Raw genomic sequence first — 57,671 nt, 5'->3', positions numbered from 1 at the left:
AGCGCCGCCACGAACAGGCGGACCTTGGGTGGCACGAAGCGGGTGGTGGGGTGGATCGCCCAGATGGTCAGCGGCTCGGGCGCGCCGTCTTCAAGCGCGACGACCCGAAGCCGGCCGGCCGCGAGGTCGTCGCGGACATTCCAGTCGGCGATGATGGTGAGGCCCAGCCCGTCGATACAGGCCTCCTGCAGGGCATCGATCGAGGTGGCGGTAAAGCGGCCGCGCACCCGCTGGCGAAGCGGGCCCGCGGGCCCCGTAAAGGACCAGTGGCCGGTGCCGGGTGTGGTGAGGCAGTCATGATCCGCAAGCTCCGCCACCCGGCGCGGCGTGCCGCGGAGGGCCAGATAGGCGGGTGAGGCGACCAGCAGCCGCGGATTGGGCGCCACCCGCCGGGCGATCAGGGTGCTGTCGCGCAGAGGCGCGATGCGGATCGCGAGATCCAGCCCGTGGGCCACGATGTCGACGACCGCATCGCTCGTCACCAGCTCCACCTCCAGCGCCGGATTGTCGCGCAGGAAGCCGCCCATCATCGGCGCCACCACCTTGCGCGCAAAAGGCACCGAACAGGTGACGCGCAGCCGGCCCGCGGCCCCCGCCGCGGCCGGCCGTACCGCCGCCCGGCCGTCCACGGCCGTTTCCAGAAGGGTCTGGGCGTAGGGGAAGAAGGCCTCGCCTTCGGGTGTGAGGGCCAGCGCACGGGTGGTGCGGTGGATCAGCCGCACGCCGAGTTCATCTTCCAGCGCCGCCAGCCGGCGCGAGGCGACCATCGGGCCGATACCCAGCCGGCGGGCGGCCCCCGCCAGGCTGCCGGCCGCCACCGCCTCTGCCAGCACCGCGACGTCGTTCAGATCGATCATATCATTTTCCGATAGGCAGGCTGATCAGATGCAGTCAGTACCGCGGATCTTGAGGGTAGGCCAGAGTCCGGGGGCCAACAAGATGCGAGGCGATCATGACCGCAGGAACCGCAGCCGGCACACCCGGCAACGCCGCACCGACCGCCGGGATGGGCCGGGGCCTGACTTTCACCATGGCGGCTGCAACCGGAATTGCCGCAGCTAACATCTATTACAACCAACCATTGCTGGGGTTGATCGGCCAGGACCTGCCCGGCGCCGCCACGGCGCTGGTGCCCACCGCCACCCAGCTGGGCTATGCCGCGGGGCTGTTCCTGCTGGTGCCGCTGGGCGATCTGGTGGAGCGGCGGCGGCTGATCACCCTGCAGTTCCTGGCACTTGCCCTGGCCCTGGCGGGGGCGGCGCTGGCGCCGGACGCGCTGATGCTGGTGGCGGCGTCGTTCGCGATCGGCCTTGCCGCCACCGTCGCCCAGCAGATCGTGCCCTTCGCGGCCCATCTGGCGGCGCCCGCGCGCCGGGGGGCGGTGGTCGGCACGGTGATGTCGGGGCTGCTGACCGGCATCCTGCTCAGCCGCACGCTGGCGGGTTTCGTCGGCAGCCATGCCGGCTGGCGCGACATGTTCTGGCTGGGCGTGCCGCTGGCGCTCGGCACCGCGGCCCTGCTCGCCTGGCGCCTGCCCCATGCCCCGGCCCGGCCAGCCGGCGGCCTGACCTGGGCTGCGTCGCTCCGCTCTCTCGCCGGGCTCTGGCGAGCGCATGGCGCGCTGCGCCGGGCGGCGGTGACCCAGGCGCTGCTCTTCGCCGCCTTCTCGGTGTTCTGGACGGTGCTTGCCTTCCGGTTGCAGGATCCGCGCTTCGGCCTGGGGGCGGATGCCGCCGGCGCCTTCGGCCTGGTCGGCATGGCCGGCGTGCTGGCCGCGCCCCTCGCCGGCCGCATCGCCGACCGCCGCGGCCCCGACCGGGTGATCCTGGCCGGCGCCCTCGGCACCCTCGCCGCCTGGGCGATCTTCGGCGCCTGGACCAGCCTCGCCGGCATGATCATCGGGGTCGTGGTGCTCGACTTCGCCGTCCAGGCGGCCCTGATCTCGAACCAGCACGTGATCTTCGCCCTCGCCCCCGAGGCCCGCGCCCGGATCAACACCCTGTTCATGGGCGCCATGTTCCTGGGCGGCGCCACCGGCTCCGCCACAGCCACAGCGGCCTGGCAGGCGGGCGGGTGGACGGCCGTCACCATTCTGGGCGCGGGGTTTGCGGCGATGGCGAGTGTGACCCGTTTGTATAGACAGATAGCGATCCGCCACTCTCACCGTTAGGTAACAATTATGCTGCCCGAACGACGGCGGGTAGTACCTCAATCGAAGGTGTCACCAATTCAAGGCGTTGGTACAAAGGCTGGTCGTCAATTCGGAATACTTTCTTTCCAGGTCGCGCAAATCCTTGAATCTCCATAGTATAGTAATGCACACCTCCAGGATCTATGGCGACTCCAGGTGTAGTTTCAGTGAAATATATATCGTTCTTATTTTCTTGATCAATACACGAAAATGTAAAAGATCCGCTTTGACTATCTCTTGTATTGTTTTTGATAATGACAGTCAATACGTTGTTTACGTAAGGAAATCGATCAGATGATGCGTACCATAAGGTATATCCTCCTTCAATGCTGTCTGATAATTTCTTCGGACCTAAGAGTTTTGCCGTTTTTGTGTAGGCCTCCGCCGAAACACCCAGACGTTCAGCCTCCCTATTCAATACATTCTCAGACATCCACGCCATGCCCTGTTCTATGGCGTAGTCAAATAAGCTCTCGACAATGAAATCACGAGCTACACGTATTATAGATCTGTTTTTTTCTGCCGTAAAAATGGAAGCCAGAAACGAATGCCCGAAGATATTTCCCAGATGAGTTACAGATGCACAGCCCGTCATGCCCAGAACTGGCAACGCCGACATGATACCTATTGTCGCTTCCCTTCTTGTAATATTTGTCATGTTACATCTCCATTCATCGGGAGCACGGAACAATGGCGATGGACGAGGTTTGTCGTACAAAACAAATCTTACTTACCGTTTGGTTCATTGTATTCAAGGCTTCCCATGCATTTCTATTGTCCATCTGAAGTTGCCCCACGGCAACTTCAAGAGAATTGATACGCCTCTCCAAATTTTGTGTATTGTTGTATGCTGGATTGTACGTCACAGGCTGAGATCTGTCCGCGCATGCTGACAAAATGACACTTAAGGGGAGTACCACTTTTAAAAGAGAGAGGCCACTACGTGCATGGATACTTAACATGATGATGCTCCACCTCCATCTCGTCAGAGGGCGCATGGATATGTGCCCCAACTGACGCAACCCACCTGAGTTCTATTTTGTTTGTCCGACATCAGCAAATTTCAACCCATAAATATAAATTATAGTTTCCTCATATACACGTGACCGATTGCCTTTGCCCGCTTGCTCAACAGCGCCCGCACGAAGGCCCGCCAGCGACCACCCGCAGGCTTGGCCCATCTGGCAAATCAGCAGAGCGCATTGCGGGCAATTCTATTCGCTCGTCACCCCTCGTCCGGATCGGCAAACTCCGCCGCGATGTCGCGGAAGCGGTCGGCGATGGTCAGGAAGGCGTCGACGATGTCGGGGTCGAAATGGGTGCCGCGGCCCTGGGTGATGATGTCGACCGCGGTGTCGTGGGAATAGGCGGGCTTGTAGATCCGCCGGCAGATCAGCGCGTCATAGACATCGGCCACCGCCATCAGCCGGCCCGAGAGCGGGATGGCGTCGCCGGCCAGGCCGCGGGGGTAGCCGCTGCCGTCCCATTTTTCGTGATGGGTATGGGCGATCTCGCGGGCGTAGCGGAGGAAGGAATTGCCATTGCCCGAGCCGATGCGGGCCTCGGCGGCGGCGATGGCGGCGCGGCCGTATTCGGCGTGCTGCTTCATCACCTCGAATTCCTCGGGCGTCAGCCGGCCGGGCTTGAGCAGGATGGCATCGGGCACGCCGACCTTGCCGATATCGTGCAGCGGGGCGGATTTGTAGAGCAGGTCGATGGTGGCATCGTCGAGTTCCGCGCGAAAGCGGGGATGGTCCCTGAGGGCCAGCGCCAGTTCGCGGACATAGGTCTGGGTGCGGCGGATATGGTTGCCGGTCTCGTTGTCGCGGGTCTCGGCCAGCGAGGCGAGCGAGAAGATGGTCAGGTCGCGGACCAGGGCCAGTTCACGCGTACGCTCTTCCACCCGCCGCTCCAGCTCGGCATTCTGGCGCGCGAGCCGGGCATTGGCTTCCCTGAGCGCCAGATGGGTGCGCACCCGGGCCCGCACGATCTCGGGCGAGAACGGTTTGGTGATGAAATCGACCCCGCCGGCCGCGAAGCCCGCGCGCTCGTCGCGCTCGTCGTGAAGCGCGGTCAGGAAGATGACCGGAATGTCGGCGGTGGCCGGATCGGCCTTCAGCCGCCGGCAGACCTCGTAACCGTCCATGCCCGGCATCATCACGTCCATCAGCACCAGATCGGGCCGGCCTTCCGCCGCGGCGGCGATCTCCAGCGCCTTGGCGCCGCCGGTGGCGATGCGGGTGCGGTAATCGTCCTTCAGCACCGCGTTGACGATGGTGAGATTGGACGGGGTGTCGTCCACCAGCAGAATGGTCTTGCGGTCGGTCATTCGTCCGCCTCCATGGCCCCGGCGATCAGTGTGCCGGCGATCAGGGTATCGGCGATCAGGGTACCGGCCCCGTCGAAATCGAAGGCATCGATCCGCCCGCCCAGCGCCGCCAGCATGGCCGGGGGCAGGATCGCGGCAAGCGTGCCGCGCTCGGCCTCGAACAGGTCGACGGCGGCGCCGTCGCTGTCGCGCAGCAGGGCCGCCAGCCGTGCAAGCGCGTCGCGCGCCCGGGCGGCGGCGGCGGCATCGACCGGCGGCGGCGGATCCGGCTCGACATCCTCCAGCCCCGCCAGGGGCCGGATCACCTCGGCCGCGGCATCGAAGGCCGCTTCGAGGGCTGCGATCGCCGCCTGGGCGTCGGCATCCGGATGCTTCAGCGCCGCCTCGACCCCACCCGCGGCGGCGGCAAGGGCCGTGATGCCCAGATTGCCGGCCACACCGGCCAGAGCATGGGCGATCATCCGCGCCTCTGCCGCATCGCCACGCCCGAGGGCGGTGCGGATCCGGCCCGCGGCATCGGCATGATCCGCCAGCAGGCGCAACAGCAGGTCGCGATAGAGCCGGGCATTGCCGGCCAGGCGGCGGATTGCCACCTCCACCTCGATGCCGGCAAGCGGCGGCAGGGCCGCGAGATCGCGCGGCGCCGGCAGAACCGGCAGCAGACCCGCCAGATCGGCGCCAGGGCGGACGAAACCCGCCACCACCGCCATCAGCCGCTCCGGATCGACCGGCTTGGTGACGCAGTCGTTCATGCCGGCCTCCAGGCAGCGCCGGCGTTCCTCGGCCAGGGCATGGGCGGTCATCGCCACGATCGGCAGATCCGCCAGGCCGGGGGTCGCCCGGATCGCCCGCGTCGCCTCGTAGCCGTCCATCACCGGCATCTGCAGATCCATCAGCACCAGATCGTGCACCGGCGGCCGCGGCCCCGCCACCAGCCGGTCGAGCGCCGCCCGGCCGTCGGTTTCGACATCGACGGCCAGCCCCGCGGCCTCCAGCAGTTCCAGCGCCACCTGCTGGTTCAAGGCGTTGTCTTCGACCAGCAGCACCCGCCCGCCGCGCAGATCCGGCAGGAACCGGGTGGTCGCGGCGCGAAGATCGTCACCGCTGCCGTCGTCGAAGACGTGCATGATGGTGTCGAACAGGGTGGAGGCGTTGAAGGGCTTGCCCAGCACCGCCCGGATGCCCGCCGCCTCGGCCGCCTGGCGGAGATCGTCGCGCCCGAAGGCGGTGATCATCACGATCGGCGGCACCGGCGCGCCCGCTTCGGCCGCCGCCTGGCCGATCAATCCGGCGGTGGCGAGCCCGTCGAGCCCGGCCCCCAGCCGCCAGTCGAGCAGGACCAGGCCATAGGGATCTTCCACCTCGCGGCCGCGGGCGAGCGCCTCCAGCCCCGCCTCGCCCGAGGGCACCGCCACCACCCGGAAGGCCATGCCTTCCAGCATGCCGGTCAAAACCTGGCGGGCGAGCGGGTTGTCGTCGATCACCAGCACATGCAGGCCGCGCAGATCCGGACGCGCCGTGATCTGCGACCAGCGGGCGCGGCTGCGACCGAAGGCGGCATCGAAGGTGAAGACACTGCCGGCACCCGGCGTGCTTTCCACCGTCACCTCGCCATCCATCATCCGGACCAGGCGGCGGCTGATGCTGAGACCGAGCCCGGTCCCGCCATAGCGCCGGGTGATGGAGCCGTCGGCTTGGGTGAAAGGTTCGAACAGACGGGCCATCTGGTCCTGCGTCATGCCGATGCCGGTGTCGCGCACCGCGAAACGCAGACGGTGCCCGTCCTCGCCGGAGGACACCAGCCGCACCGAAACCACCACCTCGCCGGCCTCGGTGAACTTGACCGCATTGCCGGCCAGGTTGATCAGCACCTGCCCCAGCCTGAGCGGATCCCCCAGCAGCGTGCCCGGCACGTCGGGCGCCACGTCGAAGATGAATTCCAGCCGTTTCTCTTCGGCGCGGTGGCCGATGACGGTGGCGAGATTGCCCAGCACGTCGTCGAGGCGGAAATCCACCGCCTCCAGCGCCAGCCGGCCGTTCTCGATTTTCGAGAAGTCGAGGATGTCGTTGATGATGCCGAGCAGACCGTCGGCCGCCACCTGGATCTTCTGCAGATAGTCGCGCTGACGACTGGTGAGATCGGTCTTGAGCGCCAGATGGGTCATGCCGATCACGGCATTCATCGGCGTGCGGATTTCATGGCTCATATTGGCCAGGAAGTCGCTCTTCAGCCGGCTGGCCTGTTCGGCCAGATCGCGGGCACGGGCCAGCTCGTCGGCGGCCCGGCGGCGCGGGCTGATGTCGCGCACGAAGACCACGCCATGCCAGGCGTCGTGCAGGCGGAAGGTCGACAGGCTGAATTCGACCGGCAGCTCGGTGCCGTCGGCGCGACGCGCCTCGATCTCGCGGGTCCGCGTCCAGGGCGTGTCGCCGGAATCGGCCATGGCACGGGCGGCCCCCGCCCGCAGCGCCGCCCGGTGGCGGTCGGGCGTGATCAGGTCGTGGACGCAGCGCCCCAACGCATCGGCGGCGGCATAGCCGAACAGCTGCTCCGCCGCCGGATTCCACAACAGAACATGCTCGCGGGAATCGATCATGACGATGGCATCGAAGGCCGAGGCGATGATGCCGCTGAGCGTGGCCTCGCTCGCCTCCAGCGCCTGTTCGGCCCGCACCCGGTCGGTGACGTCGGTCGCCACGCAGAACACCCCGTCGGCGGTAGAGGGCGAGCGGACGACATTGACCGAGCGGCCATCCGGCAGGGTGAGGAACGCCGTCAGCGTGCCGGAACTGGGGGCGCCGAGAAAGGTATCCCAGCGCCTGCGGGCGGTCGCTTCCGGATCGTCGGTCGGACCATAGACCCCTTCGGCGGCGAAACGACGGACGACATCCATCATCGGCATGCCTGGCCGGGCAATATCGCCGGGCACGCCGAACAGGGGGGCAAACCCCGGATTGACGAAACGCAACCGGCCATCTGGCCCGATCAGATAAACGGCGCCCGGCAGCAGATCCAGGATCATCCGCAGCCGCGCCGTGGCCTCGGCGCTCACCTCTTCCGCACGCGCCCGCTCGGCAACCTCCGCCTTCAGGCGCCGGTTCCAGATGCCGAAGATCGCGAGCGCAGCCAGAATGGCGGCGACAGGCGGCAGGATCCAGGGCAGCACGACCGACAGGTCCAGCCGCTGTTCGAACTGCCCTTCCTGCCAGCGGGCGGTGATGGCGTTGAGCGTGGCGGTGTCGAGATCGGCCCCGGTCACGCGCAGAATGCCGGCCAGCATGTGGTTGTCCGCCAGCACCGCCAGACCGAAAGCGATGTCGGAACTGCCCGCAAGGCCGGTCAGCTTCAGATTGCCGAGACCCAGCCGCCGGATTTCCCAGCTCGCCACCGCAAGCTCCACCGCCGCAACATCCGCCGTGCCGCCGGCAACCGCCTTCAGTGCCACTTCGGCGGTGGGCCAGCGGGTCACCGCCAGCCCCGGTGCGGCATCTTTGAGGGCGGCCTCCACCGCACTGCCGTCGACCACTGCGACCCGCCGCCCGAACAGATCGCCCGCCGCCTGGATCGGGGTGGTTTCGATCCGGTCGACCATCACCCAGGGGGTGCGGGCATAAGCGGCCGGGAAGACGATGCCGTCTTCCACCTCTCGCAGATGGCCGAGGCTCGCCACCGCATCGACCCGTCCTTCATACAGCAGGCGGCGCGCTTCAGCCGGGCTGTCGGCCGGCACGAGATCGATGGTGAAACCGGCGGCGGTGGCAAGATGGTCCAGCACGTCGGCGGCGATACCGGCATGGCGGCCATTGCGATCGATGAAGCCCAGGGGCGCGGTGGCACGGGTGGCCGCCACCGTCAGCACCCGATGGCGGGCGATCCAGTCGGCCTGACGATCATCCAGACGCGGCTGCGCCGCATCCAGCATGCCGACCGCCACCGAAGACAGCCAGTGGCCGCGGATCTCCCGATGCTGTTCTGGCGTCAGTGCGCGGATGCCCGCGGACAGAATATCGGCCAGCGGCGGCAGGTTGCGGGTGACGGCGATTGAAAGCGCGCCGGTGGCGAGATCGGTCACGGCCCCGATCTGCAGCCCGTCCAGGCCCCGCTCCCGGATCGTCCAGCTGGCCGAGGCCATTTCCCCCACATAGGCGGCGGCCTGGCCCGAGGCGACCATGTCGAGCGCCGCGGCGGTATCGGCGACCAGAGCGAGCCGGATGGCGGGATAGCCGGCGGCGATGTGCTCGGTCGTCGCATAGCCGCGCTCCATGGCGACGGTTTCGCCCGCCAGTTCGTCGAGAGAGGCCGGCGGCAGCCGGTCGCGCGGGGAGACGATCACCGCCCGGCTGGTGACATAGGCGGTGGTAAAGCTCATCGCCGCCTCACGCGTGGGCGTGCGATTCATGCTGGCCAGCGCGTCGATCCTCCCGGCGCTGAGCGCGGCGATGGCCGCATTCCAGTCGGGGAAGCGGACCTCGCGGATCCGCGCGCCCACCGCCCGGGTGATGGCGGCGACGTAATCGGCGCTCATCCCCTCCCAGCTGCCATCGGCGGTCACCCGGTCATAGGGTGGCCAGCCGGCCTCCACCACCCCAAAGGTGACCGGGCCGTAAGCGGCGAGCCAGGCCTCCTGCGCCGCATCCAGAACCGGCCGCCCTGCCCCCGGTTCCGCCTCAACAGCATGCCCCTGCCGCCCGATCACACAGAGCAGCACGACCAGAAGGCTGAAGATCAGGCCCCGGACGGACACGCCGATGCTCCGCAGGTCACTACACATTGGCCATCATGTGACCGGGCCCGGGCGATGGAAAGGGGAATTCGCATGCCCCCGCCCCGGCTGCGGCCGGATCGGCGCGCATGAGCTGCAATTTGCATCTATGATGCAATGACTGTCGGCCACCAACGGAAAGACCCTGCCATGCCATCCATCACCCGGTCCGCCCCCCTTCCGGGCGCCATCGCGCTTCTGCTCGCGGGCCTTGCGGCCATGCCGGCGCAGGCGCAGGACGGCGCCGCCCGCTACCACTCGATCTTCACCATCAACGACCGGCCGCAGGCGGTGCTGCTGACGCTGGGCCAGACGCCGGCCGCAGAGAACCGGCTACGCCTGGCCTTCGGCGCGCCCCGGAACTGCATCATTGATTTCGAGCACACGGACGCCCGGGACGGGGGGCGCAATTTCACCGCCCGCCAGGCCTCGCCGGGAAGCTGGTGCGAACGTCAGCTGGGAGAGATGGCCGAAATCCGCATCCTTGCGATCGACGACAGCGAAATCACCTATGAATTCAAGACCGCGCGCAGCCGGGCCGAACGACATGTCGGGATGAAATAGCCCGCCCCGCGGCTCAGGCGCCAGCGGTTCAGGCGCCCGCGGTTCAGGCAGTCTTGAGCACGCTCGGCGGAATGGCGGCGATGAAGTCGGTCAGATTGTCACCCAGCAAAGTGACATGATCGCGCATCGCCGCCTGGGCACCGGCGGAATCGGCGGCGAGGATCGCGTTCAGCACCCGCTCGTGCTCGTCCAGCGTCGCCGTCATCCGGCCGGGCAGGAAGGTGACATAGCGGCGATAGGGGGAGACGCGGTTGCGCAGGGCGAGCGTCTGCTCGGCGATGAATTCGGAATTCGAGGCGTCGTAGATCGCCTCGTGGAATTCCCGGTTGACCTCGTAGAAGGCCTCGGGCTCGTCGTCCTGGATCACCCGGACCAGGCGCTCATGGATGGCCTGAAGGTTGCGGCGCTGGGCGGCATTGGCCCGGCGGGCGGCGAAGCTGGCGCAAAGCCCCTCCAGCTCGGCCATGATCTGGAACATCTCCAGCAGCATGGAGATCGAGACCGTGGAGACGGTGGCCCCCTGGCGGGAGCGCATCTCGATCAGCCCGGCCGCGGCCAGCGCATGCAGGGCCTCGCGCACCGGGGTCCGCGAGACGTTGAAGCGCTCGGCCAGTTCCACCTCGTCCAGCCGGTCGCCGGGGCGCAGCTCGCCGCGGACGATCTGTTGCTCCAGGCTGCGGCGCAGGCTCTCCGCACGGGTTTCACTCACCACGGGCACCGTCTTGATCTTCATGGGGCTGGTCTTCTTCGCGCGGATCTGCTCTCGGGAGGGTCTGCTCCCAGGAGGGCGGGGCAGCGTCGTCCCGCGGACAATAGCGGTTTTATCCGAACCGTGCACGCAGAACCACCGGCTGGGCATGCGCGCGGGCCGGCATCGCATCAATCGGGCACGAAATTGCGCGGCCTCGCCATCACGTCGCGCACCAGGGGCTCAAAATCAGCCAGGGTCAGTGACCGGTAGTCGCGGTCGAACGCGGCCTGATCATACAGCTCGCAGAATTCGGCGGTGGCGCCGAACAGCCGGTGGTCGCGATACTTCTCCCGCGCGTCACGATCTCGCCCCAGGAAGTGCCAGTAGTAATAGCCCTGGAAGCTGCCATGATGGCGGACCATCCAGTAAAGATCCGGCGTGACATAGGGCCGCAGCATCGCCGCCCCCGCCTCGGGATGATTGGCGGGGGCGATCGCATCCCCGACATCATGGAACAGGGCTGCGAAGACATAGAGATCGTCGCGCCCGTCACGCAGCGCACGGGTGGCCGTCTGCAGGGAATGTTCAAGCCGGTCGATGGGGAAGCCCAGATGGGGCGTGGCCAGCCCCGCCAGCAGGCGCAGATACAGATCCGGCGTGCCCTGGCGGTGGCGGGCCATATGCCGCTCCTGGATCTCGTAATCCTCCGCCCGGCTCTCGCGGATGCTGCGGTAATCCGCCCGGTCATCGGGCGTGAAAGGCAGCGCCGGGCTGCCGGCGGCCGGTGGTACGTCGACCATTTCGCCATCTCCTGCATGCAGATCTGCATTTTTTGTATCGAGAAGCCAGCCATCTGTCCAGATGCCGCCCGGATTTTCCTGCCCTTTTCCTGAGCAAGTGAACCTCATTGCCTATATTTTGGGCGAAATTGGCACCATATGGCCAATTTTTATGCGACCCTCAGGTTTCTTGCATACAAGAACTCGTGGATACGCATTCGTAAAAGCCCTGGCGACATCGCGGCCTGCCGCTGATTGCGGGCAGGACTGTCATGCCGCCGTCATGGTCCGCCGCATCTGGCACGGCCGTTGCAACGCTCCGGCAGGGTGCCGCAGAGGCGGTGCCTGCATGACATGGCATGCGGCCGGGTACCGGCGACGCTTTCCGTATCCCGGGCCACAGGTCGATGCCACCGCCGCCACGCCTTCAACGGCCCCCGACGATCGAGGAGACCAGACGACATGGCTTTCGCACCCCTCTTCGCGAAAGGCGCCCGCCGGGCCGCCGTCGCCCTTGCGCTTGCGGCACCGCTGCTGGCGGCCGCGACCCTGGGCGGCACCCAGGATGCCCGGGCGGCCGAAAAGGCGTCGCTCCGGCTGAAATGGCTGCCCCAGGCGCAATTCGCCGGCTTCTACGTCGCGAAGGCCAAGGGCTTCTACCAGGCCGAAGGCATCGACCTGACCATCAATCCCGGCGGCCCCAACCTGAATGCCGAGGCGCTGGTCGCCTCGGGCGCCGACACTTTCGGGCTGACGGGCGGCGTTGAAAGCCATCTGGCGGCGGTGGACAAGGGTATGCCCCTGGTCGCCATCGGCGTTTCGCATCAGAAGACGCCCTATGCCTTCGTCACCAAGCCCGACAGCGGCATCAAGACCCTGGCGGACTTCAAGGGCAGGAAGGTTTCCACCTGGTACACCGGCGCGCAGTACACGCTGAAGGCGATGCTCGCCACCGGTGGTGTCGGCGCGGGGGATTTCACCCTGATGCCGCAGTCGGTGTCGCTGAACCCGTTCATCGACGGCGAGGTCGATGTCGCAACCGCCACGCTTTACAACGAGCTGAACACGCTGAAGGCGCGCGGCCTGACCGATCTGGTGCTGTTCCAGCCCGATGATTTCGGCATCACCGTGCAGCGCGACACGCTGGTCACCACCACGGACACCATCAAGGGCAGGCCCGAACTGGTCCAGGGCTTCCTGGCTGCCTCGCTCAAGGGCTGGAAGTATGCGCTGGAGCACAAGGCCGAGGCGATCGACATCATGATGAAGGCCGATCCCGGCATGGATCGCAAGCATCAGGAAGCGATGATCGAGGCCATCCAGGACGTGATGGTCTATGGCAAGGGCGCCAGCGACGGCCTGCTCGCGATCGACTTCGAGAGCCTGCAGAAGCAGCACGACATCCTGCTCGCCAACGGCGTGATGAAGGCCCCGGTCGATCTGAAGGCCGCTTTCGACCCCTCCTTCTGGGACAAGGTCCCGGCCGAAGACAAGAAGCTCTGAGAGCGGAAAGGCGGATGATGCCCCCCTCCTCCACCAGCACCGCGATGGCGCCCTCGTCGTCTTCCGTCGCCTCTTCCGCCGCGGCCCCGGCCGTGGCGGGAGAGAAGCCGCCGCTGCTTGAACTGGTCAATCTATGGAAGCGGTTCGGCGACGGCCCGGCGCAGGTCACCGCGGTTTCGAACGTCAACCTGAAGATCCGCGAGGGCGAGTTCGTCTGCCTGGTCGGGCCCTCGGGCTGCGGCAAATCCACCCTGTTCAACATGGTGGGCGGGCTGCTGCCGGCCGACGATGACGGCTCGATCCTGATGCATGGCCGGCCGATGGCCGATGGCGCCCTGCTCGGCAAGGTGTCGTTCATGCCGCAACGCGACCTGCTGTTCGCATGGCGCAACGTGGTCGACAACGCCATCCTGGGGCTGGAGGTGGAGGGCACGCCCAAGGCCGCAGCCCGCGCCCGGGCGCTGGACATGCTGCCGGATTTCGGCCTCAAGGGCTTTGAAAAACACTATCCCCACCAGCTGTCGGGCGGCATGCGCCAGCGGGTGGCCCTGATGCGCACCTTCCTGTTCGAGCGCGACATGATCCTGCTCGACGAGCCCTTCGGGGCGCTGGATGCCCTCACCCGGGCGATGATGCAGCGCTGGCTGCTCGACATCTGGGCGCGCTATCGCCGCACGGTGCTGTTCATCACCCACGACATCGACGAGGCGATCTTCCTGGGCGACCGGGTGGTGGTGATGACCGCCCGCCCCGGCACGATCAAATGCGACGAGGTGATCGAGCTGCCCCGCCCGCGCCATCCCGATATCGTGACCTCGCCCGAATTCATCGAGATCAAGCGCCGCCTGCTGGGCGCGATCGAGGAGGAGGCCCGCAAGAGCTTCGTCTCCACGACCGGGGGTGCGGGATGAGTGCCGCCCGGGCATCCGGCGGGCCGGCCGCGCGGGTCTGGCAGGCGGTGCGGCTGCCGATCCTGACCGTCATCGTCCTGGCCGTGCTGTGGGAGGGCGTCACCCGGATCTTCGCGGTGCCGGCCTCGTTCTTCCCGCCCTTGTCGGTGGTGCTGGCCGATGCCGCCTCGGTCTGGTCCTATCTGCTGCGCAGCACCGGCCGGACCTTCCTTGAAACCGTGCTGGGCTTTCTGACCGGATCGGCCTTCGGCATCTTCTGCGGCGTGGTCTTCGCCTATTCCCGCAATCTGGAACGGGCGCTGTTTCCGCTGTTCGTGGTGTCGCAGACCATTCCGGTCATCGCCTTCGGCGCACTGGTGATCATCTGGTTCGGCAATACCATCCTGTCGAAGGTGATCATCGCCTTCTACGTGACCTTCTTCCCCGTGACGGTGAACACCCATCGCGGCCTTCTTGGATGCGACCCGCAGAAGGTGTCGCTGATGAAGAGCTTCGGCGCCGGCGAATGGACCATCTTCCGCAAGCTGCGCTTCCCCACCGCCCTGCCGGTGATCGCGGTGGCGCTCAGGCTCGGGATCTCGCTCAGCCTGATCGGCGCGATCGTGGGCGAATGGTTCGGCGACACGGTGGGGCTGGGGGTGATGCTGATCCAGGCGATGTACACCGAAGCCGTGCCGCGGCTCTGGGCGATCATCCTCGCCTGCGGGCTGCTGGGCTCCGCCCTCTATGCGGTGGTCTCCCTGTTCGAAAGGAAGTTCATATGGTGGCGGCAGGATTGAACATCGGCGCGGTACTGCGCGAGCGGGTCCTGCCGGTGGTCCTGGGCCTGGCGGTGATCGGCGGCATCTGGGAAGGCGCGATATGGGCCTTCGACGTGAAGCCCTATGTGCTGCCCTCGCTCACCGCCATCCTGGGCGCCACCATCGACGACCTGCCGATGATGCTGACCGCCCTGCAGGCGACACTGTATGAAGCAGGCGCCGGCTATGCGCTGGGCACCGCCATCGGCGTGGCGCTGGCCATGCTGATGGTCTTCCTGCCGCCGGTCGAACGCGGACTGATGCCGGTGGTGGTGGCGATCAATTCGGTCCCGGTGGTGGCCTATACGCCGCTGGCACTGATCTGGCTGGGCATCGGCCCCGCCTCGAAGATCGCCATGGTCACGCTGGCGGTGGGTTTCGTGATCCTGGTCAACACGCTGCACGGGCTGAAGCGGCCGGAAGAGGCCTCGATCAATCTGATGCGCAGCTTCGGCGCCGGGCCGATCACCATCATGGCCAAGCTGCGGGTGCCGGCAGCCCTGCCCTCGGTGGTGAACGGGCTCAGGGTCGCGGTGGTCCGCGCGGTGCTGATCGCAATCGTGTCCGAGATGCTGGGGGCCTATGCCGGCATCGGCTGGGTGATCTTCCAGGCGACCCAGCAGGTGGATTTCCTGCTGGTCTGGGCGGGCGTGCTCACCGCATCGGTCGCCAGCATGATCCTGTACCTGCTGCTGGTCTGGATCGACCGCAAGCTGGTCTGGTGGCAGTGATTTCCTGAAAACGAGGACATGATGTCCGTCTCCGACCATCCCGCGACCGAAGACGAGCTGCGCCGTCAGCTTGCCGCCTGCTATCGCCTGGTCGCCCATTTCGGCATGGACGACCTGATCTACAACCATATTTCCGCCCGGGTGCCGGGGAGCGACCACCACTTTCTGATCAACCCCTATGGCATGTTCTTCCGCGAGATCACGGCAAGCTCGCTGCTCAAGATCGATCTCGACGGCAACAAGCTCTGCAACGGCGCGGGCGAGGTCAACCGGGCCGGGTTCGTGATCCATGCCGCCATCCACCGCGCGCGTGCGGATGCGATCTGCGTGCTGCATCTGCATTCGGATGCGGCAACCGCGGTCTCGGCCCTGCCCGAGGGGCTGCTGCCGGTCAGCCAGTTTGCTATGCATTTCCACAACCGGATCGGCATCCACCCCTATGAGGGCGTGGCGCTGGACCTGGAGGAACAGGACAGGCTGGTGGCCGATATCGGCCCGCACCGGGTGCTGCTGCTGCGCAATCACGGCTTCCTGACCGTGGGCCAGACGATCCCCGAGGCCTTCATGCTCGCCTATTACTTCGAGCGGGCGGCCCGGATCCAGCTGAAGGCCCAGGCGGCCGCCGCCGCATCCGGTGGCGGGCTTGCCCTGCCGCCGCCCGAGGTCTCGGAAAAGGCCGCCCGCCAGTTCACCGAATTCGCCGGCGACATCAGGCGCCCGGGTTTCCGCGAATGGCCGGGCTTCCTGCGCCTGCTCGACGACGTGGCCCCAGGCTACGCAATCTGACGACGACCGACATTTCCCCCACGTCTGCACGGAAGGATCAGTCTCATGGAGATCAAGGAACTCTCGCCCGTGATCGGCGTCGAGATCCTGGGCGTCGACGCCTCGGCGCCGATTTCCGATGCCATGGTCGCGGAGATGCGCGACCTGCTGAACACGCATTCGGTGCTGCTGCTGCGCGGCCAGACCCTGACGGAGGCCCAGCATGTCGCCTTCTCGCGCCATTTCGGCGATCTGCAGATCCATGTGCTGACCCAGTATCTGACGACGGCACATCCCGAGATCTATGTGCTGTCGAACGTCAAGGAAGCCGGCCGCTCGATCGGCAACCACAAGGAGGGCTGGAACTGGCACTCCGACTGGTCCTATCTGGAGATCCCCTGCTTCGGCTCGGTGCTCTATGCCCGCGAATGCCCGCCGGAAGGCGCCGACACGCTGTTCTCGTCGATGCATGCCGCCTGGGAAGCGCTCGACCCCGAGATGCAGGCGAAGATCCGCCATCTGAAGGCGGTGCATTCCTATGCCGGCTATTACGACAAGGCCTTCGGCGACCGCGAGCCGCTGACCGATGCCCAGCGCGCCGCCACCCCGGATGTCGTGCACCCGGTGGTCCGCACCCATCCCGAGACCGGCCGGCTGTCGCTCTATGTGGGCGAGGACATCGTGAAGGAGATCCTGGACCTGCCGGCGGAAGAGGCGGCGGCCCTGCTGGCCACGCTCAACGCCCACGCGATTTCCGATGAATTCGTCTATCGCCACAAATGGCAGGAAGGCGATCTGCTGATCTGGGACAACCGCTGCACCATGCACAAGGCCACCCCCTATGACGACGTGAAGTACCGGCGCATCATGCACCGCACCACGATCAAGGGGACCGACCGGCCGGTCTGACCGGCAGGGCCCACCCGTCGTAACAGGCGCCCGGCATGCCGCCCCGTCCCCCCGGACGGGGCGGCATCTTCGTCTCTGCCCGTCTGTGACAATTGCCTCCATTTTAGGCGCCTGATCATTCAATGAGCGTGCACCATGCTGCACCGCCAGAGCAGACCAGGGTTTTTCCGGTGAGTTTTCCGTGACTTCCCAAACTGGCGCGAAGTTTGCCTAAAGGGGCGATGGCCGCGTCCGGGCCTCTCCGGCCCGCCGATGAAGACCGAACTTCGACCGCTTCGCAGTCATGCAGTTCCTCGAGGACCAGGGGATAGTAATGAAGCACCTGAAAACCCTACTCGCTGCGGCGCCCGCCCTCGCCTTGTCGGCGCTGCCGGCCTGGGCGCAGGATGCGGCACCCGCAGCCGCGGAGGCGGCCACAGAGGCCGCCGTGACGATGGACAAGGGCGATACCGCCTGGATGATGGTCTCCACCATCCTGGTCCTCTTCATGATCCTGCCGGGTCTGGCGCTGTTCTATGGCGGTCTGGTGCGCGCCAAGAACATGCTCTCGGTGCTGATGCAGTGCACCATGATCACCGGCGTGGTGATCATCGTCTGGACGCTCTGGGGCTATTCGATGGCCTTCGGCGATGCCCCCAGCATGTTCTGGGGCGGGCTGGACAAGGCCTTCCTGGCCGGCGTCACCATGGACAGCGTCGCCGCCACCTTCACCGACGGCGTGGTGATCCCCGAATACGTGTTCATCTGCTTCCAGATGACCTTCGCCTGCATCACCCCGGCGCTGATCGTCGGCGCCTTCGCCGAGCGCATGCGCTTCACGGCGGTGGTGCTGTTCGTGATCCTGTGGGTCACCTTCGTCTACTTCCCGATCGCCCACATGGTGTGGGATTCCGACGGCATGCTCTTCGCCTGGGGCGCGCTGGATTTCGCCGGCGGCACGGTGGTGCACATCAATGCCGGCATCGCGGGCCTGGTGGGCTGCATCATGGTCGGCAAGCGCATCGGCCTTGGCCGTGACATGATGGCCCCGCATTCGATGACGCTGACCATGGTCGGCGCCGCGATCCTGTGGGTCGGCTGGTTCGGCTTCAACGCCGGTTCCAACCTGGAAGCCACCGGCGGCGCAGCACTTGCCATGATCAACACCTTCACCGCCACCGCCGGCGCCCTGGTCGCCTGGGTGGTGATCGAAAGCCTGGCCCGCGGCAAGGCTTCGATGCTGGGCGCCGCCTCGGGCATCGTCGCCGGCCTGGTCGCCGTCACCCCGGCCGCCGGCCTGATCGGCCCGGTGGGCGCGATCGTGCTCGGCATCATCGCCTCGGCGATCTGCTACTTCTTCGTGACGGTGGTGAAGAACAAGCTGGGCTATGACGACAGCCTGGACGTGTTCGGCGTGCACGGCATCGGCGGCATCGTCGGTGCGGTCGGCACCGGCGTGTTCACCAGCGCGTCGCTGGGTGGCATCGGCTATGCCGACGGCGTGACCATGGCCGACCAGGTCTGGACCCAGATCCTGGCCGTGCTGGTCACCATCGCCTGGTCGGGCATCGGCAGCCTGATCCTGTACAAGATCGTCGACCTGCTCGTCGGCCTGCGGGTCAGCAAGGAATCCGAGACCGAGGGCCTGGACCTGTCCAGCCACGGCGAAGCCGCCTATCACAACTGAGGCCGGTTTCGTCCGGCAAGACGAATACCCCGACAATCCCCGCCATCCATCCGGATGGCGGGGATTTTTCGTTCCGTCAATGACATGGGCGGCCGGTATCCACGCGATCCTCCATCGCGTTCTGCGTGAACAATATCCGTTCTTAATTGCAAATTGCGTTTGTATTTATATCCGATAAGATGATGATCTTCGTCGCTTCCGGCATTCGAGGACATCCATGCAGCTCGGCGCCTTCCTGATGCCCGCGCATCCTGCGTCGCGATCACTCCGCGACGGCCATTTCCACGATCTTGACACGCTGGAGTATCTGGATCGGATCGGCTTCGCCGAGGCCTGGATCGGCGAGCACTACATGATGCCGGCCGAGCCCTGCCCGTCACCGGATCTGCTGATCGCCCAGGCCTTCCTGCGGACACGGCACATCCGCCTGGCCCCCGGCGCGTTCATGCTGCCGTTCCACCATCCGGCGGAACTCGCCCACCGGATCTGCATGCTGGACCATATCTCGGACGGTCGGCTGATGATCGGCATCGGGGCCAGCGGTACGGTCCTGGACCTTGAAATGTTCGACATCGACCATCGCGCCGGCGTGCACCGCGAGATGACCGCGGAATCGATCGAGATCATGACCCGGTTCTGGGAAAGCGAGGGCCCGTTCGAATATCGCGGCCGCTTCTGGACCGTGCGTCGGCCGGCAGATCAGCCGGAGAAGGCCACCGGCTATCACCTGAAGCCGCTGCAGAAGCCCTACCCGCCCATCGGGGTGACGGGGCTGTCGGCATCCTCGCCCACTCTCAGGCTGGCGGGTGAAAACGGCTGGCTGCCGATCAGCTTCTGCTTCACGCCCCAATATCTGCACACCCATTGGGCAATGGTGGAAGAGGGCGCGCAGCGCCGCGGCCGTGCCGCCCCGTCGCGCGCCGACTGGCGGGTCAGCCGCCCCTTCTTCGTGGCGGAAACCGACGAGGAGGCGTGGCGCCGTTCGGTCGGCGGCGAGATGGGCCGCTATTTCCGCGAGGACTATCTGCCCATGCTGAAGGGCAACAACGCCCTCGGCCTGATGAAGCATCATCCGGACGTGCCCGATTCCGACGTGACGGTCGACTATGTGGCAAAGCACTGCTGGATCACCGGCTCTCCCGAAACGGTGGCCGACCGGATCGCCGAAATGCAGGAGCTGTCGGGCGGTTTCGGCACCCTGCATGTGATGTGCTTCGACCATCTGGACGAGCTGGAGCCGACACGTGAAAGCCATGCCCGTCTGGCCGGCATCGCCGCATCGACCTTCGCCTGACGGAGCCTTCCCATGAGCGACAGCGCAGCCTCCGGCCCGCGCCCTGCGGGGCGGGCCGCCATTCTGGTCATCGACATGCAGCATGATTTCGTCGATGACGATGCGCCGATTGCCTGTCCGGGCGCGCAGGACATCGTGCCCGCCATCCGCCGTCTCTGCGCCACGGCCCGTGCCGCCGGGCTGCCGGTGATCTATACCCGCGAATCCCATCGCCGCCAGCGGGTCGATTTCGGCCTTGAACTGGAATATGGCGAAACCCTGCATTGTGTCGAGGGCACCCGCGGCATCGAGATCATCGACGAACTTGCACCCGAACCCGACGACTACGTGCTGATCAAGCGCCGCTACAGCGGCTTCTTCGCGACCGATCTGGACCTGCTGCTTCGCGGTCTCGGCGTCGACACGCTGGTGCTGACGGGCGTCGCCACCGATGTCTGCGTGCGTGCCACCGCGCAGGACGGGCTGCAGCTCGACTATCGGGTCATCGTGGCCGAAGACTGCGTGGCCGGCACCAGCCGCGCCCGCCACGACGCCGCGCTGGAGCATATCGGCTATGTGCTGGGCCGGGTGATGCCCGTTGCGCAGGTGACCGCGCTTCTGGGCCTGGATCACCCGCGATGACCGCGATCCCGACGACCGAAAGGCCAAGGATCGACCCGAAGGCGTTGATCAGGGATCTGGCGGCGGCGCCTGGCCGTCATCTCCTGCACCGCGAGCAGGCGCGGTGGATGGTCGCCGACCTGCTGGAGGATCGCTATGCCCCCGAACAGGCCGGCGCCATACTCGCGCTGATGGCACAGCGGCACGAGGCCGCTCAAGAGATCGCCGGAGCCGTCGATGCCCTGCTGGACCACACGCCGGCCCTGCAGATATGCACCGACGACGCCGTCGATATCGGCGGCACCGGCGGCGATGGCGGACGGACCTTCAACATCTCGACCGTGGCCGCACTGGTCGTGGCGGGCGCCGGCGTGCCGGTGGTCAAACACGGCAACCGCGCCGTCAGCGGCCGGGCCGGCAGCGCCGATCTGATCGAGGCGCTGGGGGCAGACCCGATCCGCCGCAGCCACCCCGACATCGTCGGCGCCGATCTCGACCGCTGCGGCTTCGCCTTCATCGCCACCCCGGCCCATTACCGCTTTCCCGAACGCCTGAGCGCCCTGCGCCGCGCCCTCGGCATTCCAAGCCTGTTCAATCTGGCAGGCCCCCTTGCCCATCCCGCGGGTCTGCGGCGGCAGGTGGTGGGCGTGGCCCGGCCCTGGCAGATCAGGGACATGGCCGATGCCGCGCGCGAGCTGGGCCGGAGCCGGGCCTTCATCGTCCACGGCCTGGCCGGTATCGACGAGATCAGCCCGGCCGGAGAGACCGTGGTCATCCGCGTGGACGGCGGGGCCGTGGATCGAATGACGGTGTCCGCCGCCGATTTCGGCCTGGCAGCTTGCAGCCTGGACGATCTGGCGGGCGGCGATGCGGCCCGGAATGCCGCGATCTGCCAGGCCATCCTGGCGGGCAGCCGCGGCCCCGGAACAGATGCCGTCGTCATGGCCGCCGCCCTGACGCTGATGGCTGCGGGACGGGCGCGCGGCTTTACCGAGGGGGCCGCGATGGCCCTGCATGCCCTGACCAGCGGCGGTGCCCGGCAGGTATTGATGCGTTTTCTGGGGCAGGATCGATGAGAAGCGGTGTGAAGATCTGCGGCATAACGACCGCGGAAGATGCGCTGGCGGCCGTCGCGGCCGGGGCCGATGCGCTGGGATTCGTCATGTCCGCAAGCCCGCGTCAGATCGGCGCGGCCGAGGTGCGGGCGATCATCGACCGGCTGCCGCCCTTCATGGCGACCGTCGGTGTCTTCGTCGACGAGCCGCTTGCCCGGGTTCAGGAGGCAAGCGCCGCGGCCGGAGTCTCGATGGTTCAGCTGCAGGGCGATGAAGACCCCGATTACTGCCGGGCGGTCGGGCGCCCCGTGATCAAGGGTTTCAAGGTCGGCGGGTCCGTGGACGCCCGCCGGGTCGCGGACTATCAGGTGGCGGCCTGCCTGTTCGACACGCTGGTCGAGGGCAAGGCCGGCGGCACCGGCCGGCGTTTCGACTGGCGGCTGTTGCGCGGCCTGGCTTTACCCCGCCCGGTCATCATCGCAGGCGGCCTGACGGCCGACACGGTTGGAGAGGTGATCCGCCGGCTGAACCCCGCCATGGTGGATGTCAGCTCGGGCGTCGCCGCCGATGCCAGACGCAAGGATCCGGCCCGGATGCGTGCCTTCGTCGACGCCGTGCGCCGGGCACGGCGCGACGTCGCTGACGGTGGCGACCTGCTGGTCGATGCCTTCGACGACCGGCCGTTGATCGAGATCGACGGCCGGCAGTTCCTGGTCAATCCGCTGACCGAGCAGGTGCCGGCGACCACGGCCGGGCTGCTGCGATGCGCCGCCGAACGCTGCTGCGATGCGCTCGACCTCGACCCTGGGCTCAAGCTCGTGGGTGAAGAGGACAAGGGCGGCGCCCTGCTCGCCGCGGTGTCGCTGCTGTCGGGGCTGCCCTACGGCATCGCGCGCTGGTACCCCTCGGGTCTGGCGGGACAGGTATCGGTGGATTTCTCCTGCGAATACACGTCGGGCGGGCTTTATCTGAACGGGGTCGATGCGGGCGACCGGGTGGCGATCGTCGACGATCTGATCAGCACCGGCGGCACGCTGATCGGCCTGATCGAGGCGGTGCGGCGCGCGGGTGCGGTGGTCGAACAGGTGGTCTGCGTGGCCGAGAAGGTGGATTACGACGGCGTGGGCCGGGTGCGGCAGGCAACCGGCCTGAATGTCCGCACCCTGGTCCGCATTGCGGTCGACGGGCCGCGCTCACGCGTGGTCGGCCTGGGCTACGGCCCCTCGGCATCCCTGGCAGAGGAGCTGGAGATCCATGCCTAGGATCTTTCCGGGCTGGTTCCTGGTCGTGGCCGCCCATCTGCTGCTGATGCTGATCTTCGGCGCCGCCTATTCCTTCGGGGCCTTTTTCACCCATCTGCAGCAGGCCTTCGATGCCGGCCGCTTTTCGGTCGCCTCCATCTTCTCGGCGACCGCCTTCCTCTATTATGCGACAGGCATCGTCTCGGGCACGATCGCCGACCGGATTTCGACCCGCATGGTGGTGGCCGCCGGCATCATCGCCCTCTCGGCCGGATTCTTCGGGGCAAGTTTCATGACCGGCTCGCTGAGCGGGTTCCTGATCGTCTTCTGCAGCCTGGTCGGGCTGGGGGTGGGGCTGGTCTATGTGCCGACGGTGACCGCGGTGCAGCGCTGGTTCGTGCGCAACCGGGCGGCGGCATCGGGCCTGGCCCTGTCCGGCACCGGGGTCGGCACCTTCGTCGGGCCGGTGGCGGCCGGGGCCCTGCTGACCACCCTGCCCTTCGAGACGACGCTCAGGATCTTTGCGGCCGTCATCCTGGTGCTCGGCCTTGTCGCGACCCTGCGGATCCACGGCTCGCCCGCAGCGCTGGGCCTGCGGCCGGATGGCGACCCGGCGCCGCCGGCCGGCACGGCAAGGCGCGACGGGCAGATCCCGCGGACCATGGCGGCCGGCCCGGCCGCCATCCGCGACACCACCCTGGCCGAAGCCGCCCGGACTGCGCGCTTCCACTGGTATTTCGCCGCGATCCTGTTCGGATCGGTCGGGCTGTTCCTCGCCCTGGTTCATATCAACCCCTATGCGCAGGCACTCGGGCTGCCGGAGGCCCGGGCCAATCTGCTGATCGGGCTGATCGGTGCCGGCAATATCGGCGGGCGGCTGTTTCTGGGCCGGCTGGGCGATCGGATGGGCCCCCTGCGCCTGCTGGTCCTGCTCACTTTCGCCCTCGCCCTGCTGAACGGGCTCTGGCTCGCCGCCGGCGGGTTCGCAGCCCTCGCCGTGTTCGCCGTGGCCTTCGGGGCGGCCAATGGCGGTTGCATTGCGCTCTACCCCGCGGTCGCCGCGGGCTGGTTCGGCACCCGGCATCTGGGCGCCATCCTGGGGACGCTATATCTGGCGGTCGGCATCGCCGCCATCGCCGGCGGCAGCCTGGCAGGGCTGCTGTTCGATCTGACCCGCAGCTATGCGACGTCGATCCTGTCAAGCGGCGCCTGCGCCCTGCTGTCGGTGGCCTGCATCGCGGTCGCCGACCGCAGGCGGCCGGTCATGGCAGACATGTCGCACCGGTTTGCGGAATGATCGGGGATCTGCGCTCGGCGCTCGATGCCCTGGCCCGTGCCGGCGACACGGTGCAGGTCGTCGACGCGCCGGTCGATCCGCAGATCGGGCTGATCGCCGGCATCTTCAGAACGATCCGGGCCCCCGGTCGATCGTGGATGACGGCCGAACAGCCGTTGCACCTCTACCGCCGGCCGCTGCACGGCCGCTTTCCGATCGTCACCGGCCTGTTCGGCAGCCGCAGCCGCCTGCGCTTTCTGCTCGACCCGGATCAGCGGCATGGCGCCGAGCCGGCACCGGGATCGGCAGGATCCGGCAATGCCGCCCTGCTGCTCGACGCGATCGCCGCACCGCAGCCGGTGATGCGCGGCCGCGCCACCATGCCGCGGATGGTGATGCCTGGCGCGGATCTCCGTATGTGGCTGCCCGCCACCACCTGCACCGCCGGTGATCCGGGCCCGACGATCACGATGGGCCTGGTCCATGCCCGCGACGATGCCGGGCGTGCCAATGCCTCGGTTCACCGGATCACGCTGAAACGCCGCTCAGCCACCATCGGCATCAATCCCACCGGCCATCTGGCGCGGATGATCGCCGCGGCCGCCGCGCGGGGCCACCGCCTGCCGGTCTCGGTGAACATCGGGCTCGACCCGGCGGTCTACATCGCCGCAGCACTCAGCCGGCCGGCGATGGCCTATGGCGACGACGAACTGGCCGTGGCGGGCGCCCTGCGCGGGCGGCCGCTGGCGCTGGCCCCCTGTTTCACCAGTGACGCCTGGTTCATCGATCATGCCGAGATCGTCATCGAGGCCCGGCTCGGGCCCGAGACCGAGCCCGAACATGAACCGGATGCCCCGGCCGATGCACGGACCATGCCCGAATATCTGGGCTATACCTCGCCTGCCGGCCCCGTCACCACGCTGCATGTCGATGCCCTGAGCCACAGGCCCGATGCGCTTTATCAGGCGGTGACCGGCCCCGGCCGCGAACAGGCCGAACTGCTGGGCGCAGGACAGGAAGCGGCCATGCTGACGATGCTGCGCAAAGCCGGGATCGGCGATCTGGTGCAGGACGTGGTGGCCGCACCGGCCGGCGGCGGGCATCTGCTCACCGCCGTTCGGCTCGCCAAAACCGCACCCGCAGACGACCTGCGGGTGGTCAGGGCGGCATGCGACGCGGCCGCGGCGCTGCCGGCGGCCAAGCTGGTGGTGCTGGTCGACGACGATGTCGATGCGCGGGCGGGCGACGACCTGCTCTGGGCGATCGCCACCCGTTTCCACCCCGTGCGGGATCTGCACCTGACGGCAGAATTGCCGGGCACGCCGCTCGACCCCTCCCAATCCGCCGCCGCCCGCCCGGGCGCCCTGGCGGGCGACCCCGACGGCCTGACCGCGCGGCAGATCCTGGACTGCACGGTCCCCTTTCACCTGCGCGACCGCTTCCGTCGCGCCGTCTTCTGACGGCATCCGATGCGCTGCCAGACCCTGCTGATCGATTTCGACGGCACGCTTTTCGACACCCGCGACGCCATCCGCCTCAGCCTGGCCGCCCTGGCGGAGCTGCACGGCCAGGCACCCTTTGCGCCGGACGCGGTGAATGCGGTGATCGATGCCGGCCTGACCCTCGACGACATGCTGCGGCAGCTGATGCCGGAGCTGGGGGACGACAGGCGCGCCAGCCGGGCGGAAGATTACCGCCGGATCTACAATGGCGGCGTCGGCGTCCGGGCAAGCCGCCCCTATCCTGAGCTTGCAGCAACGCTCGACCGCATTGCGGCAGCCGGGATCGAGATGATCCTGGTGTCGAACAAGGGGGAGGTCTCGATTCGCGATGCCCTGGATCATCACGGCCTCGACGGATATTTCCGCGACCTGATCGGCCTTGCGGGAAAGCCCGACACCGCCGCTTTCCGTCGGCGGATCGCCCCGCACATGGCGGCGACCGATGCCGCGGCGGTGATGGTCGTGGGCGACACCCCGGCCGATCTGCTCTATGCCCGCGCAATCGGCGCCCATGGCTGCTGGGCCCGCTATGGCTACGGCGCCGAAGCGGCCTGCCGGGCGCTGGCGCCCGCAGCCACGATCAACCGGCTGAACGAGCTGCCGGCGGTGCTGATGATCAACGACGCCGGTATGGCGACAGCTGCACCGGGCGATGGAAGGCCGTAGACTGAGGACCGCGACGATCTGCGCCGTCATCCGCCACACCCGCCATCAGCCGGACCCCGATGCCCAACCTCCTCTCCCCCCTGCCGCCCCGCTCCATCGACGAGGCCTTCACCGAGATCCTGACCCGCCCCGGCATCCGCATCGAGCGGATCGTGTCGTGGGGCCAGGCCACGCCCGAGGGGGAATGGTACGATCAGGGCTGGGATGAATGGGTGTTGCTGCTGACCGGATCGGCCGGGCTGCTGATCGAGGGCCAGGGCGAAATCGTGCTCGGCCCCGGAGACCATGTGATGCTGCCCGCCCGGCTGCGCCATCGGGTCAGCTGGACCGACGACCATCAGCCGACGGTGTGGCTGGCGGTGCATCTGGGCAGCGAGATGGCGGGAAACGAGGGGGCGGGGTAAGGTTCAGGGGATCCGAGACCAAGGAGGACGTCATGCCCACCCCCACCACCCCCCACCCGCTTGCCCGCATCCTGCTTGCCACGGATCTGAGCGCCCGCACCGACCGGGCGCTCGACCGGGCGGTGGTGCTGGCGCGCGAGACCGGGGCGGCGCTGACCGTGCTGCATGTCAGCGAGCCCGACGGGCTGGGCCGGATGGCGGTCGATGAACGGCTGCGCCTGGCCGAACGCCATCTGCTGGCCGATCTGCCGGACGAGGTGCTGGCTGACGCCGCGGCACCATCCAGCCCCTTCACCATCCGCACCCGGGTGGAGGATGGCGATGCCGCCGACACGATCCTCAGGATCGCCGAAGACGACGGTTTCGACCTGATCGTCACCGGCCTTGCCCGCAACGAGCCGATGGGCCGGCTTCTGCTCGGCGACACGGTCGACCGGCTGCTGCGCCGCTCGTCGGTGCCGGTGCTGGTGGTGCGGCGGCGGGCGAAGCGCCCCTACCGGCAGATGCTGATCGCTACGGATCTTTCCGGCCCGGCCCGCCATGCGACGGAAACGGCCCTGACCCTGCTGCCCGATCTGCCGGCAACGGTGATCCATGCCTTCGATACGCCGTTTCACCATCTGTCGAGCGACCGGACGGCCCATATCCGCGCGCTCGGCGAAACCGCGGCACACCGGCTGAACGATGCGCTCGACGCGCTGGCGGTTCCCGCATCCAGGGTCGCCGGGTTGACCCGGATCGTGCTGCCCGGGCCGGCAGACGAGGCCGTGGCCGCGGAACTGGCACGCGAGCCGTCCGACCTGGTGGTTCTGGGCACCCGCGGCCAGGGCGTGGTGGCAGAAGCGGTGCTCGGCAGCGTGGCCAAACGCATTCTGGCGACGGTCGACGAGGATGTTCTGGTCGTGCCACGGGGCAGCTGAAGACGCCTTCTGTCAAGCGATGAGTGACGTGCACGTAAACCGCCGTTTTCCATGCAGCGCCCCGCATGACGAATGACGGCATGTGACCCATGCTTCATATGGTTAAAAATCAGGAAATCCGCCGCACAAACTATGATCCTGGGTGCATCTTCACATCTCTTGTGTGACGATCCGGCTTTGCTGTTGCACCATGCAAAGCTTTGGTGAAGGATGATCCCGCACGGGTCCGCTCAGGCCCCGTGCCGACCCCTGTCCGACATACTCCTTCCCGGGACGTCCTTACGATGATGCAGCGCGGCTCCACCGCCCGTCTGGTTCTCCTCGCCGCCACCCTTGCGGCCACTTTCGGACTGGCGGGCACCGCCGGCGCCGTGGCGCAGAGCGCGTCCACCGCACGCCCGGCCGACGCCCCGGCCGCGACCGAGCCGCAGAAGGTGGACGGTTCGGCACCCGCCTGGACGGTGACCTGCGTGTCGCGCGGGCGCGCCACGGCGGCCGACTGCACCATGGAACAGCGGCTGTTCAACAGCGACAACGGCCAGCTGATGTCGGTGGCGGTGGTCAGCGTGCCGGGCGAAAGCCGCAAGCCCGAACTGGTGCTGCAGCTGCCGACCGGCCTGACCCTGACCGAGCCCGTGACCCTGGCGGTGGATGACGGCACGCCGGTGCCGGTGACCGTGCGCTCCTGCGACGGCCGCGGCTGCTTCGCCTCTCTGCCCCTCGGCAATGATCTTCTGAAGGCGATGCGGGCCGGCAAGGTGATGTCGATCCGCGCCGTCGCCGGCAACGGCGCCGTGCTGACCTTCCCCCATATGCTGGTCGATTTCACCGCCGCCTTCGACGCGGTGAAGTGACCGGACGCCCGCCGGACGCGGCGGGCACCTGAGGACGACGGACCTGAACGGCGGCGGCGCAAGCCGCCGGACCGACGGCATGAGAGGCGAGACCGATGGCGAAGTCGGGTTCCTTCCTGAATCGTGGGACCATGACGGCCATCGGGGTCGTGCTGGGTCTCGGCTTCTCCGGAGATCTGATCACGGCCGGGCCGGCACAGGCCGAAAACGCCGAGGTCTCGACCGGCCCCGCCTATTACTACGTCAATCAGCAGCCCTCGCCCGGTACCGGATCCAAGGGATCCAACGCCAGCTTCAACGGCTTCAGCTGCGACAAGCCCGAAAGCGGCGGCCAGGGCCCGACCGGCACGGCGGTGACCGCGACCGTCACGCCCGGCATCTCCACCACCACCGCCTATGGCGGCACGCTGGTGGTCGCCGGCAGCACCGGCGGCACCGGCGGTACGGGCGGTTCCGACAAGACCGGCGTCTGCGGCAATGGCCGCGGCGGCGGCACCGGCGGCACCGGCGGTGCCGTCACCGTCACGCTGAACGGCGCCAGCAGCGACGTCTATCCCATCGCCAACACCACGATCGTCGCCTACAGCCAGGGCGGCACCGGCGGCACCGGCGGCAACACCAACGATCCCGGCGCCCATGGTGGCGATGGCGGGTCGGGCGGAGCCGGCGGCACGGTCACCGTCACCAACAACATGGCGCTCAACATCCAGGGCGGTTCGTCCTCGCTGGGCATCGTGGCGCAGAGCGCCGGCGGCCAGGGCGGCGACGGCGGCAACAACAATGGCGGCCTCTGGGGCGATGGCGGCGACGGCGTGCCCGGCGGTGCCGGCGGCAATGTCACCATCACCAACAATGCTGCGATCACCACCGCGGCCGGCACCCCGCTTGCCGCCCAGTCGATCGGCGGTTTCGGCGGCGATGGCGGCAGCAGCAACGGCACCTTCGGCGGCTATAGCGGCGGCGGCGGCTATGGCGGCAATGCCGGGCTGGTCACGATCAACAATATCGGCGTGCTGACGGTCGGCAGCGCCGCGAACCCCTCGGCCGCGGCGGGTGCGACCGCGATCTATGCCCAGTCGGTCGGCGGCGGCGGCGGCAATGCCGGTGTCGCGGCCGGGCTGGTCGCGCTGGGTGCCGATGGCGGCAGGGCCGGCTCGGGCAGCCTGGTCACGGTCAACAATTCCAGCACCATCACCGCCTATGGCCCGTCCTCGGTCGGCATCTTCGCCCAGTCGGTGGGCGGCGCCGGCGGCAGCGGCGGCATGGCCTTCTCCGCCTCGGGCAGCAGTGCCTCGGTCGCGGTCGGCGGCTCGGGCGGCGATGGCGGATCGGGCGGATCGGTGGCGGTGAACAACACCGCCGATATCTGCACCGGCAATGGCTGCATTCCCTCGCTCTCCACCACCCCGGTCAATACCGGCTCGGCCGGCGGTGCGGTGGGCGTGCTGGCGCAGTCGGTGGGCGGCGGCGGTGGTGTCGGCGGCATGGGCCTGTCCGGCTCGGGCGCGGGCCTCGCCTTCGCGGTCGGCGGATCGGGCGGCGGCGGCGGCAATGCCGGCTCGGTCGCCGTGCTCAGCACCGGCTCGATCACGACGGTAGAGGTGAACTCGGCCGGCATCCTCGCCCAGTCGGTGGGCGGCGGCGGCGGTGTCGGCGGCGGTGCCGTGGCGCTGTCGGCCAGTTCCGGGCAGAGCGCCTCGCTCTCCCATGGCGGCTCGGGCGGCAGCGGCGGCTCGGCCGGATCGGTTGCAATCAACTGCAACAGCTTCAGCGGCGATTCCTCGGCCGCCGGCGCCTGCAGCGGCCAGGGCCGGCTTTCCGGGTTGACCACGGGCAAGACCATCTCGACCGTCGGCGACGGCTCGTCGGCCATCGTCGGCCAGTCGATCGGCGGCGGCGGCGGTTCGGGCGGCTATGCGGTGTCGCTGGCGGCCGGCTTCCAGGGCAGCTTCGCACTCTCTTACGGCGGCAAGGGTGGCAATGGCGGCAATGGCGGCCAGGTCTATGTCAGCCCCAACGGCATCACGCTGACCACCACCGGCGTCGGCGCCTCGGCCCTGGTCGGCCAGTCGATCGGCGGCGGCGGCGGCGGCGGCGGCTCGACGGTCGATGCCAGCCTGGCCGTCGCGAACAGCGCCCTGAGTTTCGGCGTCGGCGGATCGGGCGGCGCCGCAGGTGCCGGCAGCACGGTGATCGTCGAGAACACCGGCAGCGTCATCACCACCTCGGGCGACAGCTCGCACGGCATTCTGGCCCAGTCGATCGGCGGCGGCGGCGGCTCCGGCGGCTCGGCGCTGGGTCTCTCGGCCAGCCCGCAGCTGGCGGTGTCGCTGGGCGTCGGCGGATCGGGCGGCGCCGGCGGTGCCGCAGGCGCGGTCACCGCCCATAATTATGCCGCGAACAGCAGCCAGACCGCGGCGATCACCACCTATGGCTATGGCGCCAGCGCCATTCTGGCGCAGTCGATCGGCGGTGGCGGCGGCAATGGCGGCTACACCACCTCGGGCGCGCTCAGCTATTCCAGCGGCGCCTCGGCCGCGATCGGCGGCGCCGGCGGCAGCGGCAACAATGGCGGCACCGTCCAGGTGGTGAACACCGGGCTGATCAACACCTATGGCGGCGGCGCGGCGGCGATCGCCGCGCAGTCGATCGGCGGCGGCGGCGGCTCGGGCGGCTATGCGGTGGCGGGCTCGATCAGCGGCTCGGTCTCGGCGAATATCGGTGCCGGCGGCAGCGGCGCCTCGGGCGGTGCCGGCGGTGCGGTGAGCCTGATCAACCAGGCCGCCGTCACGGTCTCTGCCGCCACCACCGGCAATGCCCCTGCCCTTTTGGCGCAGTCGATCGGCGGTGGCGGCGGCTCGGGCGGCTTTTCGGGTGCCGCCGGCCTCAGCTCGAACGGCACCGCCAGCATGGCGGTGGGCGGCGGTGGCGGCAATGGCGGCACCGGCGGCACGGTCACCGTCGACAATTACTCGGCCCTCACCGTCACCGGCGCGCTCTCGCCGGGCGTGGTGGCCCAGTCGATGGGCGGCAATGGCGGCTCGGGCGGTTTCGCGATCGCGGGCTCGTTCGGCGAAAGCGGCGCGGTCTCGGCCGCGATCGGCGGCGGCGGCGGCAAGGGCGGCCGCGCCAGCCAGGTGACCGTCACCATCCAGGGCGGCGGGCGCGTCTCGACCACCGGCCATCAGTCGGCCGGCATTCTGGCCCAGTCGATCGGCGGTGCCGGCGGCAATGGCGGCTGGGACATCGCCGGCAGCCTGGGCGGGCTGGGGTCGGCCGGCGTCAGCCTGGGTGGCAGCGGCGGCGGCGGCGGTGCCGCGGGCGGCGTGACCATTGCCACCTACGACACCATCACCACCACCGGGCTTCTGTCGCACGGCATCGTGGCACAGTCGATCGGCGGCAGCGGCGGTCTCGGCGGCTTCAGCGCCGGGGCTGCCGGATCGACCATCGCGGCCCCGGCGGTCGCGGTCGGCGGCTATGGCGGCAGCGGCGGCACCGGCGGCACGGTCACCGTCAACACCTATACCGGCATCTCGACCGCAGGCGATCTTGCCGCGGCGATCATCGCCCAGTCGATCGGCGGCACCGGCGGCAGCGGTGGTGCCGCCTATTCCGGCTCGGTGTCGACCGGCAACCCGGCCTCGAAGATCTCGGTCGGTGCGGCCGGCGCCACCGGCGGCAGCGGCGGATCCGGCCAGAATGGCGGCGCGGTCTCGGTGACGGTCGCCAACAACCTGGTCACCAGCGGGTTCGACGCCTATGGCATCATCGCCCAGTCGATCGGCGGCGGCGGCGGCAATGGCGGCAATGCCTCGGCCTTCGCGGCCTCGGCCTCGGGCGGCGGCGAGCAGTCGAAAAGCGGCTCGGCTTCGGTCGCGATCGGCGGGTCGGGTGCGGCCGGCGGCAATGCCGGCACGGTCGCGGTCACGCTGACGGGCAGCATCCAGACCGGCATGGCCGGTGTCGCGCCGGGCAATCCGGGCGCGGGCGACCGGTCGGTCGCCATCCTGGCGCAGTCGGTGGGCGGCAGCGGCGGCAATGGCGGTTCGGCCTATGCCAATGCGATTTCGGGCACGGGCGCCATCTCGGTCGCGGTCGGCGGCGGCGGCGGCACGGGCGGCACCGGCGGCAAGGTCACCGTCTGCGGCAATGTCAGCTCGGGCAGCTGCAGCAATCCCTGGGGCGGCGTCACCGCCACCGGCGGCAGCATTCTGACCTATGGCAACCACGCAAGCGCGATCTACGCCCAGTCGGTGGGCGGCGGCGGCGGCCGCGGCGGCTATTCGGAAAGCAGTGCTTCCAGCAACAAATACGCCGCCTCGCTGGCGGTGGGCGGCTTCGGCGGCGGCGGCGGCAATGCCGATGCGGTGACGGTGGTCGCCGGCGGCACGCTCGCCACCACCGGCGCCGGGTCGACGGCGATCTTCGCCCAGTCGGTCGGCGGCGGCGGCGGCGATGGCGGCACGGCCACCGCTTCGGCCACCGGCCAGCAGGGCGGCGCGCTGGATGGCGGTGTCGCCGCCTATACCGGCACCGGCTTCGCCCAGCAGACCAATACCGGGGCGGCGGTCGCGACCGCGGCCCAGTTCTCGCAGAGCGGCCCGGCCGCTTCGACCGACGAGGAAGCCGATAACGGCGTCGGCGCTTCGCTCGCCATCGGCGGCGCCGGCGGCAAGGCCGGCAATGGCGGCGCCGTGCTGGTCAGCAGCGTTGCCACCATCACCACCTCGGGCATGCTGTCCAACGGCATCACCGCCCAGTCGGTGGGCGGCGGCGGCGGCAATGGCGGCTCGGCCACCACCAATGCGGCCGGCGGCAATTATGCCGGCTCCATCAGCCTGGGCGGCACCGGCGGCGGCGGCGGCACCGGATCGACCGCGACGGTGGTGAACACCGGCAGCATCACCACCAGCGGCCTGCAATCGGCGGCGATCTTCGCCCAGTCGGTCGGCGGCGGCGGCGGCAATGGCGGTGCGGCCTCCAGCACGGTCGAAAGCGGCGGCTCGGGCGCGCTCTCCTTCGGGCTCGGCGGATCGGGCGGCGGCGGCGGGGCGGCCAATCTGGTCACCGTGCTGAATTTCGGCACGCTCAGGACCACCGGCATCAATTCGGCCGGCATCTTCGCCCAGTCGGTGGGCGGCGGCGGCGGCAATGGCGGTGGGGCGACCACGGCGGCCACCGCGGCGCCGGCCTCGGATGAAGACGACGAGGACGGGTCGACCAGCGCCTCCACCGGCACCGTGCCGACCTCGGGTTCCGGCCAGTCGAACAGCAGCCACAATTCGGCCTCGGCCGGCAAAACCGGCTCCACCTCTCAGGGCAGCCAGGCGGGCGCCGATGGCGGCTATGCCGCCGGCCTCGCGATCGGCGGCTCGGGCGGCGGCGGCGCGGCCGGCGGCAGCATCGTGGTCACCAACTCGGCCAGCATCACCACCGGCACCTCCGACGGCAAGGGCGGGCTGAATTCGCAGGCGATCTTCGCCCAGTCGGTGGGTGGCGGCGGCGGCAATGGCGGCTCGGCCAGTTCCAACGCCGATGCCGGCAAGGCCAGCGTCGCGCTTTCGATGGGCGGCACCGGCGGCGGCGCCGGTGCGGGCGGTGCGGTGAATGTCGGCCTGGGCGGCGGCACGCTCGTCACCTATGGCGCCAATGCGGCGGCGGTCTATGCCCAGTCGGTGGGCGGCGGCGGCGGCAATGGCGGCTCGTCCAGCTCCACCACCGGCTCGGGCGGCTCGGCCTCGGTGGCACTCGGCCTCGGCGGCTCGGGCGCCGGGGGCGGCGCCGGCGGCAGCGTGAATGTCTGCGGCAGCATTTCGAACAACATCTGCAACGGCGATCAGGCGCACCCCACCTCCATCACCACCTGGGGCGATCTCTCCTACGGCATCTATGTCCAGTCGGTGGGCGGCGGCGGCGGCAATGGCGGCGCGGTCACCACCTCGGCCACCGCCGGCCAGGCGGATGACAGCGAAGCCGGCGCCAGTGTCTCCAGCGGCTCCACCGGCACCTCTGCCTCCACCTCCAAAGGTGTGGCGATGTCGGCCGGCCTCGGCGGATCGGGCGGCGGCGGCGGGTCCGGCGGCACGGTTTCGGTGAACAGCGCCACGACCATCCAGACCGCGGGCGCGCATGCCACCGCGATCTATGCCCAGTCGGTGGGCGGCGGCGGCGGTACCGGCGCCTCGGCCACCACCAATGCCAACAGCGGCGCCTATGCGACCAGCTTCGCGCTCGGCGGATCCGGCGGCAATGGCGGTGCCGGCGGCGCCGTCTATGTCGTGAACGACGGCACGCTCGCCACCTACGGCTTCCTCTCGCACGGCATCTTCGCCCAGTCGGTGGGCGGCGGCGGCGGCGATGCCGGCGGCGCATCCTCAACCTCCGCCCAGGGTGGTGAAGCCTCGCTCGCCATGGCCCTCGGCGGATCGGGCGGCGGCGGCCAGAACGGCCAGGGCGTCACGGTCACCAGCCGCGGCGTGATCACCACGGCGGCCGGCGCCGCGCATGCGATCGTCGCCCAGTCGGTGGGCGGCGGTGGCGGCCTCGGCGGCTCGGCCCAGTCCAGCGCGTCGGGCGGCAAGATTTCGGCACCGGTCACCCTCGGCGGCGGCGGCGGCATTTCCGGGTCGGGCGGAACCGTCAGCGTTTACATCACCCGCGACATCACCGCCTCGGGCATCGGCAGCGGCGCGGTCATCGCCCAGTCGATCGGCGGCGGCGGCGGCATTTCCGACATCATCGACATCACCAGCGCCACCCGCGCCTCGGCTTCGGCCAACCTGACGCTCGGTTCGTCGTCGAGCAATGCAGGCGATGGCGGCAAGATCCTGGTCAGCACGGGCGGCGGCACCTCGGCGCTGATCCAGACCGGCGGCGACAATGCCAGCGCGCTGGTGGTGCAGTCGATCGGCGGTGGCGGCGGCATCGCAACCTTCAGCGCCGGCAAGATTTCGGGCGCGGTTTCGCCCACCTTCACCCTCGGCGCCAGCCGTGGCGGCGGCAGCGGTGGCACCAGTGCGGCCGATGCGGTGATGCTGACCCTGGGCGATACCGGCGGCACCACCTCGATCGAAACCTGGGGCCGCAATTCGATGGGTGTCGCCGTCCAGTCGATCGGCAGCGGCGGCGGCATCGCCGGTTTCGCGACCACCTCGGCTGGCAGCACCACGGCCACGGCGCAGCTCGGCCAGTCGGGCGGCGGCGGCAATGGCCGCGCGGTCACGCTGTCGGGAACGGCCAGCATCATCACCCATGCCGACAATGCGATCGGTGCCGTGGTCCAGTCCGTCGCCGGCGGCGGCGGTGTCGCCCTCGCTGCGGCCGGCCCCGGGGCCATCTTCTCGGGCAGCACGCGGCTCGGCGCCACCGGTGGCGGCGCGGGTGACGCCGGCGCGGTGAACGTCAACCTGACCGGCGGGCGGATCGTCACCAACGGCTTCAATGCCCATGGTCTCGTCGCCCAGTCGATCGCGGGCGGTGGCGGCATTTCCGGCATCCGCACCACCAGCCTCATGCTCGGCGGCGCGGTCGCCGGCTCCGGCAACACGGTCACCGTCTCCAGCTCTTCGGCCATCACCACCTATGTCACCTCGGCCTCGGGCATCATCGCCCAGTCGATCGGCGGCGGCGGCGGCGTCGCGACCAGCGACGGCCAGGTCAACTTCGCCAGCGCGCCCAGCGGATCGAATGCCCGCCAGGTCCTGGTCACCACCACCGGGGCCGGCGCGGTCCAGACTCAAGGGGCGACCTCTTTCGGCATCCTGGCGCAGTCGATCGGTGGTGGCGGCGGCGCGGTCTTCGGGCCGAACCGGCTGCTCGGCGCCAATTTCGGCGCCTCGATCGCCTATGCCGGCAATGTCGGCATCGATGTCGGCGCCAATGTCATCACGACGGGTATGGCCTCGGTCGCCGTGCTCGGCCAGTCGATCGCAGGCGGCGGCGGCGTGGTCGCCTCCACCGCGGCGGATGCCGGTTTCACCTCTTATGCGGTCGGGCTGAACGGCGCCAATGCCAGCGGGCTGAATGCCGGCACCATGTCCATCACCACCCGCAATCAGACCATCGCCACCGCCGGCGCCAATGCCGCCGCCGTGGTCGGCCAGTCGATCGGCGCGGGCGGAACCTTCTTCAGCCAGGCCAATACCGCCAGCCAGGGCGCGGTCAGCGTCACGGCCTATCTGGGCACCGCCTACGGCAGCGGCAATGGCGGCGTGGACCAGGCCGATGCGATCAGGATCGCGCTCGGCACAGGCGGTGTCACCACCATCGATACCTCGGGCGCCAATGCCTTCGGCGCGGTCGCCCAGTCGGTGGGCGGCGGCGGCGGCATCATCGCGATCTCCAACCAGGCGACCGGCGGCACCGTCGGCACCGCCATTATGGGCCAGCGCGGCGGTAGCGGCAGCGGCATGGCCACCACGCTGACGGGGACCGCCAACATCGTCACCCGCGGCACCAATGCCCTGGGCGCGGTTGCGCAGTCGATCAGCAATGGTGGCGGTATTCTGGCGGTTTCGGGCCAGTCGGGTGCGGCCTTCACCGGCAATGTCACGCTTGGTGCCACCGCCGGCGGCGGCAGCAACGGCCGGACGGTCACCGTGAACCTGACCAATGGCAGCATCGCCACCGGCGGCGCCTATGCCCATGGCCTGGTGGCGCAGTCCATTGCCGGCGGCGGCGGCATTTCGGGCCTGCTGACCAATGACGTGAAATTCGGCGGCGTGGTGGCCGGCAATGGCGGCGCCGTCGGCGTTACCAGCTCGTCGGCGATCACCACCTATGGCACGGCGGCGGCCGGCATCGTCGCCCAGTCGATCGGCGGCGGCGGTGGGCTTGCCATCGGCACCGGCGCCGTCACCTTCGCCAATGCCCCCAGCGGGTCGAATGCCAGCCAGGTGACCGTCACCACCTCCGGCGGCGGCGCGGTTCAAACCCAGGGCGCCACCTCTTTCGGCATTCTGGCGCAGTCGATCGGCGGCGCCGGCGGCGCGATCTTCGGGCCGACGTCTCTCCTCAGCACCAATCTCGGCACCGGCATCGGCTATGGCGGCAATATCGCCGTCGATGCGGGCGCGAACGTCGTCACCTCGGGCACAGGCTCGGTCGCCATCCTGGGCCAGTCGATCGGCGGCGGTGGCGGCGTGATCGCCTCCACCACCGCGAATGACGGCTTCGTCAATTACGGGACGGGGCTGAACAGCGCCGGGAACGGCAATCTGAACGCCGGCACCGTCGCCGTCACCACCCGCAATCAGACCATCGCCACCTCGGGCGCCAATGCCGCAGCCGTGGTGGGCCAGGCTGTGGGCGCCAGCGGTGTGTTCTTCACCCAGGCGAACAGCGCCGGCCAGGGCGCGGTCAACGTCACCGCCTATCTCGGCACCGTCAGTGCCGGCGGCAATGGCGGTGCCGATGTCGCCGACGCCATCAAGGTCACGCTCGGCGCCGGTGGTCTCACCACCATCGATACCTCGGGCGCCAATGCCTTCGGCGCGGTCGCACAGTCGGTGGGCGGCGGTGGCGGCATCGTCGCGATCGCCACCCAGGCGACCGGCGGCACCGTCAAGGGCGCCATTCTGGGCCAGCGTGGCGGCAGCGGCACGGGCCTCGCCACCACGCTGACCGGCACCGCGAACATCGTCACCCGCGGCACCAATGCGCTGGGCGCGGTCGCCCAGTCGATCAGCACCGGCGGCGGCATTTTCGTGGTGTCCGGCCAGTCGGGAGCCGCCTTCACCGGCAATATCCGGCTGGGCGCCACCGGCGGCAGCGGCAGCGATACCCGTGCGGTGAATGTCAACCTGTCGGGCGGCAGCATCGCCACCGGCGGCGCCTATGCCCACGGCCTGGTGGCCCAGTCCATCGCCGGCGGCGGCGGCATTTCCGGCGTGCTCACCAATGATGTCACGCTGGGCGGCGTGCTCGGCGGCAATGGCGGCACGGTCAGCGTCGCAAGCTCGGCCGCCGTCACCACCTATGGCACGGCGGCGGCCGGCATCGTCGCCCAGTCGATCGGCGGCGGCGGTGGGCTTGCCATCGGCACCGGCGCCGTCACCTTCGCCAATGCCCCCAGCGGGTCGAATGCCAGCCAGGTGACCGTCACTACCTCCGGCGGCGGCGCGGTTCAAACCCAGGGCGCCACCTCCTTCGGCATTCTGGCGCAGTCGATCGGCGGCGCCGGCGGCGCGATCTTCGGGCCGACGTCTCTCCTCAGCACCAATCTCGGCACCGGCATCGGCTATGCCGGCAATATCGGCATCGATGCGGGCGCGAAGGTCGTCACCTCCGGGGCGGGCTCGGTCGCCATCCTGGGCCAGTCGATCGGCGGCGGCGGCGGCGTGATCGCCTCCACCACCGCGAATGACGGCTTCGTCAATTACGGGACGGGGCTGAACAGCGCCGGGAACGGCAATCTGAACGCCGGCACCGTCGCCGTCACCACCCGCAACCAGACCATCGCGACCTCGGGCGTGAACGCCGCGGCCGTGGTCGGCCAGTCGGTGGGCGCCGGGGGCGTATACTTCACCCAGGCCAACACCGTCAGCCAGGGTACGATCAACGTCAGCGGCTATCTGGGCACGGTCAGTGCGGGCGGCAATGGCGGCGCCAATGTCGCCGATGCGATCAAGGTGACGCTGGGTGCAGGCGGCACCACCACCATCGACACCTCGGGCGCCAATGCCTTCGGCGCGGTCGCCCAGTCGGTGGGCGGCGGCGGCGGCATCGTCGCCATCTCCACCCGCGCCAGCTATGGCAACGCCAAGGGCGTGCAGCTCGGCCAGCGCGGCGGCAACGGCATGGGCATGGCGACGACCGTCACGGGGCCGGCCAGCATCGTCACCCGCGGCAACAATGCCTTCGGCATCGTCGCGCAGTCGGTCAGCAATGGCGGCGGCATTCTGGCCGTGGCCACGCCGGGGCTGGAGTTCTTCACCGGCACGGCAATCCTCGGCGCCCGCGGCGGCAGCGGCAACAATGCCGGCAATGCCACCGTCAACCTCTCGGGCGGCGGCGGCATCACCACCACCGGCGTCTTCGCCCATGGCATCGTCGCCCAGTCGATCGCGGGCGGCGGCGGCATCTCGGCGCTGAATACCGACACGGTGCAGATGGGCGGCGGCACGGCCGGCGTCGCAGGCGTCGCCAGCGTCACCGCGCTGGCACCGGTTGCGACATCGGGCATCGGCGCCAGCGCCATCGTCGCCCAGTCGATCGGCGGCGGCGGCGGCCTGGCACTCACCAGCTACAATGCCCAGTTCATCAGCACGACCGGCGGCAGCGATGCCAGCACGGTGGGCGTCACCACCACCGGCAATGGCTGGCTGCAGACCACCGGCAATCTGGGCTTCGGCATCCTGGCCCAGTCGATCGGCGGCGGCGGCGGCGCCTTCATCGCCCCCAATCACGGCGTCATCGCCAGCTTCGGCGCCTCGGCCGCCTATGCGGGCGGGGTCTATGTCGATGCCGGGGCGAATGTGGTGACCACCGGCCAGGGCTCCACCGCCATTCTCGCCCAGTCGGTGGGCGGCGGCGGCGGCGTCATCGCCTCCAGCTTCGCCGATGCCGCCTATACCAGCTATGTCGCCAATATCTACGGCAGCAGCGGCGGCAGCGATTACGGCAGCAACGTCGTCGTCACCACCCATGGCCAGACGATTGCGACCGCGGGCGCCAATGCCGCAGCGGTGATCGCCCAGTCGGTGGGCGGCAGCGGCGTCTATTACGCCCAGACCAACACCGCCGCCCAGGGCAGCATCCATGCCACCTTCAACCTGGGCAGCGGGCTCGGCAGCGGCAATGGCGGCGTCAGCCAGACCGATTCGGTCAGGGTGACGCTGGGCAGCGGCGGCGCCACCACCATCGACACCTCGGGCGCCAATGCCTTCGGCGTGGTCGCACAGTCGGTGGGGGCCGGCGGCGGCATCTATGCCATCGCCACCCAGTCGACCGGCGGGTCGATCGACAGCAGCCGGCTCGGCGCCCGTGGCGGCGGCGGTGTCGGCCTCGCCACCACCGTCACCGGGGCGGCGAACATCACCACCCGCGGCACCAATGCGCTGGGCGTGGTCGCGCAGTCGATCAGCGGCGGCGGCGGCATCGCCGTGGTCGCCGGCCAGTCGGGCAGCACGGGCTATTCGGGGCCGGTGACGCTCGGCACCTATGCCGGCGGCGGCGGCAATGGCGGGGTGGTCAATGTGAACCTCACCGGCGGCAGCATCACCACCGGCGGCGTCTTCGCCCCGGGCCTGGTGGCGCAGTCGATCGCCGGTGGCGGCGGCATTTCGGGCGTTCACAGCAGCGGCGTCTATCTGGGCGGCTATGTTGCCGGCAACGGCAACACGGTCACCGTCAGCAGCGGTGCCGCCATCGGCACCATCGGCAATGCCTCGGCCGGCATCGTCGCCCAGTCGATCGGCGGCGGCGGCGGTCTCGCCCTCGCCAATGGCGGCAATGCCGTCATCCTGAACGCGCCCAGCGGCTCCAACGCCTCGCAGGTGAAGGTCACCACCACCGGCAGCGGATCGGTCCAGACTCAAGGGGCCACCGCCTTCGGCATTCTGGCCCAGTCGATCGGCGGTGCCGGCGGCGCGGTGTTCAGCCCGGTGAACCAGGCCACGGCCGGCTTCGGCACCGGCATCGCCTATGGCGGCAGCATCGTCATCGACACGGCGGCGACTGTCGTCACCTCGGGCGCCGGCTCGGCCGGCATCGTCGGCCAGTCGATCGGCGGTGGCGGCGGCGTGATCGCCTCGGCCTTCTCCAATGCCAACATCACCAGCTATGGCGTTACCCTGAACGCCGCCAACGCCAGCGGGCTGAACGGCAACACCGTCGCCGTCACCACCCGCACCCAGACCATCGCGACCGCCGGTGCCAATGGCGCAGGCGTGATCGCCCAGTCGATAGGCGCCGGCGGCACCTATTTCACCCAGGCCAATGCCGCCTCGCAGGTGGCGGTGCACACCGCGATCAATCTCGGCACCTCGGTCGGCAAGGGCGATGGCGGCCAGAACACCACCTATTCGACCAACGTCACCCTGGGTGCCGGCGGTGTCACCACCATCGACACCTCGGGCGCCAATGCCTATGGCGTGGTCGGCCAGTCGATCGGCGGCGGTGGCGGTATCGTCTCCATCGCCACCCTGTCGACCGGCGGCTGGATCGATAGCGGCATCATCGGCCAGCGCGGCGGCGGCGGGTCGGCCATGCCGACCAGCGTCAGCGGCACCGCGAACATCGTCACCCGCGGCACCAATGCCGCCGGCGTGATCGTACAGTCGATCTCGGGCGGCGGCGGCGTCGCCAGCCTGTCCTCCCAGTCGGGCTCCTGGTTCTCGGGGATGGTGACGCTCGGCGCCACCGGCGGCAACGGCGCCAATGCCAACACCGCCTATGGCTATCTGGCGGCCGGCAGCGTCACCACCAGCGGCGCCTTCGCCCCCGGCCTGGTGGTGCAGTCGATCGCAGGCGGCGGCGGCATCGCGGGCATCCATACCGATGCCGTCCGCCTGGGCGGGCCGCTCAATGGCAATGGCGGCACGGTCTCGGCGACGAGTTCGGCGCTGATCACCACCTATGGCGGCGCATCTCCCGGCATCGTCGCCCAGTCGATCGGCGGCGGCGGCGGTCTCGCCCATGGCGCCGGCCAGGTCTATTTCAACTCGGCCGTCAGCGGCTCCAATGCCGGCAATGTCTGGCTGACCACCGGCACCGGCGGCACGGTGCAGACCGTCGGCAGCGTGTCCTATGGCATCCTCGCCCAATCGATCGGCGGTGCCGGCGGTGCGGTGTTCTCGGAATACCGCCAGCTCTCGGCCAATTTCGGCTCGGCCATCGCCTATGGCAGCGCCGTGACGCTGAACGTGCCGACCAGCGTCATCACCAACGGCGTCGGCTCCACCGCCATCCTGGCCCAGTCGGTGGGCGGCGGCGGCGGCGTGGTCGCCTCGGTCTTCACCGATGCCAATGTCACCAATTATGGCGTCGGCAATATGGGCGGCGGCGGCAGCAATCTGAACGGTGGCGCCGTCTCCATCACCACCCAGAACCAGACCATCGCCACCACGGCGGCCAATGCGACGGCCGTGGTCGCGCAGTCTGTGGGCGACAACGGCATCTTCTTCACCCAGACCAACACCGCCGCGCAGTCTTCCGCCTCGGTCAACCTGCAGCTCGGCGCCGTGCGCGGCTCGGGCAATGGCGGCCCGTCCCAGAACGATGCGGTGGCGGGCTATCTGGGCAATGCGGTCATCCAGACCTCGGGCGCCAATTCGCTCGGCGTGCTGGTGCAGTCGGTGGGCGGCGGCGGCGGTTTCGCCTCGATCGCCACCCAGGCCTCGGGCGGGAGCATCAATGCCCGGCTCGGCCAGCAGGGCGGCGCGGGTTCCGCCCAGGACATCACCATCACCGGCGCGCCCAAGGTGCTGACCCAGGGCGTCAACGCGGCCGGCGTGGTCGCCCAGGCGATCACCGGCGGCGGCGGCGTGATGGCCGTGTCCGGCACCAGCGGTGCGGTCTTCTCGGGCAGCGTCTATCTGGGCGGCACGGGTGGCGGCACCAGCGGCAATGCCGCGGTTTCCATGACCCTCAGCGGCGGCAGCATCCAGACCGGCGGCAGCTTCGCGCCCGGCCTGGTCGCCCAGGTGATCTCGGGCGGCGGCGGCCTCTCGGCCATCAACGCCACCTCGGTCAATCTGGGCGGGACGGTCGCCAGCAAGTCGAACACCCTGACGGTGACCAATGGCGCGGCCATCACCACCACCGGTGCCGCCTCTCCCGGTCTCGTCGCCCAGTCGATCGGCGGCGGCGGCGGTCTGGCGCTGGCGGCGACCGGCGCCACCGTCCGCGTCGGCAACAAGGCGAGCGGCGCCGACGGCAGCAACATCACCATCACCAGCAACGGCCAGATCTACACCACCGGCGTGAACTCCTTCGGCATCCTGGCACAGAGCGTCGGCTCCGGCGGCGGCACGGTGCTCACCACCGGCGGCACGGTCTCGGCGGCGGCCAATGCGTCGAGCAAGGCCAGCGCCGGCAGCGTCACGGTGGGCGTCAACGCGCCGATCACCACCACCGGGGCGGGTGCCCATGGCGTGGTCGCCCAGTCCGCCGCCGGCGGTGGCGGCATCGTCACCAACGGCACCACCACCCTGTTCCTGTCGGGCAATGGCGGCGGCAGCAGCCATGCGGTCTCGGTCTATGTCTATGCCCCGATCACGGTCAGCGGCGCCGGCGCCAGCGCGGTGGTAGCGCATTCCACCACCGACCCGGTGGTGGAGATCGCCGAAGGCGTGGTGGTCACCGGCGCGGCCGACGGCCATGCCCTGCTGCTCGACGGCCCGATCAACGAGGTGACCAATGCCGGCACGCTGCAAACCTTCGCCGGCGGCGACGGGCTGGTGATCGACAGCCGCATCGGCGACACCACCGTCACCAACAAGGGCACGCTGACCGGCAGCATCCGGCTGGGCGACGGCGGCGCCAATCTGCTGACCAACGAAGCCGGCGGCACGATCAATTCGGGCGCCAGCATCGACCTGGGCGGCACCGGCAGCTTCATCAATCACGGCCGGCTGCAATCGGCGACCGCGGGCGTGGTCACGACCACGATCAATGGCGGCTTCACCCAGTCTGCGGATGGCGAACTGCAGCTGCGCGTCGATCATGCGACCGGCAAGGCCGACGGGCTGCACATCACCGGCGCTGCCAGCATGGACGGCAAGCTGTCGCTTGCGACGATCAACAGCGGCTCGGTAAAGCCGGGCCGGCTGGCGATCGCCGATGTCCTGGTCTCGGATGGCGGCCTGGCCGCGGGCGATCTGGAACTCTCGGCACCGACCAGCGCGATCCTGAGCTACAGCCTGACCAATACCGACGGCCGGTTGGGCATCCAGGCCGATGCCGATTTCACCCCCGAGGGCCTCAGCGGCTTCGGCCGGCGGATCGGCGAGCTGCTGGGCCGGATCCAGAGCGAGGCGGCCTCGGAGTATTCGAAGGCGATCACCGCCGGTCTGGTCTCGATCAGCGACACCGCAACCCTGGACCAGGGCTATCGCAGCGTCGGCGATACGGGCGCGGCCAGCGTGCCGCAGAGCATGCTGACCGCGAGCGCACGCGCCATGCAGACGGTGACCGGCCGGCTGGACAGCTGGCGGATGGGGGCTGCCGCCGCCGCACCGGGCAGCCGCGAAGCGGCCCTCGACCAGACGGCGACGGCCTTCGGCAGCGGCGGCAATACGACTGGCGGACGGGCCTGGATGACGCCGGAAGGTGCCTATGAAACCGGCGACGGCTTCGACGGGCATTATTTCGGCACCACCATCGGCATCGATGGCGGCGCCGATGACGGCAGCTTCCTGGTCGGCGGTGCCTTCACCTATGGCGAGACCAGCTACGACCTGGACGGGCTTCAGGCCAGCGGCACCGGCAAGCAGTATGGGGTGAGCGTCTATGGTCTGCGCCGCTTCGGCGATGCCTATGCCTCGGTCATCGGCTATGCCGCCACCGGCGACACCCGCTACACCCGGGATCTGCGCGTCCTGGGGATGCCCCGCGCGGCCGTGACCCGCTTCGACGGCACCACGCTGGGGGCGCGGCTGGAAGTCGGCTATGCCCTGCCGCTGACCGCCGGGCTGAAGATCACCCCCTTCGCGGCGGTGGAGCCGACCCGGCTGCATCTGGACGAGGCCCGCGACAGCTTCGGCAATGGCGGCGGGGTGGTCTACGGCGCCTCGGACACCATCTCGATGCCGATGACGCTTGGCTTCCAGATCGGCGGCCCGGTGACGTTCGAGGATGGCAGCCGGATCGAGCCCTTCTTCCGCGCCGGCTGGAAGCACGAATTCCGCCCCGAGCGCGACATCACCCGCCATCTGGCCGAACTGCCCGGGGTCAGCTTCCAGGGCAGCGATATCGAGGTGCCGGAAGATGCCGCCGTGCTCAGGGCGGGCGTGCAGTATCGCCTGGACGAGGATTTCGACCTGCAGCTGAGCGTCGACTCCGAGCTGTCGGAAGAACGCCAGTCGGTCGGCGGGACCCTGTCGCTGCGCTATCGCTGGTAGGCGTCGGGCCTAGACCGATCGTGACGTCTGCGCGCGGCCCGGGGTGATCCCGGGCCGTTCGCTTTTGATCCCGAACAGCAGACGGGTGAGTGCGGTGGCGGCAAGCGCCCGGGCAAGCCCCCAGGAGACGAGCCCGGAAACCGCCACGATGGCCAGATACTTGACCAGCGGCTGACCGGACCAGCCGAGCAGCAGATAGCCCGACACCACGATCACCGTCTGATGGACGATGTAGAAGGGAAAGGCGAGGCGCGAGAAGCCGCTGAGCCCGGTTATCGGCCGGGCCAGCCGCCGCCCGGCCCAGCCGAGCAGACCAAGGATGGCGGCCCATTCGCCGGCCACACGCAGGCACCGGCGCAGGGCCGGCACCGGCAGCGCCCCGGTCATCCAGGCGGCGACCGCCAGTGCGGTTGCAACCGCCGCTATGATCAACAGCAGGCGATAGTGAGTTTCGGCAGCAGCCCCCAGCGCCGGGCAAAGCGCGAACCAGCCACCCAGCAGGATCAGCAGGCCGAAATGCAGGTGGTTGGCCCAGTCACCGGCCAGGGCATGGGTGCTGGGAAAATCCGGGCGGAGCACGATCTCGGCCAGCAGCACCGGCAGGCCCAGGGCAAGCAGCGCCGGCGGCCCCGCCGCCGCGATCCGCGTGCCGGCCTGATCCAGCCGGGCCCGCGGCCCCGGCCGGCGCGCGATCAGGAAGAGCGGCAGCAGCGCCAGGGCATAGACCAGCAGATAGGCCAGGAACCAGAGGTGATGCCAGCTGAAATTCGCGGCCGGGTAACAGCAGTCGAAGAAGGACGGATAGAAGCCGACGAAGCCCGTGCCGGGGGCGATGTCGATCGGGCTCGACCGGCCGTCGAGGCCCGCGGCCAGACGCTCGACATAGACCTGCGGCGGCACCACCAGCAGAATGCCCGCGACCAGCGGCAGACCGAGACGCTCCAGCCGTTCGCGCACATAGCGCCCGGCCCCGCGCGCCGCCAGGCTGTGCATGGCGGTGATGCCGGCCAGGAAGAACAGCAACGGCATCTGCACCACGTTGAACACCCCGATCAGCACATCGGCGGCGGCATAGCGCCCGATATCCTTCACATGCCACGGATCGGCATCGAACAGGCGGGCGGTGTGGAACAGGATCAGACCAAGGATCACCAGATTGCGCAGGTGATCGATCGCGCGCGAACGTCCGGGGGCGGATCCGGCCATGGTGTCACCTTGTATGGCTGATGTTTTAGGTGTATCATTCTTGAATGAACGATTCAATTAAAATAAAGACCGTCCTCGCGACCGGTCGGGGATTGCGATGCGCCTGAAGAAGCCCGGACGCCTTGAGGACATCGCCGCGGCGGCGCTTGCCGTCTTCACCCGCCAGGGCTATCGGCTGACCCAGATGGCCGATGTGGCGCGCGAGGCCGGGCTATCGGCCGGCGCGCTTTACAGCTATGTCGCGGGTAAGGAGGCACTGTTTGAACTGGCGCTGGCCGAGGCGCAGGGTCTGACACCTGCCGGGGCCGCGCGGTTCGAGGCCGTGGGCCTGGGCGCTGCCGCCGCGGCGCTCGTCACCGCAGCGGCCGGGCGCGTGCGCCGGCCGGCGCTGGATGCCGCCCTCGCCGCCGGCCGGGCCGGCCCGGACGAGGTTCGCGCCGTCGCGGTGGAAATGCTGGAGATGCTGGCCACCCATCGCCGGCTGATCTGGCTGCTGGATCGCTGCGCGGCCGAAATCCCCGAGGTCGCGGCCTTTTACGGCAGCGAACTCCGTGGCCGCTATTTCCGCGACCTCACCCGCTTCGCCGCCCTTGCGGCCGGCGAGACGGAGCCGGGCCCGGCCACGCGGGCGCGCGCACGTGCCCTGCTGGAAATGGCGGCCTGGATGGCGATGCACCGCCTGCGCGACCCACAACCGCCCGCTGTAGATGATGCCACCGCCCATGCGGCGGTTGTTGAGATCATGCTGGCCAGCCTGGCCTCCTGCCCTGCCACCACATCCGCAGCTAAAGAGGCTTGAGCACGGCCATCAGCACGATCAAGGCGACGCAGCCCACGACGGCCGGGGCGACATGGCGGGCAAGGCCCGGCGGCAGGTGGGCATGGTCGGCCAGCATCCGCCGCAGCGTGCCGGCCAGCAGGCCATGCAGCCCCGACAGGGCCATCACGGCGATCAGCTTGACCAGCAGCCAGCCATCGGGGAACCAGCCGCCCAGGCTGGCGATGGTGATGCCCACGGCCCAGACCACCGCCATGGCCGGCATGGTGATGATCCTGTCCCAGATACCCAGCCGGGCGAGAAGCGGTTCGGCCGGGCGGCCGTCACGCACCCCCAGCGCCAGAACCAGCATGCCGCCGGTCCACAGGATCGCCGCCACCAGATGAACGGCCTTGAGCAGCAGAAGCGCGGTCATGCCGCCATCTCCGCCGCCTTGCGCCGGATCAGCCGGTCGTTGACCAGCGCCCCGAAGGGCACCACCGCACCCCCCAGCAGCTGCGCCAGTTCCAGCGGCCGCCAGCGTGCCAGCGGGGCCGAGGCGACCAGCGCCCAGACCCAGGCGAGGAAGGCCAGGCCGTGAACGGGCCCCATCACCTGCACCGCCAGCGGCCAGCCGGCCAGATGCTTCAGCGGTACCGCAACCAGAATCAGCAGAACCAGTGTCGTGCCTTCCGCCAGGGCGGCCCGTCTCAATCCCTGCAAAGCGGTTTTGCCTTGCGCCTGTATCATGTCCCTCTCCTCTCCCGATGATCGACTGCGGCAGGATGCCGCCGTCGACGGGCTTGCGACCAGTGGCAGGAACGACAATGATCGATGAGTTTCCGCCAGAGCCCGCAGCCGGACCAGCCATGCCGCCGCGCCATCTCGCCGTCCTCGCCTTCGACGGCGTGCTGCCCTTCGATCTTGCAACCGCGGTCGAAACCTTCGCCCGCGCGCGGCTCGACGACGGCACCCCGCCCTACCGGGTGACGGTCGTGGCGCCGCAGGCCGAGATTGCGGCAGAAGGCTATGGCCTCAGGGTGCCGCACGGGCTCGATGCGGCCGGCGATGCGGCCATCGTGATCGTGCCGGGCATGGCCGACCCGCATGCCCCCGCCAACCCGGCGATCCTGGCCGCGCTGACGGATGCCCGGCGCCGGGGTGCGCGGGTCGCCTCGATCTGCACCGGCGCCTTTCTGCTGGCGGCGGCCGGGCTGCTGGACGGCCTGCGCGCGACCACCCACTGGCAGGCGGCGGGGTTGCTGGCGCGGATGTACCCGCGGGTGACGGTCGATCCCGCCGTGCTCTATGTGGATGAGGGCGAGATTCTGACCTCGGCCGGGGCAGCGGCGGGGCTGGATCTTTGCCTGCACATGATCCGGCGCGATTTCGGCGCCCGGGTCGCGGCCCGCGTCGCCCGTGCCGCGGTGGTGCCGCTGGAACGCCCCGGCGGTCAGGCCCAGTTCATTCAGGACGACCCGCCGCCGGCAGCCGGGCTGGCGCCGTTGCTGGACTGGATGCGCGCCCATCTGGATCAGAAGCTGGAGGTGGACGGGCTGGCGGCGCGCGCGGGGATGAGCCCGCGCACCTTCGCGCGTCGCTTTCGTGCTGAAACCGGCACTACACCCCTGCAATGGCTGCTGACCGCGCGGATCCGCCGCGCCCAGCTGCTGCTGGAGACCACCGGGCGGTCGATCGAATGGATTGCCACCGAAGCGGGCTTCGACAGCGCCATCACCTTCCGCCAGCGCTTCCGGCAGGTGGCGGGCGTCACCCCCAGCCAGTGGCGGCGCAGCTTCGCGACAGGCCGCGAAAGCTGACACTCAACAATCGTTCAATTTCCTCAACCTGCAACTTACCGTCGTGCAATCGCGTGATAAGATCACCTGTCTTGCACATGTCTCATGCAAATCGGCACATCGTCGCGGCGTATGAGAGTTTTTGGGGAGGAAGGTCCGCATGGCCTATGATCTCAACCAGACGGTGTTCGCACTCAGTCTGGCATCGAATGCCGTCGCCAACATCAAGGCGACGACCTCGGGCTACGATACCGAGCTGACCGCCTATATGGCCGCCGGGCTGAACGGCGGCACCTTGCAGGATCTGTCGAGCGACGGCGCCTTCGCCAACTACCAGGGCCCCGCCTGGCCGGGTTTCTTCCCGACCATGAACAGCCAGCTGGCGGGCGGCGACTGGCAGGTGGTCTGGGGCCCCTGCGTCTGGGTGGCGCCGCTGAAGCACGGCTCGAAGATCCTGTCGCTCTACGCCACCAATTCGATGTATGTCGCCTGGAGCCCGTCGCTCAACACCTATGTCGTGGCGATCGCGGCGACCAATGCCGAAAACATCATGGACTGGATCGACGAAGACTTCGACGTCTACGCCCGCACCACCTCCACCTGGCCGCCGGCGATCCCGTTCACGGTGAAGCGGCACGAGGTGCTGCCGGCGAAAACCCCGCAGATCTCGGCCGGCACCGCCACCGGCATCAGCGCCCTTCTGGGCATGACCGATCCGAAACAGGGCTCATTGCAAAGCTTCCTGGCCTCCAAGGCCGACAGCAGCGCGACGCTCTGGTTCACCGGCCACAGCCTGGCGGGCGCACTCTCCCCCACCCTCGCCTTCTATCTGTATCCGGACCCGGCCAAGAGCGGCTGGGGCGCCGTCAATCTGCTGCCCTCGGCCGGTGCCACCCCGGGCAACCAGGCCTGGCTGGACCTGTTCAGCAAGGGCTATCCCGCGGCGACCGATCTTGTGAACATGCATGACGTGGTGCCGCGCGCCTGGAACATGCTGCCGACGGTGATCCAGCCCAAGGACAAGGCCGACAACTATCCCAGCATCTTCGGCATGCTGGGTTCGGGCACCGTCAGCGTGGGCTATACGGTCGATCTGCTGGTGCATTACATGGAACGCCGGATCCGCAACATCACCTATGCCAACATCCCGCACGACATGTTCGGCGCGGCGGATTTTTCGTCGAACTGGGGACATTTCACCTGGGGCAAAGTCACCACCGATGCCCAGGGCTATACGCTGAAAGCCGACCCGGCCTGGAGCGACTGGCCGGCCTTCACCGACACCAACCCGGTGACGGCGCAGAACCCGACCCAGACCGGCAAGGCCACGGTTCTGGGCCAGATCGGCCAGCTGATCACCGCCACCCATATCGACCAGTATGTCCATAATTTCGGCCTGACGCCGTCGCAGCTGCTGCCGGAAGTTCCGGCGGACTGGAAGCCGCAGGCACCGGATCTGGATACCTTCCAGGCCATGCTTCTGGAGGGCTGAGCCCCCGCGCGCCATGCAACCAGTTGTAAGGGGCTCCGGCGCCGGCTAGAGTTCATGCAACTGGTTGCATAAAAGCCGGAGCGCGCTGAGGATGACCGACGACCTGCCCTCCCCTATCCCGACCTCGCCTGTCCCGACCTCCCCTCCCCCACTCTCCCCTCCCCCCTCGTCTGCCTTCCCCGCCCTCACCCGGCCGCTGGATCTGGGCTTCGTGACCCTGCCCAACCGGGTGCTGATGGGCTCGATGCATCTGGGCCTGGAAGAAGCGCCGCAGGGGTTCGAGCGCATGGCCGCCTTCTATGCCGAACGGGCCCGTGGCGAAGTCGGGCTGATCGTGACCGGCGGCATCGCGCCCAATGAACGGGGCCGTCCCCTGCCCGGGGGTGCGATGCTGACCACCACCGACGAGGCCCGCCGCCACCGGATCGTGACCGATGCCGTGCATGCCGAAGGCGGCCGAATCGCCATGCAGATCCTGCATTTCGGCCGCTATGCCTATCATCGCGACCTGGTCGCGCCGAGTGCGATCCGCGCACCGATCAACCCTGCCCGCCCCCATGCGCTGACCGGTGCCGAGGTCGAGGAGACGATCGCGGATTTCGTCCGCTGCGCCGCCCTGGCCCGCGAGGCCGGCTATGACGGCGTCGAGATCATGGGATCGGAAGGCTATCTGATCAACGAGTTCATCGCCGCGCGCACCAATCATCGCGATGACGACTGGGGCGGGCCGTATGAGAACCGGATCCGCTTCCCGGTCGAGATCGTCCGCCGGGTGCGGGAGAGGCTCGGCCCCGATTTCATCATCATCTACCGGCTCTCGATGCTGGATCTGGTGGAGGGCGGATCGACCTTCGACGAGGTGGCGATGCTCGCCCGCGCCATCGAGGGTGCCGGTGCGACCATCATCAACACCGGCATCGGCTGGCATGAGGCACGGGTGCCGACCATCGCGACCCGGGTGCCGCGCGGCGCCTTCGCCTGGGTGACGCAGCGGCTGAAAGGCCTGGTCGGCCTGCCCCTGGTCGCCACCAACCGGATCAACACGCCGGAGCTGGCCGAACGGCTTCTGGCAGAGGGGGCCTGCGACATGGTCTCGATGGCCCGCCCCTTCCTGGCCGATGCCGATTTCGTGCGCAAGGCCCGCACCGGCCGCGCCGACGAGATCAACACCTGCATCGGCTGCAACCAGGCCTGTCTGGACCATACTTTCGGTGGCAAGATCACCTCCTGCCTCGTCAATCCGCGGGCCTGCAACGAGACCGAGCTGGTGATTGCGCCGACCGCGGCGCCGAAGCGGCTGGCCGTGGTCGGCGCCGGCCCGGCCGGGCTCGCCTTCGCCACCACCGCTGCCGAACGCGGCCATCAGGTGACGCTGTTCGAGGCCGACGACCAGATCGGCGGTCAGTTCAACCTGGCCAAGACGATCCCGGGCAAGGAAGAGTTTCACGAGACCCTGCGCTATTTCCGCAAGCGGATCGAGGTGACGGGGGTGGCGCTGCGGACCGGTCACCGGGTGACCGCGGGGGAGCTGGCGGCCGGCGGCTATGACGCCATCATTCTGGCGACCGGTGTGGTGCCGCGGCAGCCGGAGATTGACGGGCGCGACCATCCGAAGGTGCTGGGTTATCTGGATGTGCTGCGCGACCGCAAACCGGTGGGGGATCGGGTGGCGATCATCGGGGCCGGCGGCATCGGCTTCGATGTGGCGGAGCTGCTGACCCATGGCGGGGCCCATGGGCCCGACAGTGTGGAGGATTTTGCCCGGGATTGGGGGGTCGATACCGACCCGGCGACACCGGGCGGGCTGGGCAAGCCGGCGCCCCGCCCCGCCGCCCGCCAGATACATCTGCTCCAGCGCAAGACCGGACGGCCGGGCGCCGGGCTCGGCAAGACCACAGGCTGGATCCACCGCGCGGCCCTGCACGCCCGGGGCGTGACCATGACCGGCGGCGTCGCCTATGAACGCATCGATGATGACGGGCTGGTGGTGACATCGGGCGGCGAGACCCGGGTCATCCCCGCCGACAGCGTGGTGATCTGCGCGGGGCAGGAGCCGGAGCGCAGCCTGGTGGCGGCGCTGGAGGCCGCCGGCTGCACGGTTCATCTGATCGGCGGCGCCGATCTGGCGGCGGAACTGGATGCCAAACGCGCCATCGACCAGGGCACACGCCTCGCCGCGACGTTCTGACGTCAGAACTCTTCAGACAAGACCGACAGGAGGAAACACCGATCATGACCAGCCTGCACATTCCCGACGGCGCCGCCCCGGCGGTCAAGGCCTCGCTTCAGCTCTGGCACGAGATGATGGAGGCCCATGATCTCGGCCGGCTGCGCGAGATCGCCCATCCCGATGCGGTGTTCCGCTCCCCCATGGCCCATACCGCCTATGCCTCGGCCGATGCGCTGGTGCTGGCGCTGAGCAATGTGATCGAGGTCTTCCACGACTTCACCTATCACCGCAGCTTCGCCTCGGATGACGGGCTGGATGTGGTGCTCGAATTCTCCGCGACCGTGGACGGCCGCAGCCTGAAGGGCATCGACATGATTCGCTTCGATGCCGACGGGCTGATCCGGGATTTTGAGGTGATGGTGCGGCCGATGAGCGGCCTGCAGGCGCTGGGGGCCCAAATGGCGGCACGGGTGGGTGGCAGCCTGCCGGCCTTCAAGGCGAAGGCCTGACGCCCCACCCGGCTCTAGCCCCCCTCGGCCAGAATCTCCAGCGCCTCGGTACACAAATCGATCCACCAGGTCTCGTGGCGGATGCCCGCCTTCAGCACCAGATGCCGGAGGCGGGCATCGCGCGTTTCGGGCGCCGGGGTGAAGTCGCGCGCCTCGATGCCCTGATACTGTGCCAGCATTGCACGGTGATGCGCCAGCCGGTCGCGCAGGTCGGCGGCAAGATCGGTGTCGCCCAGCACCGCTGCCGCCCGCAGGCGGACCATCACCTCGTCGCGCAGCGGCTTGGATTCGGAACTGTCATTGACCCAGCGGAGCAGCTCTGCCCGGCCCGCCGGCAGAACCTGCCAGACCCGTGGCCGGCCACGGCTCGCCTCCGGCTCCGATCCTTCGATCAGGCCCGCCAGCTCAAGCCGCGACAATTCGCGATAGATCTGCTGATGGCTCGCCTGCCAGAAATAGCCGATCGACCGGTCGAACCGGCTGGCCAGTTCCGATCCGGAGCAGGGCCGCTCCAGCAGGGAAGTAAGCAGGGCATGGGGGAGGGACATGGATGGTTCGGCTTTCATGGGCGGCAGGCGGGGCCACTCTCCGGATCCGGGCATCCGGCGTCAAGGCTCTCGGCCGCCGCCTTGCCCCGACAAGCCTCGCTGAAGTCGCAACGCCGAACGCTGAGTTTGATACGCCGGCTTGCGGCCTCATGTATTATCGGGCCCTGAGGCCCCGCCACAGCCGGTCGAGCCGGGACAAACCAGGTGGCGCGCCAGGGTGATCGATCACCCGATCCACGCTGAATTGGCAACGCGGGGCTCCCCCCTTGTCAGGACAGGCGCAAACGGTCGCGCCGGTCTCCCGAACGGCGCAGCTATGGCATTCAGACATCAGAACGCCCCCTGCCGTTTCATCTTCAGCGAAGCCGGCCGTCCTGTCGCGACCGACGCTGAAGCTGATACGGCTGCCGCTGTCGCACCGGCCGGCCGTTACAAAATCAGCGCCGCCGACGCACCGGTGGCGGCTGGTCAGTTTGACGCAGGAAACCCATCCCCGGATGGCTCTATCATGGACAGCAGGCCGGGCGAGCACATCGCCCGTCCCTGCCCGGCTTTCCATATCAGTACGGCCCTGCCGAGGACGGACATGATGACCATCGACCTGCCGGACGGCCCCGGGACCGGCACCCGGGCGTCGCCCCTTCAGCCACCATGCGAGGTGTTTCGTCGTGCGACGCCCGATGATGCCGCGGCGATCGCATCCCTGACGATTGCAGCCTATACCCCCTGGATACCGGTGATCGGACGCGAGCCCGGCCCGATGGGCGATGACATCCCTGCCCTGCTGGCCGATGCCGCAACGGAGGTCTGGCTGGCCGACGGCGATGCCGGGCGCAGCCGGCACGGCCCCGACGGCCTCGTCATCCTGATGCCTGAAACCGATCATCTTCTGTTGCACAGCATTGCCGTCGCCCCCCACGCCCAGGGCACCGGCCTGGGCCGACGGCTCCTCGACTTCACCGAGGCCCGTGCGGCAGAGCTGGGGCTGGGCGAGATCCGGCTCTATACCCATGTGCTGATGACCCGGAATGTCGAGATCTATGCCCGGCATGGCTATGTCGAAACCGATCGCCGGGTCGATAACGGTTTCTCGCGGGTGTTCATGACTAAGACCATCGGCTGAAACGAGAAACGGCAGAGCCCGCGGACCCTGCCGTTTCAACTTCAGCGTCGCCGGCGTCGTTCAGTTTCCGGAAAGCAGCGCTTCGATGTGATGCTGCACGATTTCCAGGCGCTCGCGCTCGGCCGCGCTGAGCGGCGTGCCCCGATGGGCCGCGGCCTCAAGCGCCAGAGCCAGGCGATCGAGCTGACGCAAAGACAGCCTGCCGGGGGTCGCCCGGGGCGCCGGCGTTTCAACTTCAGCGTCGACCTGCGGCGCCCGCGCAGGCCTGCCATCATCCTCCGCCCGGGCAGCCCTGAGCGCGCGAACCGTCAGCTTTCCCTCGAAGGCCAAGGCAACCAGACGGTCGCGGACGGCCGGCGTCTCGATGCGGGCAAGCTCGACCAGCACATTCTTGGGCAGAGTCAGTTCTGACGTCAGAACCGCATCGAGCAGATCATCGGGCAAGGTGAGAATCCGGAGCACGCCGCTGATCTCGCTCTTCGCCTTGCCGAGAACACCCGCTGCCTCGGCCTGGCTCCAGCCCCGCCCCTCGATCAGCCGGGCCAGACCGCGCGCCTCGTCCACCGGCGACAGGTCGACCCGTTGCAGGTTCTCGATCAGCGCGGCGATTTCGGGATCGGCATCGTGCTCGATGGCGAGCAGGGTCGGCCAGCCATTGAGGCGGGCCGCCCGATAGCGACGCTCGCCGGCAACGATGATGTAGTGGCGACGGTCGGCCGGGTCGCGCCGCACCAGGATCGGTTGCAGCTGGCCATGTTCCTCCATGGTCCGGGCGAGTTCGGCGATCGCCTCGTCGTCGATATGCTTGCGCGGCTGATCCGGATCGGGGCTGATCTTGTCGATCGCCACTTCGAAGGTGTGTTTGAACCGGCTGTTCTCGGTGACCAGCGTGTCGGAGGCGTCGGCGATCATTTCACGCACGGCACCGAGAATGGGGGAGGGGGCTTTGCGTCGCGGAGCCATCAGACATCATCCTCGTCAATGCCGGCATAGCTGACATCGACATCAGCGCGGGGCAGGGGGGTGTCGCCGATGATGCCGGCGGCAAGCCGCAGATAAACCGAGGGCGCGGCACTCGACGGCGAGGCTTCGAGCGCGATGCGGCCATTGCGGGCGGCATGGCCAAAAACGGCGCTGTTCGGCACCGGCTCCAGCACCGGCGCGATATCGCCCATGGCCTGCACCAGATGGGCCAGAACCTCGCGATCGACCGATTTCCGGCGTCCATACTGGGTCGGCAGGATGCCGGCCAGCCGGAGGGCCGGGTTCAGCCGCCGCTGCACCTTGTTGATGGTGCCGAGAATCAGCCCCACACCCATGGTGTCATAGGGTTCGGTGCGCACCGGGATCATCACGTCGTCGGCCGCTGCCAGCGACATCCAGGTCAGCATGCCCAGATTGGGCGGCGCGTCGATGACGATGAAATCATAGCGATCGCGCACCTGCTCCAGCGCCTCGCGCAGCGTGATGTCAAAGCCGGGTTCACGGCGGCCATCGGTTTCGGCGAGGTCGATATGGCTGGCGGCCAGATCGCAGAGCGGCGCCCGGCCGGGGATGATTTCTTCACCCGCCCTGATGACGACATCGGCGATCGGCACATCGCCCAGGATCACCTGTGCCATGGTCCGGCGCTGGCGATAGGCTTCGACGGCACCATCGGCCAGAAGGGCCACGGTGGCGGTCGCCTGCGGGTCCATATCGACCAGCAGCACACGATGATCACCGCGACTGAGGGCATAGGCCAGGTTCAGCGCGCTGGTGGTCTTGCCCACCCCGCCCTTCTGGTTGGCGAAAACGATCGTCCGCGCCTCGCGGCCCTTGCCTTCGACCAGCCGGTTCAGCGCCATCGAGACATCGGCCGGGATCGGATCCCGCCCGTTCTCCCAGCGAGAGATTTTCGGCTTGTCGTAGCTGCGGCCAAGCATCTGATTCAGGGCTTCCTTCAGGTCGGCCTGGCTGAAGCGCAGCTGCTGGCGGAGTTCGCGCATGCGTTCGCCGTTCATCGGGACAGCCTCATGAGGGGAGCCTTTCCGGAGCAAATGATGGCCGGCCCGGAGTCAGGCGGCCGGAGAGCATCAGGATGGGGACAGTGTCGAGGGGGCGCGATCCCCGACCCCTGCACGGCCGACAGCATCGCATGCCGCCATCAACGCATCAATCAAGAAGTTGATGGTTGACCTGATTCCTGGTGTTGCCGCGCGTTTTTACCGCAGGGCTGGGCGTTACCAATTCAGCGTCGGAGTCCGATCATCTTCGCGCGGCCGCGCCGGTACGACCCGGGCGTTACAAAGTCAGCGACCCATATCGTCTGTCGGCCGGAATCCCGCGGAGTCCGGGGCTTTGTGTCGCTGAACTCGTAACGCCGCAGGCCCTGGCGGCAGGGGAGGGGAGGGGCCCGGAGCGTTACGAATTCAGCGTACCGGCGGTTGTCCAGGTGCAGTCGCCGCCGTATCGACTTCAGCGATGAGAGCCCGGGTCGATTGTGGATGATCAATCGTCTGATGATGCCGCAGATCCCGCCGGGGGAGGGGCGTGGGGTTGATGCCCGTCTCCTCTTTTTGGCTGGCATCACAGACCTTTGTCCCGGGTC

The 57,671-nt window shown here is 68.8% G+C and carries 38 protein-coding genes (1 of these 38 running past the window's edge); 26 read left to right on the top strand and 12 right to left on the bottom strand.

Annotated elements, in window-relative coordinates:
• Window positions 1–857 carry the 5' portion of a LysR family transcriptional regulator gene (locus tag P7L68_RS00190; RefSeq protein ID WP_371998988.1) on the bottom strand. 25 nt of this gene lie to the left of the window's left edge, so the window shows 857 of its 882 coding nt (coding positions 1–857); the start codon lies at window positions 855–857; its stop codon lies off the left edge, out of view.
• A 95-nt stretch (window positions 858–952) separates the two neighbouring features.
• Between P7L68_RS00190 and P7L68_RS00185 the strand changes: the two genes are divergently transcribed.
• Window positions 953–2,170, top strand: coding sequence for an MFS transporter (locus tag P7L68_RS00185; RefSeq protein WP_371998987.1), 1,218 nt, complete (start codon window positions 953–955; stop codon window positions 2,168–2,170).
• Between the two features lie 7 nt (window positions 2,171–2,177).
• Here P7L68_RS00185 and P7L68_RS00180 read toward each other — a convergent pair whose 3' ends face one another.
• The 3 genes from P7L68_RS00180 to P7L68_RS00170 form a co-directional block, all read right to left on the bottom strand.
• On the bottom strand, window positions 2,178–2,849 hold the full coding sequence (locus P7L68_RS00180) for a hypothetical protein (protein WP_371998986.1): 672 nt from the start codon (window positions 2,847–2,849) through the stop codon (window positions 2,178–2,180).
• A 567-nt stretch (window positions 2,850–3,416) separates the two neighbouring features.
• A complete protein-coding gene (locus tag P7L68_RS00175; RefSeq protein WP_371998985.1) occupies window positions 3,417–4,520 on the bottom strand; it encodes a two-component system response regulator in 1,104 nt (367 codons plus the stop codon).
• Window positions 4,517–9,265, bottom strand: a complete 4,749-nt coding sequence (locus P7L68_RS00170) for a response regulator (RefSeq protein WP_371998984.1) — start codon at window positions 9,263–9,265, stop codon at window positions 4,517–4,519. The genes P7L68_RS00175 and P7L68_RS00170 overlap by 4 nt, the downstream gene beginning before the upstream one ends.
• A 168-nt stretch (window positions 9,266–9,433) precedes the next feature.
• Here P7L68_RS00170 and P7L68_RS00165 point away from each other — a divergent pair, with 168 nt between their 5' ends.
• On the top strand, window positions 9,434–9,847 hold the full coding sequence (locus P7L68_RS00165; RefSeq protein WP_371998983.1) for a hypothetical protein: 414 nt from the start codon (window positions 9,434–9,436) through the stop codon (window positions 9,845–9,847).
• 43 nt (window positions 9,848–9,890) lie between these two features.
• Here P7L68_RS00165 and P7L68_RS00160 read toward each other — a convergent pair whose 3' ends face one another.
• Complete coding sequence (locus tag P7L68_RS00160) at window positions 9,891–10,580, bottom strand: GntR family transcriptional regulator (RefSeq protein WP_371998982.1); 690 nt, start codon at window positions 10,578–10,580, stop codon at window positions 9,891–9,893.
• A gap of 146 nt (window positions 10,581–10,726) precedes the next feature.
• Window positions 10,727–11,338: an HD domain-containing protein gene (locus tag P7L68_RS00155; protein WP_371998981.1), complete on the bottom strand. Its 612-nt coding sequence runs from the start codon at window positions 11,336–11,338 to the stop codon at window positions 10,727–10,729.
• Window positions 11,339–11,779: 441 nt separating this feature from the next.
• Here P7L68_RS00155 and P7L68_RS00150 point away from each other — a divergent pair, with 441 nt between their 5' ends.
• From P7L68_RS00150 to P7L68_RS00065, 18 genes are all read left to right on the top strand, one after another.
• Window positions 11,780–12,820, top strand: a complete 1,041-nt coding sequence (locus P7L68_RS00150) for an ABC transporter substrate-binding protein (RefSeq protein ID WP_371998980.1) — start codon at window positions 11,780–11,782, stop codon at window positions 12,818–12,820.
• Between the two features lie 17 nt (window positions 12,821–12,837).
• On the top strand, window positions 12,838–13,731 hold the full coding sequence (locus P7L68_RS00145; RefSeq protein WP_371999248.1) for an ABC transporter ATP-binding protein: 894 nt from the start codon (window positions 12,838–12,840) through the stop codon (window positions 13,729–13,731).
• On the top strand, window positions 13,728–14,510 hold the full coding sequence (locus tag P7L68_RS00140; protein WP_371998979.1) for an ABC transporter permease: 783 nt from the start codon (window positions 13,728–13,730) through the stop codon (window positions 14,508–14,510). The genes P7L68_RS00145 and P7L68_RS00140 overlap by 4 nt, the downstream gene beginning before the upstream one ends.
• The gene (locus P7L68_RS00135) at window positions 14,492–15,262 is read left to right on the top strand and encodes an ABC transporter permease (RefSeq protein WP_371998978.1); all 771 of its coding nucleotides are present in this window, start codon (window positions 14,492–14,494) and stop codon (window positions 15,260–15,262) included. The genes P7L68_RS00140 and P7L68_RS00135 overlap by 19 nt, the downstream gene beginning before the upstream one ends.
• A 21-nt stretch (window positions 15,263–15,283) precedes the next feature.
• Window positions 15,284–16,048, top strand: coding sequence for a class II aldolase/adducin family protein (locus P7L68_RS00130; protein ID WP_371998977.1), 765 nt, complete (start codon window positions 15,284–15,286; stop codon window positions 16,046–16,048).
• A gap of 45 nt (window positions 16,049–16,093) precedes the next feature.
• Complete coding sequence (locus P7L68_RS00125) at window positions 16,094–16,936, top strand: TauD/TfdA dioxygenase family protein (RefSeq protein ID WP_371998976.1); 843 nt, start codon at window positions 16,094–16,096, stop codon at window positions 16,934–16,936.
• Between the two features lie 313 nt (window positions 16,937–17,249).
• The gene (locus P7L68_RS00120) at window positions 17,250–18,602 is read left to right on the top strand and encodes an ammonium transporter (protein ID WP_371998975.1); all 1,353 of its coding nucleotides are present in this window, start codon (window positions 17,250–17,252) and stop codon (window positions 18,600–18,602) included.
• A gap of 217 nt (window positions 18,603–18,819) precedes the next feature.
• Complete coding sequence (locus tag P7L68_RS00115; RefSeq protein WP_371998974.1) at window positions 18,820–19,896, top strand: LLM class flavin-dependent oxidoreductase; 1,077 nt, start codon at window positions 18,820–18,822, stop codon at window positions 19,894–19,896.
• A 12-nt stretch (window positions 19,897–19,908) separates the two neighbouring features.
• Complete coding sequence (locus tag P7L68_RS00110; RefSeq protein WP_371998973.1) at window positions 19,909–20,517, top strand: isochorismatase family protein; 609 nt, start codon at window positions 19,909–19,911, stop codon at window positions 20,515–20,517.
• A complete protein-coding gene (trpD, locus tag P7L68_RS00105; protein WP_371998972.1) occupies window positions 20,514–21,572 on the top strand; it encodes an anthranilate phosphoribosyltransferase in 1,059 nt (352 codons plus the stop codon). The genes P7L68_RS00110 and trpD overlap by 4 nt, the downstream gene beginning before the upstream one ends.
• A gap of 8 nt (window positions 21,573–21,580) precedes the next feature.
• Window positions 21,581–22,813 (top strand): hypothetical protein, encoded by a 1,233-nt coding sequence (locus P7L68_RS00100; RefSeq protein ID WP_371998971.1) that lies wholly within the window; start codon window positions 21,581–21,583, stop codon window positions 22,811–22,813.
• On the top strand, window positions 22,806–24,089 hold the full coding sequence (locus P7L68_RS00095; protein ID WP_371998970.1) for an MFS transporter: 1,284 nt from the start codon (window positions 22,806–22,808) through the stop codon (window positions 24,087–24,089). Before P7L68_RS00100 ends, P7L68_RS00095 begins: the two co-directional genes overlap by 8 nt.
• Entirely contained in the window at window positions 24,086–25,528 is a 1,443-nt protein-coding gene (locus tag P7L68_RS00090) for a UbiD family decarboxylase domain-containing protein (RefSeq protein ID WP_371998969.1), read from the top strand. The genes P7L68_RS00095 and P7L68_RS00090 overlap by 4 nt, the downstream gene beginning before the upstream one ends.
• A gap of 9 nt (window positions 25,529–25,537) precedes the next feature.
• The gene (locus tag P7L68_RS00085) at window positions 25,538–26,236 is read left to right on the top strand and encodes an HAD family hydrolase (RefSeq protein ID WP_371998968.1); all 699 of its coding nucleotides are present in this window, start codon (window positions 25,538–25,540) and stop codon (window positions 26,234–26,236) included.
• Window positions 26,237–26,295: 59 nt separating this feature from the next.
• Window positions 26,296–26,640 (top strand): cupin domain-containing protein, encoded by a 345-nt coding sequence (locus P7L68_RS00080; RefSeq protein WP_371998967.1) that lies wholly within the window; start codon window positions 26,296–26,298, stop codon window positions 26,638–26,640.
• A 32-nt stretch (window positions 26,641–26,672) separates the two neighbouring features.
• Entirely contained in the window at window positions 26,673–27,560 is an 888-nt protein-coding gene (locus tag P7L68_RS00075; protein ID WP_371998966.1) for a universal stress protein, read from the top strand.
• A 284-nt stretch (window positions 27,561–27,844) separates the two neighbouring features.
• A complete protein-coding gene (locus P7L68_RS00070) occupies window positions 27,845–28,414 on the top strand; it encodes an invasion associated locus B family protein (protein WP_371998965.1) in 570 nt (189 codons plus the stop codon).
• Between the two features lie 131 nt (window positions 28,415–28,545).
• Window positions 28,546–45,477, top strand: coding sequence for a hypothetical protein (locus P7L68_RS00065; RefSeq protein ID WP_371998964.1), 16,932 nt, complete (start codon window positions 28,546–28,548; stop codon window positions 45,475–45,477).
• A gap of 9 nt (window positions 45,478–45,486) precedes the next feature.
• Here the strand turns inward: P7L68_RS00065 and P7L68_RS00060 are convergent, their stop codons facing one another.
• Complete coding sequence (locus P7L68_RS00060; RefSeq protein WP_371998963.1) at window positions 45,487–46,683, bottom strand: acyltransferase family protein; 1,197 nt, start codon at window positions 46,681–46,683, stop codon at window positions 45,487–45,489.
• A gap of 97 nt (window positions 46,684–46,780) precedes the next feature.
• On the opposite strand from P7L68_RS00060, the gene P7L68_RS00055 reads away from it, so the two are divergent.
• Entirely contained in the window at window positions 46,781–47,482 is a 702-nt protein-coding gene (locus P7L68_RS00055) for a helix-turn-helix domain-containing protein (protein ID WP_371998962.1), read from the top strand.
• Here P7L68_RS00055 and P7L68_RS00050 read toward each other — a convergent pair.
• Both P7L68_RS00050 and P7L68_RS00045 read right to left on the bottom strand, forming a co-directional pair.
• The gene (locus P7L68_RS00050) at window positions 47,469–47,876 is read right to left on the bottom strand and encodes a CopD family protein (protein ID WP_371998961.1); all 408 of its coding nucleotides are present in this window, start codon (window positions 47,874–47,876) and stop codon (window positions 47,469–47,471) included. The genes P7L68_RS00055 and P7L68_RS00050 overlap by 14 nt on opposite strands.
• Window positions 47,873–48,190 carry a DUF3817 domain-containing protein gene (locus P7L68_RS00045; RefSeq protein WP_371998960.1) on the bottom strand — a complete coding sequence of 106 codons (318 nt, stop codon included), beginning with the start codon at window positions 48,188–48,190 and terminating at the stop codon, window positions 47,873–47,875. Before P7L68_RS00045 ends, P7L68_RS00050 begins: the two co-directional genes overlap by 4 nt.
• Window positions 48,191–48,309: 119 nt before the next feature.
• On the opposite strand from P7L68_RS00045, the gene P7L68_RS00040 reads away from it, so the two are divergent.
• From P7L68_RS00040 to P7L68_RS00025, 4 genes are all read left to right on the top strand, one after another.
• Window positions 48,310–49,260 (top strand): GlxA family transcriptional regulator, encoded by a 951-nt coding sequence (locus tag P7L68_RS00040; RefSeq protein ID WP_371998959.1) that lies wholly within the window; start codon window positions 48,310–48,312, stop codon window positions 49,258–49,260.
• A 139-nt stretch (window positions 49,261–49,399) separates the two neighbouring features.
• Entirely contained in the window at window positions 49,400–50,731 is a 1,332-nt protein-coding gene (locus P7L68_RS00035; RefSeq protein WP_371998958.1) for a triacylglycerol lipase, read from the top strand.
• A 91-nt stretch (window positions 50,732–50,822) separates the two neighbouring features.
• Window positions 50,823–52,919: an FAD-dependent oxidoreductase gene (locus P7L68_RS00030; protein WP_371998957.1), complete on the top strand. Its 2,097-nt coding sequence runs from the start codon at window positions 50,823–50,825 to the stop codon at window positions 52,917–52,919.
• Window positions 52,920–52,963: 44 nt separating this feature from the next.
• The gene (locus P7L68_RS00025) at window positions 52,964–53,410 is read left to right on the top strand and encodes a nuclear transport factor 2 family protein (RefSeq protein WP_371998956.1); all 447 of its coding nucleotides are present in this window, start codon (window positions 52,964–52,966) and stop codon (window positions 53,408–53,410) included.
• A 14-nt stretch (window positions 53,411–53,424) separates the two neighbouring features.
• Here the strand turns inward: P7L68_RS00025 and P7L68_RS00020 are convergent, their stop codons facing one another.
• Window positions 53,425–53,958, bottom strand: coding sequence for a PadR family transcriptional regulator (locus P7L68_RS00020; protein ID WP_371998955.1), 534 nt, complete (start codon window positions 53,956–53,958; stop codon window positions 53,425–53,427).
• A gap of 586 nt (window positions 53,959–54,544) precedes the next feature.
• Here P7L68_RS00020 and P7L68_RS00015 point away from each other — a divergent pair.
• Window positions 54,545–55,081, top strand: coding sequence for a GNAT family N-acetyltransferase (locus P7L68_RS00015; RefSeq protein WP_371998954.1), 537 nt, complete (start codon window positions 54,545–54,547; stop codon window positions 55,079–55,081).
• Window positions 55,082–55,141: 60 nt separating this feature from the next.
• Here the strand turns inward: P7L68_RS00015 and P7L68_RS00010 are convergent, their stop codons facing one another.
• On the bottom strand, window positions 55,142–56,044 hold the full coding sequence (locus P7L68_RS00010) for a ParB/RepB/Spo0J family partition protein (RefSeq protein ID WP_371998953.1): 903 nt from the start codon (window positions 56,042–56,044) through the stop codon (window positions 55,142–55,144).
• On the bottom strand, window positions 56,044–57,084 hold the full coding sequence (locus P7L68_RS00005; protein WP_371998952.1) for an AAA family ATPase: 1,041 nt from the start codon (window positions 57,082–57,084) through the stop codon (window positions 56,044–56,046). Before P7L68_RS00005 ends, P7L68_RS00010 begins: the two co-directional genes overlap by 1 nt.
• Window positions 57,085–57,671 lie beyond the last annotated feature (587 nt).

The organism is Tistrella mobilis (genome assembly GCF_041468085.1).
Lineage (GTDB): Bacteria > Pseudomonadota > Alphaproteobacteria > Tistrellales > Tistrellaceae > Tistrella > Tistrella mobilis_A.
This window is presented reverse-complemented; position numbering and strand designations above follow the sequence as displayed.

Excerpts from the sequence above, each read along its gene's own strand:
- P7L68_RS00180 (WP_371998986.1), bottom strand. The coding sequence starts at position 2,849 with ATGACAAATATTACAAGAAGGGAAGCGACAATAGGTATCATGTCGGCG.
- P7L68_RS00090 (WP_371998969.1), top strand. The coding sequence starts at position 24,086 with ATGATCGGGGATCTGCGCTCGGCGCTCGATGCCCTGGCCCGTGCCGGC.
- P7L68_RS00165 (WP_371998983.1), top strand. The coding sequence starts at position 9,434 with ATGCCATCCATCACCCGGTCCGCCCCCCTTCCGGGCGCCATCGCGCTT.
- P7L68_RS00020 (WP_371998955.1), bottom strand. The coding sequence starts at position 53,958 with ATGTCCCTCCCCCATGCCCTGCTTACTTCCCTGCTGGAGCGGCCCTGC.
- trpD (WP_371998972.1), top strand. The coding sequence starts at position 20,514 with ATGACCGCGATCCCGACGACCGAAAGGCCAAGGATCGACCCGAAGGCG.
- P7L68_RS00160 (WP_371998982.1), bottom strand. The coding sequence starts at position 10,580 with ATGAAGATCAAGACGGTGCCCGTGGTGAGTGAAACCCGTGCGGAGAGC.
- P7L68_RS00065 (WP_371998964.1), top strand. The coding sequence starts at position 28,546 with ATGACGGCCATCGGGGTCGTGCTGGGTCTCGGCTTCTCCGGAGATCTG.
- P7L68_RS00125 (WP_371998976.1), top strand. The coding sequence starts at position 16,094 with ATGGAGATCAAGGAACTCTCGCCCGTGATCGGCGTCGAGATCCTGGGC.
- P7L68_RS00080 (WP_371998967.1), top strand. The coding sequence starts at position 26,296 with ATGCCCAACCTCCTCTCCCCCCTGCCGCCCCGCTCCATCGACGAGGCC.
- P7L68_RS00135 (WP_371998978.1), top strand. The coding sequence starts at position 14,492 with ATGGTGGCGGCAGGATTGAACATCGGCGCGGTACTGCGCGAGCGGGTC.
- P7L68_RS00130 (WP_371998977.1), top strand. The coding sequence starts at position 15,284 with ATGTCCGTCTCCGACCATCCCGCGACCGAAGACGAGCTGCGCCGTCAG.
- P7L68_RS00005 (WP_371998952.1), bottom strand. The coding sequence starts at position 57,084 with ATGAACGGCGAACGCATGCGCGAACTCCGCCAGCAGCTGCGCTTCAGC.
- P7L68_RS00030 (WP_371998957.1), top strand. The coding sequence starts at position 50,823 with ATGACCGACGACCTGCCCTCCCCTATCCCGACCTCGCCTGTCCCGACC.
- P7L68_RS00015 (WP_371998954.1), top strand. The coding sequence starts at position 54,545 with ATGATGACCATCGACCTGCCGGACGGCCCCGGGACCGGCACCCGGGCG.
- P7L68_RS00140 (WP_371998979.1), top strand. The coding sequence starts at position 13,728 with ATGAGTGCCGCCCGGGCATCCGGCGGGCCGGCCGCGCGGGTCTGGCAG.
- P7L68_RS00010 (WP_371998953.1), bottom strand. The coding sequence starts at position 56,044 with ATGGCTCCGCGACGCAAAGCCCCCTCCCCCATTCTCGGTGCCGTGCGT.
- P7L68_RS00110 (WP_371998973.1), top strand. The coding sequence starts at position 19,909 with ATGAGCGACAGCGCAGCCTCCGGCCCGCGCCCTGCGGGGCGGGCCGCC.
- P7L68_RS00045 (WP_371998960.1), bottom strand. The coding sequence starts at position 48,190 with ATGATACAGGCGCAAGGCAAAACCGCTTTGCAGGGATTGAGACGGGCC.
- P7L68_RS00150 (WP_371998980.1), top strand. The coding sequence starts at position 11,780 with ATGGCTTTCGCACCCCTCTTCGCGAAAGGCGCCCGCCGGGCCGCCGTC.
- P7L68_RS00175 (WP_371998985.1), bottom strand. The coding sequence starts at position 4,520 with ATGACCGACCGCAAGACCATTCTGCTGGTGGACGACACCCCGTCCAAT.
- P7L68_RS00115 (WP_371998974.1), top strand. The coding sequence starts at position 18,820 with ATGCAGCTCGGCGCCTTCCTGATGCCCGCGCATCCTGCGTCGCGATCA.
- P7L68_RS00040 (WP_371998959.1), top strand. The coding sequence starts at position 48,310 with ATGCCGCCGCGCCATCTCGCCGTCCTCGCCTTCGACGGCGTGCTGCCC.
- P7L68_RS00060 (WP_371998963.1), bottom strand. The coding sequence starts at position 46,683 with ATGGCCGGATCCGCCCCCGGACGTTCGCGCGCGATCGATCACCTGCGC.
- P7L68_RS00120 (WP_371998975.1), top strand. The coding sequence starts at position 17,250 with ATGAAGCACCTGAAAACCCTACTCGCTGCGGCGCCCGCCCTCGCCTTG.
- P7L68_RS00035 (WP_371998958.1), top strand. The coding sequence starts at position 49,400 with ATGGCCTATGATCTCAACCAGACGGTGTTCGCACTCAGTCTGGCATCG.
- P7L68_RS00070 (WP_371998965.1), top strand. The coding sequence starts at position 27,845 with ATGATGCAGCGCGGCTCCACCGCCCGTCTGGTTCTCCTCGCCGCCACC.
- P7L68_RS00050 (WP_371998961.1), bottom strand. The coding sequence starts at position 47,876 with ATGACCGCGCTTCTGCTGCTCAAGGCCGTTCATCTGGTGGCGGCGATC.
- P7L68_RS00095 (WP_371998970.1), top strand. The coding sequence starts at position 22,806 with ATGCCTAGGATCTTTCCGGGCTGGTTCCTGGTCGTGGCCGCCCATCTG.
- P7L68_RS00075 (WP_371998966.1), top strand. The coding sequence starts at position 26,673 with ATGCCCACCCCCACCACCCCCCACCCGCTTGCCCGCATCCTGCTTGCC.
- P7L68_RS00155 (WP_371998981.1), bottom strand. The coding sequence starts at position 11,338 with ATGGTCGACGTACCACCGGCCGCCGGCAGCCCGGCGCTGCCTTTCACG.
- P7L68_RS00055 (WP_371998962.1), top strand. The coding sequence starts at position 46,781 with ATGCGCCTGAAGAAGCCCGGACGCCTTGAGGACATCGCCGCGGCGGCG.
- P7L68_RS00145 (WP_371999248.1), top strand. The coding sequence starts at position 12,838 with ATGCCCCCCTCCTCCACCAGCACCGCGATGGCGCCCTCGTCGTCTTCC.
- P7L68_RS00025 (WP_371998956.1), top strand. The coding sequence starts at position 52,964 with ATGACCAGCCTGCACATTCCCGACGGCGCCGCCCCGGCGGTCAAGGCC.
- P7L68_RS00085 (WP_371998968.1), top strand. The coding sequence starts at position 25,538 with ATGCGCTGCCAGACCCTGCTGATCGATTTCGACGGCACGCTTTTCGAC.
- P7L68_RS00185 (WP_371998987.1), top strand. The coding sequence starts at position 953 with ATGACCGCAGGAACCGCAGCCGGCACACCCGGCAACGCCGCACCGACC.